Annotated in this window: 33 protein-coding genes, 3 tRNA genes and 1 pseudogene (1 of these 37 running past the window's edge); 24 read left to right on the top strand and 13 right to left on the bottom strand. The window is 72.8% G+C overall.

Annotated features, from left to right (window positions below):
• The 6 genes from ABZW30_RS04305 to ABZW30_RS04280 form a co-directional block, all read left to right on the top strand.
• On the top strand, positions 1-180 hold a 180-nt coding region (locus ABZW30_RS04305), incomplete at its 5' end, for a hypothetical protein (RefSeq protein ID WP_355669508.1).
• Positions 177-1,943, top strand: a complete 1,767-nt coding sequence (locus ABZW30_RS04300; protein ID WP_355669507.1) for a LytR C-terminal domain-containing protein — start codon at positions 177-179, stop codon at positions 1,941-1,943. The genes ABZW30_RS04305 and ABZW30_RS04300, both read left to right, overlap by 4 nt.
• Before the next feature lie 151 nt (positions 1,944-2,094).
• Positions 2,095-2,553, top strand: a complete 459-nt coding sequence (gene rsfS, locus ABZW30_RS04295) for a ribosome silencing factor (RefSeq protein WP_355669506.1) — start codon at positions 2,095-2,097, stop codon at positions 2,551-2,553.
• Complete coding sequence (locus tag ABZW30_RS04290) at positions 2,550-3,197, top strand: histidine phosphatase family protein (protein ID WP_355669591.1); 648 nt, start codon at positions 2,550-2,552, stop codon at positions 3,195-3,197. The genes rsfS and ABZW30_RS04290 overlap by 4 nt, the downstream gene beginning before the upstream one ends.
• A 302-nt stretch (positions 3,198-3,499) precedes the next feature.
• Positions 3,500-3,572, top strand: a tRNA-Ala gene (locus tag ABZW30_RS04285).
• 57 nt (positions 3,573-3,629) lie between these two features.
• Positions 3,630-3,702 (top strand) — tRNA-Ala (locus ABZW30_RS04280).
• Positions 3,703-3,763: 61 nt separating this feature from the next.
• Here ABZW30_RS04280 and ABZW30_RS04275 read toward each other — a convergent pair.
• Complete coding sequence (locus ABZW30_RS04275; protein WP_355669505.1) at positions 3,764-4,663, bottom strand: helix-turn-helix transcriptional regulator; 900 nt, start codon at positions 4,661-4,663, stop codon at positions 3,764-3,766.
• 103 nt (positions 4,664-4,766) lie between these two features.
• Between ABZW30_RS04275 and ABZW30_RS04270 the strand changes: the two genes are divergently transcribed.
• The 8 genes from ABZW30_RS04270 to ABZW30_RS04235 all read left to right on the top strand — a co-directional run bounded on the left by ABZW30_RS04270 (position 4,767) and on the right by ABZW30_RS04235 (position 16,675).
• On the top strand, positions 4,767-6,215 hold the full coding sequence (locus ABZW30_RS04270; RefSeq protein WP_355669504.1) for an MFS transporter: 1,449 nt from the start codon (positions 4,767-4,769) through the stop codon (positions 6,213-6,215).
• A 126-nt stretch (positions 6,216-6,341) separates the two neighbouring features.
• Positions 6,342-6,414, top strand: a tRNA-Ala gene (locus ABZW30_RS04265).
• A 98-nt stretch (positions 6,415-6,512) separates the two neighbouring features.
• Positions 6,513-7,808 carry a hypothetical protein gene (locus tag ABZW30_RS04260; protein ID WP_355669503.1) on the top strand — a complete coding sequence of 432 codons (1,296 nt, stop codon included), beginning with the start codon at positions 6,513-6,515 and terminating at the stop codon, positions 7,806-7,808.
• A gap of 344 nt (positions 7,809-8,152) precedes the next feature.
• Positions 8,153-11,038: a leucine--tRNA ligase gene (leuS, locus tag ABZW30_RS04255; protein ID WP_355669502.1), complete on the top strand. Its 2,886-nt coding sequence runs from the start codon at positions 8,153-8,155 to the stop codon at positions 11,036-11,038.
• Positions 11,039-11,306: 268 nt separating this feature from the next.
• Positions 11,307-12,056 (top strand): hypothetical protein, encoded by a 750-nt coding sequence (locus tag ABZW30_RS04250; RefSeq protein ID WP_355669501.1) that lies wholly within the window; start codon positions 11,307-11,309, stop codon positions 12,054-12,056.
• A gap of 71 nt (positions 12,057-12,127) precedes the next feature.
• On the top strand, positions 12,128-12,973 hold the full coding sequence (locus ABZW30_RS04245; RefSeq protein WP_355669500.1) for a DegV family protein: 846 nt from the start codon (positions 12,128-12,130) through the stop codon (positions 12,971-12,973).
• Positions 12,974-13,106: 133 nt separating this feature from the next.
• Positions 13,107-14,018, top strand: a complete 912-nt coding sequence (locus tag ABZW30_RS04240; protein ID WP_355669499.1) for a ComEA family DNA-binding protein — start codon at positions 13,107-13,109, stop codon at positions 14,016-14,018.
• A gap of 56 nt (positions 14,019-14,074) precedes the next feature.
• Positions 14,075-16,675 carry a ComEC/Rec2 family competence protein gene (locus ABZW30_RS04235; RefSeq protein ID WP_355669498.1) on the top strand — a complete coding sequence of 867 codons (2,601 nt, stop codon included), beginning with the start codon at positions 14,075-14,077 and terminating at the stop codon, positions 16,673-16,675.
• A gap of 156 nt (positions 16,676-16,831) precedes the next feature.
• On the opposite strand, the gene ABZW30_RS04230 is transcribed toward ABZW30_RS04235, so the two are convergent.
• On the bottom strand, positions 16,832-18,469 hold the full coding sequence (locus tag ABZW30_RS04230) for an alkaline phosphatase family protein (RefSeq protein WP_355669497.1): 1,638 nt from the start codon (positions 18,467-18,469) through the stop codon (positions 16,832-16,834).
• A gap of 393 nt (positions 18,470-18,862) precedes the next feature.
• On the opposite strand from ABZW30_RS04230, the pseudogene ABZW30_RS04225 reads away from it, so the two are divergent.
• Positions 18,863-18,983: pseudogene (locus ABZW30_RS04225) on the top strand (glyoxalase/bleomycin resistance/dioxygenase family protein); the annotation flags it as partial.
• 61 nt (positions 18,984-19,044) lie between these two features.
• On the opposite strand, the gene ABZW30_RS04220 reads toward ABZW30_RS04225, so the two are convergent.
• The gene (locus tag ABZW30_RS04220) at positions 19,045-19,338 is read right to left on the bottom strand and encodes a hypothetical protein (RefSeq protein ID WP_355669496.1); all 294 of its coding nucleotides are present in this window, start codon (positions 19,336-19,338) and stop codon (positions 19,045-19,047) included.
• Between the two features lie 74 nt (positions 19,339-19,412).
• Here ABZW30_RS04220 and holA point away from each other — a divergent pair, with 74 nt between their 5' ends.
• Positions 19,413-20,411, top strand: a complete 999-nt coding sequence (gene holA / locus ABZW30_RS04215; protein ID WP_355669495.1) for a DNA polymerase III subunit delta — start codon at positions 19,413-19,415, stop codon at positions 20,409-20,411.
• Between the two features lie 35 nt (positions 20,412-20,446).
• Here holA and ABZW30_RS04210 read toward each other — a convergent pair whose 3' ends face one another.
• The 3 genes from ABZW30_RS04210 to ABZW30_RS04200 all read right to left on the bottom strand — a co-directional run bounded on the left by ABZW30_RS04210 (position 20,447) and on the right by ABZW30_RS04200 (position 22,363).
• Positions 20,447-21,283, bottom strand: a complete 837-nt coding sequence (locus tag ABZW30_RS04210) for a hypothetical protein (RefSeq protein ID WP_355669494.1) — start codon at positions 21,281-21,283, stop codon at positions 20,447-20,449.
• Between the two features lie 361 nt (positions 21,284-21,644).
• Complete coding sequence (gene rpsT / locus ABZW30_RS04205) at positions 21,645-21,914, bottom strand: 30S ribosomal protein S20 (protein WP_329931122.1); 270 nt, start codon at positions 21,912-21,914, stop codon at positions 21,645-21,647.
• 143 nt (positions 21,915-22,057) lie between these two features.
• Positions 22,058-22,363, bottom strand: coding sequence for an antibiotic biosynthesis monooxygenase (locus tag ABZW30_RS04200; protein ID WP_355669493.1), 306 nt, complete (start codon positions 22,361-22,363; stop codon positions 22,058-22,060).
• Positions 22,364-22,551: 188 nt separating this feature from the next.
• Between ABZW30_RS04200 and lepA the strand changes: the two genes are divergently transcribed.
• On the top strand, positions 22,552-24,420 hold the full coding sequence (gene lepA, locus ABZW30_RS04195) for a translation elongation factor 4 (RefSeq protein ID WP_355669492.1): 1,869 nt from the start codon (positions 22,552-22,554) through the stop codon (positions 24,418-24,420).
• A 96-nt stretch (positions 24,421-24,516) separates the two neighbouring features.
• Here lepA and ABZW30_RS04190 read toward each other — a convergent pair whose 3' ends face one another.
• The 4 genes from ABZW30_RS04190 to ABZW30_RS04175 form a co-directional block, all read right to left on the bottom strand.
• Positions 24,517-25,599, bottom strand: a complete 1,083-nt coding sequence (locus ABZW30_RS04190; RefSeq protein ID WP_355669491.1) for an FAD-dependent oxidoreductase — start codon at positions 25,597-25,599, stop codon at positions 24,517-24,519.
• Between the two features lie 111 nt (positions 25,600-25,710).
• Positions 25,711-26,625 carry a sigma-70 family RNA polymerase sigma factor gene (locus ABZW30_RS04185; RefSeq protein ID WP_355669490.1) on the bottom strand — a complete coding sequence of 305 codons (915 nt, stop codon included), beginning with the start codon at positions 26,623-26,625 and terminating at the stop codon, positions 25,711-25,713.
• A 99-nt stretch (positions 26,626-26,724) separates the two neighbouring features.
• Positions 26,725-28,623 (bottom strand): ABC transporter ATP-binding protein, encoded by a 1,899-nt coding sequence (locus ABZW30_RS04180; RefSeq protein ID WP_355669590.1) that lies wholly within the window; start codon positions 28,621-28,623, stop codon positions 26,725-26,727.
• Positions 28,624-28,751: 128 nt separating this feature from the next.
• Positions 28,752-30,485 carry an ABC transporter ATP-binding protein gene (locus tag ABZW30_RS04175; RefSeq protein WP_355669489.1) on the bottom strand — a complete coding sequence of 578 codons (1,734 nt, stop codon included), beginning with the start codon at positions 30,483-30,485 and terminating at the stop codon, positions 28,752-28,754.
• A 345-nt stretch (positions 30,486-30,830) separates the two neighbouring features.
• On the opposite strand from ABZW30_RS04175, the gene ABZW30_RS04170 reads away from it, so the two are divergent.
• From ABZW30_RS04170 to ABZW30_RS04160, 3 genes are read left to right on the top strand one after another with little or no spacing between them, the layout of a single operon-like run.
• Positions 30,831-32,753, top strand: coding sequence for an AMP-binding protein (locus ABZW30_RS04170; RefSeq protein ID WP_355669488.1), 1,923 nt, complete (start codon positions 30,831-30,833; stop codon positions 32,751-32,753).
• Between the two features lie 58 nt (positions 32,754-32,811).
• Positions 32,812-34,041 carry a radical SAM family heme chaperone HemW gene (hemW, locus tag ABZW30_RS04165; protein WP_355669487.1) on the top strand — a complete coding sequence of 410 codons (1,230 nt, stop codon included), beginning with the start codon at positions 32,812-32,814 and terminating at the stop codon, positions 34,039-34,041.
• Positions 34,042-34,081: 40 nt separating this feature from the next.
• Positions 34,082-34,639: a Uma2 family endonuclease gene (locus ABZW30_RS04160; protein ID WP_355669486.1), complete on the top strand. Its 558-nt coding sequence runs from the start codon at positions 34,082-34,084 to the stop codon at positions 34,637-34,639.
• On the opposite strand, the gene ABZW30_RS04155 is transcribed toward ABZW30_RS04160, so the two are convergent.
• The 3 genes from ABZW30_RS04155 to htpX are packed head-to-tail and all read right to left on the bottom strand — an operon-like array spanning position 34,630 to position 37,044.
• Positions 34,630-35,463 carry a DUF3097 domain-containing protein gene (locus tag ABZW30_RS04155; protein WP_355669485.1) on the bottom strand — a complete coding sequence of 278 codons (834 nt, stop codon included), beginning with the start codon at positions 35,461-35,463 and terminating at the stop codon, positions 34,630-34,632. The genes ABZW30_RS04160 and ABZW30_RS04155 overlap by 10 nt on opposite strands.
• Before the next feature lie 31 nt (positions 35,464-35,494).
• Positions 35,495-36,079 carry a hypothetical protein gene (locus ABZW30_RS04150; RefSeq protein WP_355669484.1) on the bottom strand — a complete coding sequence of 195 codons (585 nt, stop codon included), beginning with the start codon at positions 36,077-36,079 and terminating at the stop codon, positions 35,495-35,497.
• A gap of 44 nt (positions 36,080-36,123) precedes the next feature.
• Positions 36,124-37,044 (bottom strand): zinc metalloprotease HtpX, encoded by a 921-nt coding sequence (gene htpX / locus ABZW30_RS04145; RefSeq protein WP_355669483.1) that lies wholly within the window; start codon positions 37,042-37,044, stop codon positions 36,124-36,126.
• A gap of 268 nt (positions 37,045-37,312) precedes the next feature.
• On the opposite strand from htpX, the gene hrcA reads away from it, so the two are divergent.
• The 4 genes from hrcA to ABZW30_RS04125 all read left to right on the top strand — a co-directional run.
• Positions 37,313-38,347, top strand: a complete 1,035-nt coding sequence (gene hrcA, locus ABZW30_RS04140) for a heat-inducible transcriptional repressor HrcA (protein WP_355669482.1) — start codon at positions 37,313-37,315, stop codon at positions 38,345-38,347.
• 74 nt (positions 38,348-38,421) lie between these two features.
• The gene (gene dnaJ / locus ABZW30_RS04135) at positions 38,422-39,564 is read left to right on the top strand and encodes a molecular chaperone DnaJ (protein WP_355669481.1); all 1,143 of its coding nucleotides are present in this window, start codon (positions 38,422-38,424) and stop codon (positions 39,562-39,564) included.
• 85 nt (positions 39,565-39,649) lie between these two features.
• Positions 39,650-40,399: a 16S rRNA (uracil(1498)-N(3))-methyltransferase gene (locus ABZW30_RS04130; protein ID WP_355669480.1), complete on the top strand. Its 750-nt coding sequence runs from the start codon at positions 39,650-39,652 to the stop codon at positions 40,397-40,399.
• A gap of 71 nt (positions 40,400-40,470) precedes the next feature.
• Positions 40,471-41,696 carry the 5' portion of a S41 family peptidase gene (locus ABZW30_RS04125; RefSeq protein WP_355669479.1) on the top strand. The gene runs 2,041 nt beyond the window's last position, so the window shows 1,226 of its 3,267 coding nt (coding positions 1-1,226); its start codon is at positions 40,471-40,473; its stop codon lies off the right edge, out of view.

The following is a 41,696-nucleotide window of genomic DNA, read 5'->3' as shown; positions in this document are numbered from 1 at the left end:
GAGCGCAGCGAGGTGGGGCGCATGAGCGAGCGCAGCGAGCGAATGATCAATGGGCGCGCGTTTCGCGAAGCGGCCGCCGAGCGCAGCGAGGTGGGGCGCATGAGCGAGCGCAGCGAGCGAATCATCAATGGGCGCGCGTTTCGCGAAGCGGCCGCCGAGCGCAGCGAGGTGGGCGCATGAGCGAGCGCAACGGCAACGGGCAGCAGCCGGAGGAGTGGTCCACCGGGCAGTACCAGCAGCCGTACCAGGGGTACCAGCAGCAGGGGTACGAGCAGCCGCAGTACGACCAGTACGGGCAGCCGGTGTACGGCCAGGGCACTTTCGCCGGCCACCAGCAGCAGGGGTACCAGCAGGAGCAGGGCTACCAGCAGGGGTACCAGCAGCAGGGGTACGAGCAGCCGCAGTACGACCAGTACGGGCAGCCGGTGTACACCCAGGACCCGTACGGCGGCTACCAGCAGCAGGCGTACCACCAGGGGTACCAGCAGCCGTACCAGGCTGCGCCGGTCGTCGCCGAGCCGCAGCCCGAGGCCGTCGCCCCCGCCGCGCCCGCTGAACCCGCCGCGCCGGCCGCCGTGCCGCTGCCGCGCCCGCGCACGCCCCGGCCGGCCGCCGAGGCGGTCCCGGCCAAGCCCGGGGCGCCGTCCGAGCAGGTCGCCGGGGCCCGGTCCGGCAAGGCCGGCTCCCGCGCGCCCAGGGACAGCTACACCACGGGCGAGTTCACCTTCGTCGACGAGGAGGCGGAGGAGACCGAGGACGTCATCGACTGGCTGAAGTTCGCCGAGTCCCGCAGCGAGGTGCGCGCCGAGCGGCGCCGCAAGCTGCGCAACCGGCTGGTCGGCCTCGGTGTGGTGGTGGCGCTGGTGGCGGGCGGCGTCGGCGGCTACCTGTGGTTCACCGGCGACAAGCCGACCGCGGCCGCCGCGGCCGGCGGGCGCCAGGTCAACGTCGTCCACCTGCGCGACCTGCAGGGCAAGGTGTCCAGCGCGCTGCTGGTCAACGACGCCTCCGGGCACAAGGGCACGGTGCTGCTGCTGCCCGACAACCTGCGGCTGCCCGGACCGGGAGACCCGCCGGTGACCACCGTCGGCCAGTCGATGGACGCGATCGGTGCCTCGGCGACCCGCGACGGGCTGTCCACGGTGCTGGGCGCCCCGGTGGCGGGCACCTGGCGGCTGGACACCCCGTACCTGGAGATGCTGGTCTCCCAGCTCGGCGGTGTCCGGGTGGACACCAACGCCGAGACCCACGAGGGCGGCAAGCCGGACGGCAAGCTGCTGTCCGCGGTGGGCAAGAACATCCTGCTCAGCGGTAAGGCCGCGGTCGCGTACGCCACCCTGCAGGGGCCCGGCGAGAACCGGGACGCCCAGCTGGCCCGGTTCGGTCAGGTGATGGACGCGGTGGTGCGCACCATGCCGACCGAGTTCAAGGACGCCAAGGACGACGTGCACCGGATGAACGCGGTGCTCGACCCCTCGCTGCCCGAGGACGCCCTCGCCGGGGTGCTCGCCCAGCTCGCCCAGCAGGCGAAGGACGGCCATTTCGGCACCACCGCGCTGACCGTCAAGCCGGACGGCAGCCTGGACGAGGCGACCGCCGGCAAGCAGGTCAAGGACGTGCTCGGCGGTACCGTGAAGTCCACGGCGGCCGGCGACACCCCGGCCCGGGTCTCGCTGCAGGACGCCTCCGGCAACGACGCGGCCGCGGCCGCCGCCCAGGTGCAGATCGTCAACTCGGGCCTGACCTTCATCCCGGGCGGCTCCAAGACCGCCGCGCAGGCCACCAGTGAGATCCGCTACACCGACGACGCCCGGCAGGCCGCGGCGAAGTCGCTGGCGACCAGCCTGGGGCTGCCGGACTCGGCGGTGAAGAAGGTGGGCGACGCCCAGAACGCGGACCTGGTGGTCGTGCTGGGCAAGGACTACCAGCCGCCCAAGCAGTAGGCCGGCGGCCCGGCCCGGCCCCGATCGGCCGCGCCCGGCCCCGGCGGCCCCGGAAAACGGTTCCGGGGCCGCCGGGGCGGCGTGAGATCCTGGAAGGCGACCCCCGGCCGCTCGCCGGGGCCGCCCCAAGCCGCCGAGCCGGAAGAACACCGTGACCGTCACCGACCACAGCCAGCAGCTCATCACCGTCGCCGCGCAGGCGGCGGCCGACAAGCTCGCGCACAACATCATCGCCTTCGACGTCAGCGAGGTGCTGTCGATCACCGACGCCTTCCTGATCGCCTCCGCGAACAACGACCGCCAGGTCCGCTCGATCGCCGAGGAGATCGAGGACCAGCTGCGCGAGCAGTTGGACATCAAGCCGGTGCGCCGCGAGGGCGAGCGCGAGGGCCGCTGGATCCTGCTCGACTACCTGGACATCGTCGTGCACGTCCAGCACTCCGAGGAGCGCTCCTTCTACTCGCTGGACCGGCTCTGGAAGGACTGCCCCGAGCTGCCGCTGCCCGAGGACGCCATGGCCTCGCGCAACCGCCCCGACGCCATCACCGACAAGGCCGGCAACGCCGTCGCCCCGGCCGACGACTTCGGCAAGCCCGAGGACCTGCACTGAGCCGGGAGACACGGGGTCCGCGCATCGTCTTCTGGCGGCACGGCCAGACCTCCTGGAACCTGGAATCGCGCTTCCAGGGCACCACGGACATCGAGCTGACCGGCCAGGGCGTCCTGCAGGCCCAGCGGGCGGCCCGGCTGCTCTCCGGCCTGCGCCCGGACCTGCTGATCTCCTCGGACCTCAAGCGCGCCCGGCGCACCGCCGAGGAGCTGGCCCGCCTCACCGGGCTCGACGTGCAGCACCACGAGGGCCTGCGGGAGACCTACGCGGGCTCCTGGCAGGGGCTGACCAACGCCGAGATCCGTGAGCGCTACCCGGAGGAGTACACGGCCTGGGCGGCCGGGGAACCGGTGCGGCGCGGTGGCGGTGAGCTGTCCACCGAGGTCGCCGACCGCTCGGTGCCGGTGGTGCTGGAAGCCGCCGCCAAGCTGCCGGAGAACGGCACGCTGGTCGTGGTCAGCCACGGCGGCACCATCCGCACCATGCTGGGGCGACTGCTGGGCCTGGAGCCGCCGCTGTGGGAGTGCTTCGGCGGGCTGTCCAACTGCTGCTGGTCGGTGCTCGGCAAGGGGGCGCGCGGCTGGCGGCTGCTGGAGCACAACGCGGGCACGCTCCCGCAGCCGGTCATCGGCGACGACACCTGACGGTTCCGGCCGGGGGCGGCACCCGGCGACGAGGGCCCTCGGGGGCTCCGGGGACTCCCCGGAGGCTTCCGGGGGCCCTCTCCGTGCTGCTTCCCCGGGCTTCCCCGGGCTTCCCCGGGCTTCCCCGGGCTTCCCCGGGCTTCCCCGGGCTTCCCGGGGAAGCCCCAGGGGGGCCTCGGGGGAGCGGCCTCGGGGGCCCGGAAGACGCGGATTTCGCAGTTCCGGGCCTGACCGGCTAGAGTCTTCCTCGTTCGCACGGAGGGAACGCGGCCCGGAAGGGAAGCGGGAGATCCGGTGAGTGCGGGGCTATAGCTCAGTTGGTAGAGCGCTTGCATGGCATGCAAGAGGTCTGGGGTTCAATTCCCCATAGCTCCACTCCGCATCGGCGGTCGTGGCCAGTTGGAATTCAGGGGCCAGGGTCGTCCGTGTCGCGGGGCTATAGCTCAGTTGGTAGAGCGCTTGCATGGCATGCAAGAGGTCTGGGGTTCAATTCCCCATAGCTCCACAGCAGTTCGAGAGGCCGTCACCCACCGGGTGACGGCCTCTCGCGTTCCGCCCGGAGGCGGTCAGGACACGCAGGTGTGCCGCCAGCCGCCCGGCGGCAGCGAGTTGAGCGCCTCGACCCGCCCCCGGTCCTGGTCGGTCACCGGGACGTAGACCACGATGTAGCACTCCGGCACGCCCGGCATCGTCAGATAGGTGGCGTCCAGCCGCATCACACCGAGCACCGGGTGGCGGAAGATCCGCAGCAGGGTCTTCGGCGGTGCCACCTCCTGGCGCTCCCACAACTCCCGGAACAGCTCGCTGCGCGCCGAGAGCCGTTGCACATGGGCCTCCCAGACCGGCTCGCCGACGTGCTTGCCGTACGCCGAGCGCAGCACCGCCACCATCCGCGGCAGGGTCTCCTCCGGGTTCTCGCACGGGTTGCAGCACGACGGCGCGGTCAGCATGCACCAGAGGCTGTTGAAGAAGACCCCCTGGGACGGGCGCATCCGCTCGGTGCCGAACAGCGAGCGGTACGGCTGGTTGAAGCTCAGCACGTCGAACCGGGTGTTGGAGACGGCAGCCGGCAGCGGGGCGAGCGAGTCCAGGATCACCTGGATCGACGGGCTCAGCTCCGGCGGGGCCGGCTGCGCGAGCGGCGAGGGGGCCACCCCGGCCAGCCGGAACAGGTGCGCGCGCTCGGTGCCGTCCAGCCGCAGCGCCCGGGCCACCGCCAGCAGCACCTGCTCGCTGGCGTTGATCGGACGCCCCTGTTCGAGCCAGGTGTACCAGGTGACCCCGACCCCGGCGAGCTGCGCGACCTCCTCGCGGCGCAGCCCCGGCGTACGGCGGCGCAGTCCCGGCGGCAGGCCGACGTCCTCGGGGGTGACCCGTGCCCGGCAGGCCTTCAGGAAACGGGCCAGTTCGGTTCGACGGCGGTCGCGGCCGCCCGCTGCGGTGGGCAGTTCCTCCAGCACGGTCATACCGTCCATCGTGCCGCAGCGCGCCCGGGCGATACAGGTGCTGCCAGTACCAGGATCAGCAAGCTCTAACCACCAGTACCGGCAGAGCCCCAATATGGCCGTCATGACGGACCTTCAGATCCGACCCGGCGTGGTCGGAGGCACCGGCGAGGCCCCGGCCGTACGGCCCGGGCTCCTCCTCGCGCTCGTCCTGTGCGGGCAGTTCATGGCCGTGCTCGACGTTTCCATCGTCAACGTCGCGGTGCCCACCATCCGCACCGACCTCGGCGCCTCCGGCGCCGCGCTGCAACTGGTGATCGCCGGCTACACCATCGCCTACGCGGTCCTGCTGATCACCGGCGCCCGGCTCGGCGCCCGCTACGGCTACAGCCGGCTGTTCCAACTCGGCCTGGCCGCCTTCACCGCCACCTCGCTGGCCTGCGGCCTCGCCCCGGGCACCGGCTGGCTGATCGCCTTCCGGCTGCTCCAGGGCGCGGGCTCGGCGCTGATGGTGCCGCAGGCGATGAGCCTGCTGCAGCGCACCTTCACCGGCGCCGCCCGCGCCCGGGCGCTCGGCCTCTACTCGGCGGTGCTGGCCGGCGGCATGGCGCTCGGGCAGGTGCTCGGCGGGGTGCTGGTCAGCGCCGACCTGTTCGGCACCGGGTGGCGACCGGTGTTCCTGGTCAACGTGCCGCTCGGGCTGGTGCTGCTGGCCGCCGGCGCCCGGCTGCTGCCGCGGCTGCCCGGCGACGCCTCGCGCGGCTTCGACCTCCTGGGCCTGGTGGTGCTGGGCGCGGCGCTCGGCCTGCTGGTGGTGCCGCTGGTGCTCGGCCACGAACTCGGCTGGCCGGCCTGGGGCTGGGTGATGATCGCGGGCAGCGTGCTGCTGTTCGGCCTGTTCGTGGTGGTCGAACGCGGGATAGCCCGGCGCGGCGGGCAGCCGCTGATCTCCGGGCGGGTGCTGCGCGCCCCCGGGCTGCGCCCGGCGGCGGCCGGACTGTTCGCGATCATGGCGGCCTTCTCGGGCTTCATGTTCTCCTTCGCCCTGCACCAGCAGGCCGCGCTCGGCCACAGCGCGCTGCGGGCCGGGCTCTGCTCGGCGCCCGTCGCGGTCGGCTTCGGGCTGGCCAGCCTGCACTGGCACCGGCTGCCGGGCCGCCTGCACGGGCTGCTGCCGGTGCTCTCCGCGGTGCTGCTCGGGGGTGGCTACCTGCTGCTGGGGGTGCTGCTCGGCGGCGGCTCCGAGATCGGGGCGGTGCCGCTGGCGGAGATGGCCGTGCTCGGCCTGGCCGCCGGCTGCGCGTACGCGCCGCTGTTCGCCCGGGCGCTCGCGGGGGTGGCACCCGAGGACGCGGCCGATGCCAGCGGGGTGATGGTGACGGTCATCCAGCTCGGACAGGTGATCGGGGTCGCGGTGCTCGGTTCGGTGTTCCTCGGGCAGGTGGACCTGCCGGCGCCGGCCGCCGAGTCGGGGCACGCGCTGGAGGTCACCCTGGCGGTCAACGCCGTCGGGGTGCTGCTGGCCTCGGGCTTCGCCGCGCGCAGCCGACGGGCGGTGCGCCGAGGGCCCTGAACCTCCCCGTGGCCCGCACCTCGGGAAACGGATTTCTGGAGCACGCCCCGGACCGTGTAAAGTAGTCGATGTCGCCGAGGGAAACGGACGGAAACGGCCGAGAAGCCCGGTGACATCGCAGGTCAAGGGGCTATAGCTCAGTTGGTAGAGCGCTTGCATGGCATGCAAGAGGTCTGGGGTTCAATTCCCCATAGCTCCACAGTGGTCAAGAGCCGCCTCCCGTCACCGGGGGGCGGCTCTTCGCCGTTGTGTCCATGCCATCGGTGGGCGAGTGGGAAAGACCGCTACCGTCGTGCCATGGCCGATCTGCAGCGAAGGCGGAACGAGGAGCTGGCCCGGATACTGCACCAGCTCGGCTGGAGCCCGGAACGGCTGGCCCGCGAGGTCAGCCTCGCCCTGCCGCCGGGCCTGGCCATCAGCTCCACCGCCCCGTACAAGTGGCGCGACCGGGGCATGGTGCCGCGCAGCCCGCACGACCAGACCGTCTGCGAGGTGCTCAGCCGCACCCTGGGCATCGCCGTCACCTACGAGCAGCTCTGGGGCCGGATGGGCGGCCACCGCGGCGCCAAGATCCTCTCGCCCCGGCTGCTCACCGACCCGTGGACCGCCGACACCGCCCAGACCGCCCTGCGCGAGGCCGCCACCGACGCCGGGCCCGTCCGCCTCACCGACCTCTTCCGCAGCGCCGACCTCGACCACGCCGCCGAACGGCTCGCCTCGCCGCCCCCGCCGGTCGGCGGCGGCGAGGGCGCGCTGCGCATCGACGCCGGACTGGTCGGCGAGCTCGGCCTGTCCTTCCGCAGCAAGCAGCGACTCGAACGCTCCTGCGGCGGCGGCCTCGTGCTCGGCCCCACCCGGGCCGAACTCGCCATGCTCGCCAAGCTGTTGGAGCTCGGCGCGTACGACGAACGGCTGGGTCGCGAGCTGTACGGGACGGCCAGCAGGCTCGCCCGGCTGGCCGGCTGGGCCGCTTACGACCTCGGCCACGACGCGGCCGCCCAGCGGGCCTTCGTCGCCGCGCTGCGCGCCGCCCACGTCGGCGGCGACCCCCGGCTCGGCGTCGCCGGGCTCGGCGCACTGGTGGTGCTCGCCACCCAGGGTGCCGGCGGGCGGGGCCTGGACGCCGTCTCGGCGCTGCGCACCGCCCTGGAGACCCACGGCCCCGCGCTCAGCCCCACCTCCCGGGCCCGCCAGCTCGGCCGGATCTCCCGCGCCCACGGCCGGCGCGGCGAGGCCGAGCAGGCCGAGGCGGCCGCCGCCCGGGCCTTCGCCGAACTGGACGGCGTGCCCGGCACCGAGGAGGCCCGGGCCGACCTCGCCGGCATGGTGGGGGAGGGGCGGCTGGCGCTCGGCCGGTGCCGGATGGCCAAGCCGCTGCTCGCCGAGGCCGTCGCCGGGCTCGGGCCGGGGCGGGCGCGGTCCAAGGCGCTGCTGATGGTCCGCCTCGCCGAGACCCACCGGCGGCTCGGCGACCAGCGCGAGGCCGCCCGTACCGTGGCGCAGGCGCGCTCGCTGGCGGCGGGTATGCAGTCGGAGCGGCTGGCGAAGGCGCTGCGGGACTTCGACGCGGCGGAGCGGGCGGCGGCGCGGTGATCCCGTTCCGGCCCGGCGTGGTGGGCGCGGTGCGGGGCTGCGCGGGGATCCAGGCGCGGCACGGCGCGGTGGGCCGGGCCCGGCGCGGGGCGCCCGCTGTGCGGTACGGCCGGGAGTGCCCTGACCTGCTTGCGGTACCCTGAGCCCATGCGAACCGTGCGCCTGCTCCTTAGCCGGCCGCGCTGACCAGGACCGGCCGCGCCTTCGGGCGGTGCCGGAGTCGGCGTGGCATCCCCTCCTGCGAGGGGATTTTTTGTTTTCCGCCCCCGCCCGCGTCGTGGGACGGGTCCACGGGCCGGCCGCGTCGCGGTTCGCCAACTGACACCGATGGAGCTTGAAGGACCATGAGCGAGACGACCCCTGCGTCCGGCGCGGCCGAGACCGCGACCGAGCCGTTCCGGTACAGCGCCGCGCTGGCGGCGGACATCGAGTCCCGCTGGCAGGACCTCTGGGAGAAGGAGGGCACCTTCCACGCCCCCAACCCCGCCGGTGCGCTGGCCGACCCGGCCGCGGGGGACGTCGCCGCGAAGCCGCACAGCTTCATCATGGACATGTTCCCGTACCCTTCGGGCGCGGGCCTGCACGTCGGCCACCCGCTGGGCTACATCGCCACCGACGTCTTCGCCCGCTACCAGCGGATGACCGGCCACAACGTGCTGCACACGCTGGGCTACGACGCCTTCGGCCTGCCCGCCGAGCAGTACGCGGTGCAGACCGGCACCCACCCGCGGGTCTCCACCGAGGCCAACATCGCCAACATGCGCCAGCAGCTGCGCCGGCTGGGCCTGGGCCACGACCCGCGCCGCTCGATCTCCACGATCGACCCGGACTACTACCGCTGGACCCAGTGGATCTTCCTGCAGATCTTCAACTCCTGGTACGACCAGGACGCGCGCAAGGCCCGTCCGATCGCCGAGCTGGTCGGCCAGTTCGAGGCCGGCTCGCGTGAGGTGCCGGGCGGGCGCGCCTGGGCGGAGCTGTCGGCCGCGGAGCGCGACGAGGTCCTGGGCGAGTACCGGCTGGCCTACGCCAAGGAGGTGCCGGTCAACTGGTGCCCGGGCCTGGGCACCGTGCTGGCCAACGAGGAGGTCACCGCGGACGGCCGCTCCGAGCGCGGCAACTTCCCGGTGTTCAAGTCCAACCTGCGCCAGTGGATGATGCGCATCACCGCGTACTCCGACCGTCTGATCGCTGACCTGGACCTGCTGGACTGGCCCGAGGCCATCAAGCTGCAGCAGCGCAACTGGATCGGCCGCTCCGAGGGCGCCCGGGTCGACTTCGCCGTCGACGCCGGCAAGATCACCGTCTTCACCACCCGGCCCGACACCCTGTTCGGCGCCACCTACATGGTGCTGGCGCCCGAGCACGGCCTGGTCGACTCCATCGTCCCCGCCGCCTGGCCGGAGGGCGTGCCCGCCGAGTGGACCGGCGGCGCCGCCACCCCCGCCGAGGCCGTCGCCGCCTACCGCGCCGCGGCCGCCGCCAAGTCGGACGTCGAGCGGCAGGTCGAGGCCAAGGTCAAGACCGGCGTCTTCACCGGCGCCTACGCCGTCAACCCGGTCAGCGGCGAGTCCGTCCCGGTGTTCGTCGCCGACTACGTGCTGATGGGCTACGGCACCGGCGCCATCATGGCCGTCCCCGCCCACGACCACCGCGACTTCGCGTTCGCCCGCGCCTTCGCCCTGCCGATGCGCTGCGTCGTCGAGCCGACCGACGGACGCGGTCAGGACCCGGCCGCCTGGGGCGACGCGTTCGACACCTACGACTCCGTCATCGTCAACTCCGCGGGCTCCGAAGGCGATCTGTCGCTGGACGGGCTGAGCGTGGTCGACGCCAAGGCCGCCGTCACCGCCTGGCTGGCCGAGCGCGGCATCGGCGAGGGCACCGTCAACTACCGCCTGCGCGACTGGCTGTTCAGCCGTCAGCGGTACTGGGGCGAGCCCTTCCCGATCGTCTACGACGAGGACGGCGTGATGCACGCGCTGCCCGAGTCGATGCTGCCGGTCGAGGTCCCCGAGGTCGACGACTACTCGCCGCGCACCTACGACCCGTACGATGCGGACTCCTCGCCGGAGACCCCGCTGTCGCGCAACGAGGCCTGGGTCGACGTCGAGCTGGACCTGGGCGACGGCGTCAAGAAGTACCGCCGCGAGACCAACACCATGCCCAACTGGGCGGGTTCGTGCTGGTACGACCTGCGCTACGTCGACCCGACCAACACCGAGGCCGTCGTCGACCCGGCCAACGAGCGGTACTGGCTGGGCCCCACCGCGGCCAAGCCGGCCGGCGGCGCCGACCTGTACGTCGGCGGCGCCGAGCACGCCGTGCTGCACCTGCTGTACGCGCGCTTCTGGCACAAGGTGCTGCACGACCTGGGCCACGTCTCCTCGGTCGAGCCGTTCCACAAGCTGTTCAACCAGGGCATGATCACCGCGGACGTCTACCGCGACGAGCGCGGCTTCCCGGTGCCCGCCGCCGAGGTCGAGGAGCGCGACGGCAAGTACTTCTGGCAGGGCGAGCCGGTCAAGCGCGAGGCCGGCAAGATGGGCAAGTCCCTGAAGAACGCCGTCGCCCCGGACGACATCGCCGACGAGTACGGCGCGGACACCCTGCGCCTGTACGAGATGTCCATGGGCCCGCTGGACGTCTCCCGCCCCTGGGACACCCGGGCCGTCGTCGGCTCGTACCGCTTCCTGCAGCGGCTGTGGCGCAACGTCGTCTCGGAGACCACCGGTGAACTGGTCGTCACCGAGGAGCAGCCGGACGAGGCGACCCTGCGCGCCCTGCACAAGGCGATTGACGGCATCCGCGGCGACATGGCCGGGCTGCGCTTCAACACGGCCGTCGCCAAGGCGATCGAGCTGAACAACTACCTGGTCAAGCGCGGCTCCACGCCGCGGGCGGTGGCCGAGCAGCTGGTCCTGATGGTCGCGCCGCTGGCCCCGCACATCGCCGAGGAGCTGTGGCGCCGCCTGGGCCACGGCGAGTCGCTGGCGCACGCCGACTACCCGGTCGCCGACCCGGCGTACGTGGTCGACGAGGCGGTGACCTGCGTGGTGCAGATCAAGGGCAAGGTGAAGGCCCGGCTGGAGGTCGCGCCGAGCATCTCGGACGCCGAGCTGGAGGCGCTGGCGCTGGCCGACCCGGCGGTGGTCGCGGCGATCGGCGACGCGGCGGTGCGGAAGGTGATCGCGCGGGCGCCGAAGCTGGTGAACATCGTCACCGGCTGACGGTTCGGGTGAGGCCGGCTGGGCCGGTTCTATCGGGCGGGTGTCCTTCGGGGCGCCCGCCCGGTGCTTTTGCCGCGGCCTTCCCGGTGGCCCGCGGGTCCTTGGTTCCCGGGCCCTCGGGGAGATCCCGGATCTGTCCCTGATCTCCGCCCGTCGGGCCCGTTCGGACCGGCCCCGGGCCGGGTGCGGGGGCTACGGTGGAACCCTCGGCAGAGCGGCCCGCGTTGGGCCCGGTGGGGGCCGACTCGGTGGCGGAAGGTGGCGCGCGATGGACGTGTTCGGCGTGATGATCGGCTTGGTCCTGCTCTTCGGGATCGCGGTGCTGGTCCTGGCCGTGGTCGGTACGGTCAAGGCGGCCAAGGCGGTCGCCGCGAAGGTCGGGAAGCACGAGGCCAACGCCCGGCGCGCCGTCGAGACCGCCACCCTCAAGGCGAAGACGTACACCAAGGTCGGCCCGCCCGCGCAGATCGCCACCGTCCGGCTCAAGCTGCGGACCTCCCTGGACGGCACCCGGCAGGTGTTGGAGAGCGGGCTGGCGCAGGACGGCCAGCTCGGCGAGGCCCTCGCGCTGCTGGCCCGGCTCGACGCCCACGCGGCGGAGCTGGACGGCGAGCTGCGGATGCTGGAGCGCGAGCCGGACACCGCGCGGATCGCGGCCAAGCTGCCGGAGCTGCGGGAGCGGGCCGAGCGGATCACCCACTCGGCGGAGACCATGCGGTGGGCGGCGCAGGACCGGATGCGCCGGTTCGCGGACGACGAGCTGGGCCGGCTGAGCCAGGAGTGCGAGAGCGAGGCGGGGGCGCTGCGGCACTGGGACACCGCGGGGGCGGGTTCTGCGGGGTCCTCGTCCGGCGTCGGTTCGTCGGCCGGTGCCGGTGCCGGTGCCGGTGCGGCTCGGGCCGGGCTGACGGACGGGAAGGGGCGGCCGAGCGCGGAGGAGTTGCTCGGGCTGGCCGAACCGCTGGCGAAGCTGGCGCAGCGGCTGCGCAAGCCGTCGACGGGGCCCTCCGCGGGCTGAGTCACCGCGTCCTCCCGGTGCGCCGGGAAGAGCGCTGCCCTCCCGGACGAACGGGGAGTAACCTCCGCCTCATGCCCTCCGACCTCGCACTTGTCACCGATTCCACGGCCTATCTGCCGCAGTCGGCCCTCGACCGGCACGGGATCACGGTGGTCCCGCTGAGCGTCGCGGTCGGTGACTCGGTCCTCTGCGAGGGCGTCGAGATCTCCCCGAAGGACGTCGCCGAGGCACTGCGCGCCAAGCAGCGGGTGACCACCTCCCGGCCCAACCCGGAGACCTTCGCCGCCACCTACCGCGCGGCCGCCGAGGCCGGGGCGAAGGGGATCGTCTCGGTGCACATCTCCGGCGAACTGTCCGGCACGGTCGAGGCCGCCCGGCTGGCGGCCGCCGAGGCGCCCGTACCCGTGCGGGTGGTGGACAGCCGACTGGTCGGCATGGCCCTCGGATACGGGGTGCTGGCGGCGGCCGAGGCGATCGAGGCCGGTCAGGGCCTGGCCGGGGCGGCCGGGGCGGCGGAGCGACGGGCGGCCGGGACCAGCGGGTTCTTCTACGTGGACACCCTGGAGCACCTGCGCCGGGGCGGACGGATCGGGTCGGCGCGGGCGCTGCTCGGGTCGGCGCTGGCGGTCAAGCCGCTGCTGCACCTGGACGGCGGGCGGATCGAGCCGCTGGAGAAGGTGCGGACGGCCTCGCGGGCGATCGCGCGGCTGGAGGAGATCGCGGTCGAGCGGTCGGGGGAGGGCGAGGTGGACATCACCGTCCACCACCTGGCGGCCGAGGACCGGGCCGAGCCGCTCGCGGAGCGGCTGCGGGCGCGGGTACCGGGGCTGCGGGAACTGTACGTGGGCGAGGTGGGGGCGGTGATCGGCGCGCACGTCGGGCCGGGCCTGCTCGCGGTGGTGGTCGCGCCGCGCTGAGGCGGCGGTCCGGTCAATTTCCGTGGGTGTCCCTCCCTCGTGTGAGTGACGTTTTTTATCCACAACCCCCGGGTTGTCCACAGGGTTTCGGTAATTTCTGCGGGCGGCCCTCCGGGCTCCTAGCGTCCTCGCCATGACGACTTTGGGCCTGGGCGCGGCGAAGCGCCAAGCGATCAACGAGACGGTGCGGCTGCGGATGGCGGCACTGCTGCCGACGGCGGACGACGAGCCGGTGGGAGGCTCCTCCTCGGGGGCGCCTGCGCCCTTGGGGACTTCTCCGCCCTCGGGGACTTCTCCGCCGCCGCCCGTTGAGACGGTGCCGTCGGCGGCGGTGGACCTCGCCGATCCGCCCCCGGGTAGCGGGCGGCTGCGGTTCGCCACGGCGCTGGCGCTCGACCGGCGGGCGGTGGCCGGGCTGGTGATCCTGCTGCTGTTCGCGGTGGGCTACGCCGTGCAGCACTTCTGGCTGGCCAGGCCGGAGTCGGTGGCGGTTCCGGCGTTGGCCTCGGCGGCGGAGTCGGGCACACCCTCGGGCCATGTCTCGGCCGGCTCCGGGGCCGGTTCCGGAGCAGGTCCGCCCGAGGCCGCTGCGGGCCCGGGCGCCGAGGCCGCCGTCGTGATCGACGTCGGCGGGCGGGTCCACCTGCCCGGCCTGCACACCCTGCCGGGCGGCTCCCGGGTGGCGGACGCCCTACGGGCGGCGGGCGGTCCGCTGCCGGAGACGGACACCAGGGGCCTCAACCTGGCCCGGGCCCTGACGGATGGTGAGCAGATCCTGGTCGGCGAGCAGGCCCCGGCTCCCGTCCAGGTCTCCGGCGGCGCCAACGGGCCTCCCGGGGGCGGCACACCCCGACCACCCGTCAGCCTCAACCGCGCCACCCTCGAACAGCTCGACACCCTCCCGGGCGTCGGTCCGACTCTCGCCCAGCGCATCCTCGCCTACCGCACCTCGCACGGCTCCTTCCGCACGGTCGACCAGCTCCGGCAGGTCAGCGGCATCGGCGCCCGGACCTTCGCGGAACTCCGTCCGCTGCTGACGCTCTGACGTTCCTTCCCGTTCCTCTCGCTCTTCCTCGCCGACCCTTGAAGGGAGGTACCGCCGTGTCCGCCGTCACCGCACCGCTCCCGCGCCCCCGGTCCTCGGGTGCCGACTTCCGGCTGCTGCTCCCCGCGGTCTCGGCCTGGGTGGTCGCGGCGGCGCTGCTGACCCTGGAACCGGGCTCCGAGGTCCTGCTCCTCTCACTGGCGGGCGTCGCCGCCCTCGCGGCCGTCCTGTTGCTCGTCCGGCCGGGCCTCCTGCGTCGGCGCGGGGCCGCGGTGTCGCTGGCCGCAGTCCTGCTCACCGGAGCGGCGGCCGCGCTCGCGACCCCGCTGCACACCGCCGACCTGCACCGGGGGCCGCTGCCTGAGCTCGCCCGCGCGGCCGAGCACGCCCCGCCGCGATCCCCGGGCACGCCGGCACCCGTGGTGGAGGTGGAGCTGACCGTCGCGGGGGACCCGAAGGTCCACGCCTCCCGGGGCGGCACCACGGGCGGGCAGAGCCTCCTCACCGTGGAGACGGTGGCCGACCGCGTCACCGTCCTCCCGGACGGGCGGGCCACCCGCACCCACACCCCCGTGACCGTCATGGTCCGAGGACCGGAGAACAAGCCCTGGCTGGGGCTGCTCCCGTCCGAGCGGCTGGCCGTGGAGGCCGAGGTGCGGCCGGCGGGGGAGGGGTACGACACCGAGTCCGCGGCGCTGCTGGTCGTCCACGGCCCGCCCCGGCAGCTCGCCCCGCCGAGCCTGCCGCAGCGGATCGCCGGACGGTTGCGCGAAGGCCTGCGCACGGCATCCGCCGGGCTCCCCGCCGACGCGCGCGGGCTGCTCCCGGGGCTGGTGGTCGGCGACACCTCGCGGCTGCCCGACGACCTCGTGGACGCCTTCCGGGCCACCGACCTGGTGCACCTGGTGGCCGTCAGCGGGGCCAACCTGGCCATCGTCCTCGGCGTACTGCTCGGCGCACCCGGCCAAGCCGGTACGGCGGAACGGCGGGGACTGGCCCCCATGTTGGGGCTGTCGCTGCGCACCACCGCCCTGCTCGGCACGGCGCTGACGCTGGCCTTCGTCACCGTCTGCCGACCCGAGCCGAGCGTGCTGCGGGCGGCGGGAACAGGGCTGATCGGCATGCTGGCCCTGGCCACCGGCCGTCCCCGTCAGGCCGTACCCGCGCTCGCCGGAGCCGTGCTGGTCCTCGTCCTGCTGGACCCGTTCCTGGCCCGATCCTTCGGCTTCCTGCTCTCGGTGCTGGCCACCGCCGGGCTGCTCGTCCTCGGGCCGCACTGGGCCGAGGCCCTGCGGGCCCGGCGCTGGCCGCACCACCTGGCGGGCGCGCTGGCGGCGACGGCGGCGGCGCAGGCGCTGTGCGCGCCGGTGACGGTGGTGCTGTCCGGGCACATCAGCCTGGTCGCGATCCCCTGCAACCTGCTGGCCGAACTGGCGGTGGCCCCGGCGACGTTGCTCGGCTTCGGGGTGCTCGTCCTGCATCCCTTCTTCCCGTCCGTGGCCCGTCTGCTCGCCGAACCGGCCGGAGTGCCGGCCAGCTGGCTCGCCTTCGTGGCACGGCGCGGGGCTGAACTGCCGGGTGGCCAACTGGCCTGGCCGGGCGGCTGGTTCGGGACGGTGACGGTCGCCCTCGCCACCCTGGCCGCCTGCTGGGCGGCGCCCCTGCTGCTGCCCCGACGGACGGAGCCCGGCCGGCGGGCCCGCACCCGGCGCCGCTGGACCCGGGCGCTGGTGACAGGGGCCCTGCTGGTGGTGCTGCTGGCCGTCCTGCTGAGCCCCCCGCAGCTCGCCCGGATCGCCACCGGCTGGCCACCGCCCGGGTGGCGGCTCGTGATGTGCGATGTCGGGCAGGGAGACATGTTGGCCCTTCGGGCCGATGAGCCGGACAGCGCGGTGGTGATCGACACGGGGCCGGACCCGAACGCCGCCGACCGGTGCCTGCGCGACCTCGGCATCACGACGGTTCCGCTCCTGCTGTTGACGCACTTCCACGCCGACCATGTCGAGGGCGTGCCAGGGGTGCTGCGGGGCCGCGATGTCGGTGCGGTCGAGGGCACCGCATTGGACGATCCGCCGGGTGAGGCGGCCCGGGTGGTCGGCTGGGCGGCCGCGGCCGGTGTGCCGCTGCTGCGTGCGGGTCGTGGTGAACGGCGGTCGGCGGGTGCGGAGTTGGCCTGGGATGTGGTGTGGCCGGATCCACGGGCAGCCGTCGAGGCGCCCGGCGCGAACAACGCGAGTGTGGCGCTGCTGGTGTCCATGGCCGGTGGGCTGCGGATGGCGCTGCTCGGCGATCTCGAACCACCCGCCCAGTCCGCCCTGTTGGGCCGGCTGGGCCGGGTCGACGTCCTGAAGGTGGCGCACCACGGCTCTGCGCACCAGGACTGGGACTTGACCGCAGCCCTGCGGCCCCGGCTCGCCCTGATCTCCTGCGGTGAGGGCAACGCGTACGGTCACCCGTCCCCGCGCACGGTCGACCGGCTGCGCGCGCTCGGCGCCACCGTCCTGCGCACGGACCGTGCGGGGGACATCGCCGTGACCGGCGACTCCCCGGCCACCCTCGCCGTCTCCGTCCACCCCCAGCCCGACCACGGCACCCACGCCGCCCCCTCCGCCCGTCGGGGCCACTCGACCGCCGAGCCCCGAGCCCCACCCCTGTGACCCCCGCTCCCCTCCTCCCTCCACAACGTGGGGCAGGGCAGGGGTGGATGGTGGGGGGAGGGGTGGGGGCGGGGGCCCCGGGGAGCGCGCCGCGAACCAGTGTGACCCGCCCGGGCCCGAGGCGACGGGCAACGGACGATTGCGGGCCCGGAACGGTCAGCGGACCGGCAGCACCCGGGTGTGCTCCTCGCGGACGGCCTGCAGCGCGTTCGGCTTGAGGCCGAGCAGCTTCAGGATGGTCGGCGCGATCTGCTTGGTCTCCACCTTCTCGTCCTCGCGGACACCGTCCGGGGTGGCGGCGCCGGAGACGACCAGCGGCACGTCCAGGTCGTCGGCGTGGGCACCGCCGTGCTCGGCGATCTTGCTGCCGCCGGTGTAGACGACGCCGTACTGCGCGACGCCGAAGACGTCCGGCACGCGGGGGTCGCCCGGCGTGACGTGGAAGTAGTCGGCGGCCTCCTCGCCGGCGTAGACCTTCTCGACGCCGCTCCGGGTGAACGGACGGGCCTTGCCGTCGATGTCGACGCCGTTGCCGCTCTGCGCCAGCAGGTAGTTCTCGGCGAACTCGGTGGCGGCCGCGGAGCGGTCGTTCAGCCACAGCAGCACGCCGTCGTCGTCGACCGCGTGGGCGACCAGGTCGCCGGCGCCCGGGTGGGAGGCCTTCCAGGCGGTGTTGAGGCCGTCCAGCAGCGGGCCGTCGTCGATCCGGTTGAGCGCGGTCGGGTCGATCGGGGACTGGCCGTGCTTGGCCGAGAGGACGACGGTGGTGGAGCCGTCCAGGTGCTGCTTGCGCAGTTCCTCGGTCAGCGCGCCGATCTGCCGGTCGACGAATTCCAGGTTCTTCTCGACCAGCGGGCCGGGCACGCCCTTGGAGACGTAGCCGCCCTGGAGGCCGTCGGAGCCCTTGAGCTTCTGCGCGGTGGAGACCGACTGGAGGTTCAGGCCGAAGACCGCCGGGGTGCCGACCTTCTCCGAACGGCTGTGGTCGTAGCCGTCGATCTCGTTGAGGACGGCCTGCGCCTTGTAGGAGTCGTACTGTTCGGTGGCCTGGTTGTCCTTGGTCCAGTCGCCGCTGTACCCGGTCGCCGTGCTGTTGATCTCCGGGGTGAAGAGGTCCTGGATGCCCTGGCCCGAGGGGCCGTTGAGGATGTCGTAGGCGGCGTGCTTGTCCGACCACGCGGTGCGCAGACCGGCCTCGCGGGCCACCTCGAAGACGGTGTTCACCTGGAGGTAGGTGTGCGGGTAGACCGGCTTGCAGGTGTGCGGGTCGACCGGCAGCTTGGCCGGGTCGAGCAGGGTCTGCGGCCGGCCGGTCATCCGCAGGATGGAGCCGGGCAGGCCGGCGAGGCCCTGGCCGGCGTCGAGCGCGTCCTGGTTCTTGTCCAGGTCCTCGGTGAGGTCCACCTCGACACCGGGCTTGGCGCCCTTGCAGTCGGTGGTGCCGGCCGGGAGCAGCGCCGCGTTGTAGGTGTCGTCGTAGTAGACGCCGGTGGTGCCCGGGCCGCCGCCGGTCAGCTGGGCGACCATGCCGGGGAAGGAGTCCGAGGGGTTGGTGGTGCTCGCGTGGGTGTACTCGACACCGCCGCGGACCAGCCGGGCCAGCGCCGACTGCGGGTGCTCGGCCACGAACCGGGCCAGGTCCGACTGGTGCAGGCCGTCGACCGAGACCAGCAGCACGTGCTCGGCGTGGGCGCCGGGGCCCTCCTCGGCGGCGGCCGCCTGGGCGACGGTGGATCCGGCCAGCACACCGGCTGCGCCGAGGGTGGCGGCCAGCCGGACATAACGACGGGTCACGGAAGACTCCTGGAGGGGGAATTGGCTGCGGCGGTGCGCTCCTAGCGTCAGAGGCCTCGGTATATCGGCGGCGGCCAAGACATGAACAGTTCCGAACCCCTCTGCGGAGAAATCCGCGAATTCGCCGGATCTCGCCAACTGGACGCCCCGTCACGGGAATTGGTGAACATGCACCGTCAATGCGCTGGAATTCGCGGAAGGTCCTGGCCTTTCCTCCGCAGCGCGGCACCGGCACCGGCACCGGTACCGGCATCGGCGCTGAACACCGATCGGCAGGGCCGGCCTCGCGCAGCGCCTTGACTCGCGCAGCGCCTTGAGGCGGTGGGAGGTCGTCGGTCGGGAGACGTCGAAGGGCCCGGTCGGGTCGGGTCGTGGACGCGGGCCTCGCCGAGCCTCGAAGGCTCGACCGCGTTCTACTCGCGGCTCTTCGGCACCGAGCCCGCCGAGCGGCGGCCCGGCGACGCGGACTTCGTCGTCGCCGGGCCGCCGCTCAAGGCGGGTCCTGATCGAGGGCCGGGCCGACGCCGACACCCCCTGCGCGGGCGGGGGCGCGGCCCCGGCGGCCGCTGTGCCGGTCAGGCCTCCTCGCGCCAGCCCTCGTAGGAGGTGGCGACGGTGTCGAGGGCGTGCAGGAGGGCGGGGGTCCAGCCGTCGGCAGGGGGATCGAGGACGACCAGCCACTGGGCGTCCTCGGCGTCGTCCTCGCCGGCCAGGGCGTCGCGTACGATCTCCAACTCGCCGAGGTCCGGGTGGTCGGCGCTGAGCTCCTCGGCGGCCTCGTCGGCGGCGTCACGGTCGGGCAGGACGAGCAGCTGGCGGACGAAGGGGTCGTCGACGTCCGGCAGGTCGGTGGTGTGGTTCTCGGTCACCGGGCCATTCTCCAGGTCGGGCCGGGTGGCCGGTCGGGCGGGAGTGTCCGCGGCGCGTGGGATGCTGGTAGGCGATGGCCAGGAAGAGTGCACCCGACGACCTGCTCGCCCCGCTGACCCTCGCGGTCGGCCAGGAGGAGCTGCTGCTGGACCGCGCGGTCGCCCAGGTGGTGGCCGCGGCGAAGGCGGCGGACCCGGACACCGACGTACGGGACCTGCCGCCCGGTGGGCTGCAGCCCGGCAGCCTGGCCGAGCTGACCACGCCCTCGCTGTTCGCCGAGCGCAAGGTGATCGTCGTCCGGGCCGCCCAGGACCTCTCCGCCGACTCGGTGAAGGAGGTCAAGGCGTACATCGAGGCCCCGGCCGAAGAAGTGATCATGGTGTTGGTGCACGCCGGCGGCGCCAAGGGCAAGGGCCTGCTGGAGGCCGGGCGCAAGGCGGGCGGCCGCGAGGTGGCCTGCGCCAAGCTGACCAAGGCGAGCGAGCGGCTGGCCTTCGTCAAGGGCGAGTTCCGCACCCTGGGCCGCTCCGCGACTCCGGAGGCCTGCCAGGCGCTGCTGGACGCGCTCGGCAGCGACCTGCGCGAGCTGTCGGCCGCGTGCAGCCAGCTGACCTCGGACGTCGAGGGCGCGATCGACGAGACGGTGGTGGCCCGCTACTACAGCGGCCGGGCCGAGGCGACCGGCTTCGAGGTGGCCGACCTGGCCGTCACCGGCCGGGCCGCGGAGGCGCTGGAGCGGCTGCGCTGGGCGCTGGCCGTCGGCCAGCCGCCGACCGGCATCACCTACGCGCTGGCCTCCGGCGTGCGCAGCATCGGGCGGCTGGCGACCGCCGGCCGGAACATGCGGCCGGCCGATCTGGCCCGCGAGTTGGGCATGCCGCCGTGGAAGGTCGACCGGGTCCGCCAGCAGATGCGCGGCTGGACCGGCGACGGGGTGGCCGCCGCGCTGACCGCGATCGCCCAGGCCGACGCCGCCGTCAAGGGCGGCTCGGACGATCCGGCCTTCGCGCTGGAGCGCGCGGTGGTCGCCGTCGCCCGGGCCGCCCGGGCCGGCTCCCGCCCCGCCTACTGACGGTTCGGGGCAGGGCCGGGCCGGTCACCCGCGCGTCACTTGCGCATCGAGCGGACGGCCTCCCAGGTGTCGGCCTGCAGCGCCGTGCGGAGGTCCTCCTTGGACGGCACCTTGCTCTTGCCGTCGGTGTAACTGCCGTTCCAGGAGATGTAGTACGTCATCCCGCCGTCTCGGACGTCCACCTCGGCGCTGACGGTGTGCCAGGTCTTGTCCGAGGTTCCCGGGTCGTCCTTGTAGATGAAGTACGCCTCTTCGCCGAGGCCCGGGATGTCGCTGATCTGGTAGCCCCGCGCGCGGTAGACCTCCTTGGCGGCCGAGAACTCCGGTGCCGGGTTCACCGCCTTGTGCAGGTCGCCGCGCATGTAGGCCGAGGCGTACTCGCCGCTGGAGGTGGTGTCGCCGATGCGCTTGAGCGACATCGAGCAGGTCATGCTGTCCAGGGCCGGGTTCTGGTCGGTGTGGTGGGTCGGCGAGCTGGTGTCCGAGGTGTTGTAGGTCTTGAGGAGGTTCTCCGGCTTCGCGGTGACGCAGAAGTTGTCCGAGGTGTGGTACGAACCGAGGCTGCGCGGCGCGGACTTGCCGTCGCTGCTGCCGACCAGGCCCGGGATGACCAGTACGGCGGTGGTCCAGCCGGCCGAGGCGAGCACCGCGCCGACGAAGGCCCAGACGGCGTTGCGGCGCAGGTTGCCCCCGGAGCGGCCCCCGGCCGCCCCACCCGGGTGAACACCTGCGGGAACACCTGGCGGAACAGCCCCGGAGACAGCCGTGGGTGCGGCCCCGGGAACGGCCGCCCCCGGTGCGGCGGGCAGCCCGGGCGGCGGGCCGAAACCGGCCGGCCCCGGCGAACCCGGCACGGGCGTACCGGTGGGCACACCCCCCGGCGTCTGCTGCGGGAACCCGTACCCCGGCCTGTTCGGCCCCTGTCCGGGTGTCGGCGGCGGTGGCGTCGTCATGGAAGTCCCCCTTCGTGACTGGCGTCGCGGCGCTCCCCGCACCTCGAACGCAGCTCGGTCGCGCGTGACCGACCGACCATAGCGGCCGGGGCGCGGAACGCGACAGGCGCCGCAGTCGGCCTCTGGGAAGAGGCCGGCTGCGGCGCCTGTCGTACGGCTGGTGTGCACCGCACCCGCGTGGCGAACGCAGGCCGCGTGCGGTGCGAGTTCTCGCACGCCTCAGGGGTCCGGGTAGAGGGCCGGTCGTCCCGAGGCGGTGGGGGCCGGAGCCCCCGGGGCGTCAGGCCTGGGCGGCGGTGTTGACGCGCTTGGTGATGGCCGACTTCTTGTTGGCGGCCTGGTTGGCGTGGATGACGCCCTTGCTCACGGCCTTGTCCAGCGCCTTGGAGGCGGCGCGGGCCAGCACGACGGCCTTCTCGGTCTCGCCGGCGGCAGCGGCCTCACGGGCCTTGCGCAGAGCGGTCTTCAGCGAGGACTTGACGGCCTTGTTGCGCAGGCGCGCCTTCTCGTTGGTCTTGTTGCGCTTGATCTGGGACTTGATGTTCGCCACGAAGGAGCCTCAGTCTTGTCTGAAAGGTATTGAACGGGCCGCACCCGAAGGCCGTCGGTCCAGCTGAGAGGGCATGCCGAGGCCAGGTGCAGCAGCCCACGCTACCAGGGGCCCGCCGCGCGCCCCAAACCGGACCGGCCGGGTCAGGCGCTCAGCACCGGCTCCCCGTAGTGCTCGACCTCCGGGAACGGCCGGTAGAACCGGTGCAGCAGCTCCCGCCACCGCTGGTACTCGGCCGAGCCGCGGAACCCCTCGGTGTGGTCGGCGAGCGTCTCCCACCGCACCTGGAGCAGGAAGCGTGAGCCGCGCCCCTCGTCGAGGCAGCGGCGCAGTTCCAGGGAGCGGAATCCGCGCTGGACGGCGATCAACGGACGGGCCTCGGCGAAGGCGGCGAGGAACTCGTCCTCCCGGCCGGGCAGGACGTCGAGCAGTGCGCTTTCCAGGATCACGGCCGCCCATCCTGCCGTCGTATCGCAAGGGGCGGAAGGCTCCGAGGTGCCCGAACGGCGTCCGGTGCCGCGGTCGTGGGAAGATGGGAGGACTATTTCGATCGGACGAGACTGTCCGGTCCCCGGGATAGCCGGTCAGCGATGATCCGGACACCCCCGGCCCCGGACCAACGGAGAATCGGACCAAGGTGCCCGCGACCCCCAGCAATGTGCCAGAGCCCAGCCGTACCGACCCGGCGCTGATCCGCAACTTCTGCATCATCGCCCACATCGACCACGGCAAGTCGACGCTCGCAGACCGGATGCTGCAGATCACCGGCGTCGTCGACCCGCGGCAGATGCGTGCCCAGTACCTCGACCGCATGGACATCGAGCGAGAGCGCGGCATCACCATCAAGTCGCAGGCGGTCCGCCTCCCGTGGGCCCCGAAGACCGGGCCGGACGCCGGGACGACGCACATCCTCAACATGATCGACACCCCGGGTCACGTGGACTTCACGTACGAGGTGTCCCGCTCCCTGGCGGCCTGCGAGGGCACGATCCTGGTGGTCGACGCGGCCCAGGGCATCGAGGCGCAGACCCTCGCCAACCTGTACCTGGCACTGGAGAACGACCTCACGATCGTCCCGGTGCTGAACAAGATCGACCTGCCGGCCGCCCAGCCGGAGAAGTACGCCGCCGAGATCGCCCACATCATCGGCTGCGACCCTTCCGACGTGCTCCAGGTCAGCGCCAAGACCGGCCTCGGCGTCGAGGACCTGCTGGACCACATCGTCAACACCATCCCGGCCCCGGTCGGCGTCGCGGACGCCCCGGCCCGCGCGATGATCTTCGACTCGGTGTACGACTCCTACCGCGGCGTGGTCACCTATGTCCGTGTCGTGGACGGCCAGCTCACCAAGCGCGAGCGCATCCAGATGATGTCCACCGGCGCCACCCACGAGCTGCTGGAGATCGGTGTCATCTCGCCCGAGCCGAAGGTCGCCGACGGCCTCGGCGTCGGCGAGGTGGGCTACATCATCACCGGGGTGAAGGACGTCCGGCAGTCCAAGGTCGGTGACACGATCACCTCGCAGCACAAGGGTGCCACCGAGCCGCTCGGCGGCTACAAGGACCCGCGCCCGATGGTGTTCTCCGGCCTGTACCCGCTGGACGGTTCGGACTACCCGCTGCTGCGCGACGCGCTGGACAAGCTGCGCCTCAACGACGCCGCCCTGGTGTACGAGCCGGAGACCTCGGTCGCGCTGGGCTTCGGCTACCGCTGCGGCTTCCTCGGCCTGCTGCACCTGGAGATCATCCGGGAGCGCCTGGAGCGCGAGTTCAAGCTCGACCTGATCTCCACCGCCCCGAACGTGGTCTACCGGGTGGTGATGGAGGACGGCAGCGAGCACACCGTCACCAACCCGAGCGAGTTCCCGTCCGGCAAGATCGCCGACGTCTTCGAGCCGGTCGTGCGCGGCACCATCCTGGCGCCGAACGAGTTCGTCGGCGCGATCATGGAGCTGTGCCAGTCCCGCCGCGGCAGCCTGCAGGGCATGGACTACCTGTCCGAGGACCGGGTCGAGCTGCGCTACACCCTGCCGCTCGCGGAGATCGTCTTCGACTTCTTCGACCAGCTGAAGTCCAAGACCCGCGGCTACGCCTCGCTCGACTACGAGCCCATCGGCGAGCAGAGCGCCAACCTGGTGAAGGTCGACATCCTGCTGCACGGCGACGCGGTGGACGCGTTCTCCGCGATCGTGCACAAGGACAAGGCCTACGGCTACGGCGTGATGATGGCGGGCAAGCTGCAGAAGCTCATCCCCCGCCAGCAGTTCGAGGTGCCGATCCAGGCCGCCATCGGCTCCCGGGTGATCGCCCGTGAGACGGTCCGCGCGATCCGCAAGGACGTCCTCGCCAAGTGCTACGGCGGTGACATCTCCCGTAAGCGGAAGCTGCTGGAGAAGCAGAAGGAAGGCAAGAAGCGGATGAAGATGGTCGGCAGCGTGGAGGTCCCGCAGGAGGCCTTCATCGCCGCGCTGTCCACCGACGCCGAGACGCCGAAGGACAAGAAGTAGCGGCGAGCGGTACCAGGAGGGCCCGGGCAGCCGCCCGGGCCCTTCCGCGTTCCCCGTTTCCCGGGGGCGCGCCGTTCCCGCAGGACGTCCCGCCGGCTACTTGAGCGCACCGAGGACGACGGTGACGATCCCGGCCTTGGCCAGCCGCCCCGCGGTGCCGGTGAAGACGGTGGGCTTCATCGAGTCGTCCGGGTGGACCAGCTGCAGCAGCCCGTCCCGTCGGCCGAGGCTCAGGCACTGCACGACGTACCGGAACGAGAACGGCTTCGAGGTGCGCCCGTCGAGCAGCTTGCCGACGTACTGGCCCTGCGGCAGGGCGGTGGCGCAGCCCATCCGCAGGGTGCCGACGCCGGGGACGGTGACCGCGGCGGCGTCGCCGACCACGTGGACGTCCGGGTGCGAGACCGACCGCAGGTGGTCGTCGACCAGGGCCCGGCCGCGCTCGTCCACGGCCAGTCCGGCCTCGGCGGCCAGCGGGTGCGGCTCCATCGAGGCGGCCCACACGGTGAGGTCGGCCTCGATCGGGCCGGCGGTGGTGCGAGGCCCGTCCGGGGTGACCTCGGTGACGGTGGCGTTCTCGTGGACGGCGACGCCGAGCCGGTCGAGGACGCGCCGGACGTGGGCGCGGCCCTTGGGCGAGTAGATGCCGCCGACCTGCCCGGCCGCGACGATCCGCACCCGCCAGCCGGGGTGGGCCTCGGCGAGTTCGGTGGCCAGTTCGATGCCGGTGGCGCCGCCGCCGACGACGGCCAGGGTGCCGGGGCGGTCGGCCTCGCGGATCAGGCGCCGCACCTCGGCGGCGCGCTCCACGGGGTGGGCGTGCTCGACGGCGCCGGGGACACCGTGCCAGGCGGTGCGGCTGCCGAGAGCGTAGACCAGGGTGTCGTAGCCGAGGGTGGTGCCGTCGTCCAGGACGACCTCGTGCCCGGCCGGGTCGAGTTCGACGGCCCGGGCCCGGTGGTGCTGGATCCGGCGGCCGCGGGCCAGTTCGCCGATGGCGGGCCAGTCGCGGCCGCGGCCGGCCGCGGTCTCGTGCTGGCGGATGCGGTGCAGGAGCCGCTCCTCGGGGGCGACCAGGGTGACGGTGCGGTGCCGTCCGGCGCCCTTGGCCGCGGTGAGTCCGGCGTACCCGGCGCCCAGTACGACGATCCGCTTGCCGGTGCTGGTGGTGCTGCTCATCTCGTCCGCCTCCTCGCGAGGTCGCTCCGGTGGAGCGCTGTTCGGGAGGGGGACGACGCGGCCGGTCAGGATGTGACGGTGACCTGTGTCACATGCCCGTGGAGGCCCGTGTCACGGTGCCGTGACCGGGCTGATCCGGGCGAGCTTCTCGGGGTTGACCACGATGTACGCCTCGGTGATCCGCCCGTCGGCCAGGGCGAAGGCCACCACGCCGGTGACGGCGCCGGTGGCCTTCTCGTACCAGACCAGGCCCGGCTCGCCGTTGACCATCGCGTAGCCGAGTCCGAACTCGGGGGTGAACCACTTGCTTACCAGGCCGGCCACCAGCCGGGCCACCTTGTCGGCGCCGTGGACCGGGCGGGCGGCGGCGCGGACGATGCCGCCGCCGTCGGCGTGCCAGACCACGTCCGGGTCGAGGATCTCCATCAGGCCCAGGATGTCGCCCTTGGTGCTGGCGGCGGCGAAGGCCTCCACGGCCCGGCGGTGCTCGGCCGGGTCGGCGCCCGTGTGCGGGCCGCCGTCCTTGACCCGGCGGCGGGCCCGGGAGGCGAGCTGGCGGGTGGCGTCGGGGGTGCGGTCCAGGGAGGCGGCGATGTCCTCGAAGCCGACCGCGAAGACGTCGTGCAGGACGAAGGCGGCCCGCTCGGCCGGGGTGAGCTGCTCCAGTACGGCGAGCAGGGCGAGCGAGACGGACTCGCCGCGTTCGGCCTGCTCGGCGGGGGAGTCGGGGACGCTCGTGTAGGAGACGGACGGCTCCGGCAGCCACTCGCCGTAGTAGGCCTCGCGGCGGGCCCGGGCGGAGCCGAGCTGGTCGTAGCAGAGCCGGGTGACCACGGTGGTGAGGAAGGCGCGCGGGTCGGTGACGGCGGCCCGGTCGGTGGCCTGCCAGCGCAGCCAGGCGTCCTGGAGGACGTCCTCGGCGTCGGTGAAGGAGCCGAGCAGCCGGTAGGCGACCGAGCCCAGGTAACGGCGGTTCGTCTCGAACGCGTCCGGGGCCTGTTCGGGGGCGGTGGGCTGGGCGGTCACGGGGCCACGGTAGCGAAGGGGGCCGCCCGCTGAGAAGATCCGCGGCGCGCGAAGGGCCGGGCGGGTGAGTCCCGTCCCGGCCCTTCGTGCGAGGAGGCGTCAGTCGACCTCGGCCACGGCCTCCGCGAACTGCGCCTGGTACAGCCGGGCGTACGCGCCGCCGGCGGCGATCAGCTCGTCGTGGGTGCCCTGCTCCGCGATCGAGCCGTTCTCCATCACCAGGATCACGTCGGCGTCGCGGATGGTGGAGAGCCGGTGGGCGATCACGAAGCTGGTGCGGCCGGTGCGCAGCCGGGCCATGGCCCGCTGGATCAGCACCTCGGTACGGGTGTCGACCGAGCTGGTGGCCTCGTCCAGGACCAGGATGGACGGCTGGGCGAGGAACGCCCGGGCGATGGTGATCAGCTGCTTCTCGCCGGTGCTGACGCTGGCGCCCTCGTCGTCGACGACGGTGTCGTAGCCGTCCGGCAGGGTGCGGACGAAGCGGTCGACGTGGGCGGCCTTGGCGGCCTCGACGACCTGCTCGCGGGTGGCCCCCTGGGCGCCGTAGGCGATGTTGTCGGCGATGGTGCCGCCGAACAGCCAGGTGTCCTGGAGCACCATGCCGATGCCCGAGCGCAGCTCCTCGCGGGACATCGCGGCGATGTCCACCCCGTCCAGGGTGATCCGGCCGCCGCTGACCTCGTAGAACCGCATCAGCAGGTTGACCATGGTGGTCTTGCCGGCGCCGGTGGGGCCGACGATGGCCACGGTCTGGCCGGGCTCGACCTTGAGCGAGAGGTCCTCGATGAGCGGCTTCTCCGGGTCGTAGCGGAAGGACACGTCCTGGAAGGCGACCCGGCCGCGGATCGCGTCCGGCTTCTCCGGCATGGCCGGCTCGGGGCTCTGCTCGGTGGCGTCCAGCAGCTCGAAGACGCGCTCGGCGGAGGCGACGCCGGACTGCACCAGGTTGGCCATGCTGGCGACCTGGGTGAGCGGCTGGCTGAACTGCCGGGAGTACTGGATGAAGGCCTGTACGTCGCCGATGGACAGCGCGCCGCTGGCCACCCGCAGTCCGCCGACCACGGCGACCAGCACGTACTGCAGGTTGCCGATCAGCATCATCGCGGGCTGGATGATCCCGGAGATGAACTGGGCCCGGAAGCTGGACTGGTAGAGCGCCTCGTTGTGCTCGCGGAAGGTCTCGGCGGACTCGCGCTGCCGGCCGAACACCTTGACCAGGGTGTGGCCGGTGTACATCTCCTCGATGTGGGCGTTGAGTTGGCCGGTGGACTTCCACTGCTGGACGAACTGCGGCTGAGCCCGCTTGCCGACCTTGGCGGCGACGACCACCGACAGCGGCACCGAGACCAGCGCGATCAGGGCGAGCAGCGGGGAGATCCAGAACATCATCGCCAGCACACCGGCCACGGTGAGCAGCGAGTTGACGACCTGTCCCATGGTCTGCTGCATGGACTGGCCGATGTTGTCGATGTCGTTGGTGACCCGGCTGAGCACCTCGCCGCGCGGCTGCTTGTCGAAGTAACTCAGCGGCAGCCGGGCCAGTTTGGCCTCGACGTCCTGGCGCAGCCGGTAGCTGGCCGACTGGATCGCCTTGGTGGCCAGGCGGCCCTGGAAGATGCCGAAGACGGCGGAGGCGACGTAGATGCCGAGCACCCAGAGCAGGACGGAGCCGATGGCGCCGAAGTCCATGCCGTGGCCGGGGGTGAAGTCGACCGCGGAGAGCAGGTCGGCGATACCGCCCTCGCCGTGGGCGCGCAGGCCGTCGATGACCTCGGCCTTGGAGGTGCCGGGCTGGAAGCGGGCGCCGACGACGCCGGCGAAGATCAGGTCGGTGGCGTCACCGAGGATCTTGGGACCGGTGACGGCGCAGCCGACGCCGAGCACGCCGAGCACCAGGACACCGATCAGCACGTTGCGCTCGGGGCGCAGCAGGCCGAGCACGCGCTTGCCGGAGCCCTTGAAGTCCATGGACTTCTCGGCGCCCTGGCCGCCCATGAAGCGGCCCGGTCCGGCGGGGCCGCGGCGGGCGGCGGCGGCCTGGGAATCGCTGGGGAGTCCGTCCTGTCGGCCCGAGGGCTTTCCGGCGGGTTTTCCGGCAGTGCCGGCGGGCTTTCCGGGGCTGGTCATGCCGCCTCCTGCTCGGTGAGCTGGGAGAGCACGATCTCCCGGTACGTCGGGTTGTCGGCCATCAGTTCACGGTGGGTGCCGGTGCCGACGACGGCGCCCTCGTCGAGGACGATGATCCGGTCGGCGTCGCGGATGGTGGACACGCGCTGGGCGACGATCAGTACGGTGGCGTCGGCGGTCTCGTGGGCGAGGGCCTTGCGCAGCTTGGCGTCGGTGGCGTAGTCGAGCGCGGAGAAGGAGTCGTCGAAGAGGTAGACGTCGGGCTTGCGCACCAGCGCCCGGGCGATGGCCAGGCGCTGGCGCTGGCCGCCGGAGAGGTTGCTGCCGCCCTGGGCGATCGGGGCGTCCAGGCCCTCGGGCAGCTTCTCGACGAAGTCCTTGGCCTGGGCGATCTCCAGGGCGTGCCAGAGGTCCTCGTCGGTGGCGTCGGGACGGCCGTAGCGGAGGTTGCTGGCGACGGTGCCGGTGAACAGGTACGGCTTCTGCGGGACGATGCCGACGCTCTCGGCGATCGCGTCGGCGGAGAGTTCGCGCACGTCCACGCCGTCCAGCAGGACCTGCCCGCCGGTGGCGTCGAAGAGCCGGGGGACCAGGCCGAGCAGGGTGGACTTGCCGCTGCCGGTGGAGCCGATGATGGCGGTGGTCTCGCCGGGGCCGGCGGTGAGGTCGATGCCGCGCAGCACCGAGGCCTCGGCGCCGGGGTAGCGGAAGTCGACGTCGCGCAGCTCCAGGTTGCCGCGGCGCAGCACCTCGGTGATCGGCGCGGCCGGCGGGACGACGCTGGAGCTGGTGCCGAGGACCTCGTCGATGCGCTCGGCGCAGACCTCGGCGCGCGGCACCATCATGAACATGAAGGTGGCCATCATGACGCTCATCAGGATCTGCATCAGGTAGGAGAGGAAGGCGGTGAGCGCGCCGATCTCCATGTCGCCGCTGTCGATGCGGTGGGCGCCGAACCAGAGCACCGCGACGCTGGAGACGTTCACGACCAGCATCACGGCCGGGAACATCATGGACATCAGCCGGCCGACCTGCCGGGCGACCTGGGTGAGGTCCTCGTTGGCGTCGGCGAAGCGGTTCTGCTCGTGGTCGTCCTTGACGAAGGCGCGGATCACCCGGATGCCGGTGATCTGCTCGCGCAGCACCCGGTTCACAGTGTCGATCTTCTTCTGCATGCTGCGGAACTTGGGCCGCAGCGCCCGCACCAGCAGGGTGAGGACGACGCCGAGCGCGGGGATGACGGCGAGCAGCAGGCCGGACAGCGGGACGTCCTGGTTGAGCGCCATGATGATGCCGCCGACGCACATGATCGGCGCGGCCACCATCAGGGTGAAGCTCATCAGGGCCAGCATCTGGACCTGCTGGACGTCGTTGGTGGTGCGGGTGATCAGGGAAGGTGCGCCGAACTGGCCGACCTCGCGGGAGGAGAAGGTCTGCACCCGGTCGAAGACGGAGGCCCGGAGGTCCCGGCCGAAGGCCATCGCCGTGCGGGCGCCGTAGTAGACGGCGCCGATCGAGCAGAGCGCCTGGACCAGGGTGATGCCGATCATCACCGCGCCCAGGCGCAGGATGTAGCCGGTGTCGCCCTTGACCACGCCTTTGTCGATGATGTCGGCGTTGAGCGTCGGCAGGTAGAGCGCCGCGAGGGTGGACACCAGCTGGAGCACCACCAGCAAGGTGATCGGTCGGGAGTATGGGCGCAGGTACGCCCGGAGCAGTCTGATCAGCACTGGCACACTCTTGTCGTCGCCGGTCGGGTTCGCACCCCAATTCTCGTTGTTCTGTGGCGTCGTACAGACGATTCGAGGGCTGTCCGGCTGAGGTTTGCCGGGCCTTTGCCAAAGGGTCCCGCGATGCGGGTGCGGACGGGCCGTCCGTGCGCCCCCCTTCCCGGGCACCGGCGCCGCGAAGCCGTGCCAGCTGGCCTCGCCCTCTTACGGAATGACCGGTTTCCCCCTAGGCTGCTGACTACGCCCTTGTTACCGGCCGGTACCGCTCAGGTGAACCGGGGCCCGGCGGCCGCCCCCACGGACGCCGCAATCCCCCAGACGGCCACCCGCCCCCGGAGGTCCTCGTTGAGTTCCGCGCAGTCCCTGATCGACTCCGGCAGTGCCGACCTGGTCGCCGGGCGTCCGGCCTCCGTCGCCCACCTGTTCCTTGAGCGCGTCGCCGCCACCCCGAACGCCGAGGCGTACCGCTACCCGGCCCCGGTGGACGAGCACGCCGCGGACGGCGCCCCGGGCGCCGAGCAGTGGCGCTCGCTCACCTGGGCGCAGACCGCCGTCCGGGTGAAGGCGGTGGCGGCCGGCCTGATGGCGCTCGGCATCCAGGCCGAGGACCGGGTCGCGCTGGCCTCCTCCACCCGGCTGGAATGGATCATCGCCGACCTCGGGGCCATGTGCGCGGGCGCCGCCATCACCACGGTCTACCCCAGCACCAACGCCGACGAGACCGCCTTCATCCTCTCCAACTCCGGCTCCAAGGCGCTGTTCGCCGAGAACGCCGCCCAGCTGGCCAAGGCCGTCGGCCAGATCGAGCAGCTGCCCGAGCTGCGCACCGTCATCCTCTTCGACGAGCCCGCCGAGACCCCCGAGACGGCCGGGTTGGAGCTGCTCACCCTCGCCGAGCTGGAGCGGCGCGGCGCGGAGTACCTGGAGCAGCACCCGGACGCGATCGAGAAGGCCGTGGCCGCGCTCGACAAGGAGCAGCTGGCCACCCTCATCTACACCTCCGGCACCACCGGCCGCCCCAAGGGCGTGCGCCTGGTGCACGACTGCTGGGCGTACGAGGGCCGGGCGCAGGAGGCCAGCGGCCTGCTGGGCCCCGACGACGTCCAGTTCATGTGGCTGCCGCTGTCGCACGTCTTCGGCAAGACGCTGATCTCCGGCCAGATCGCCACCGGCCACGTGATGGCGGTGGACGGCCGGGTCGACCGGATCATCCACAACCTGCCGGCCATCCGGCCGACCGTCATGGCCTCCGCTCCGCGCATCTTCGAGAAGGTCTACAACGGCATCGCCGGCCGGGCCCGGGCCGAGGGCGGCGCCAAGTACAAGATCTTCATGTGGGCCGCCAAGGTCGCCCGCGAGCACGCCCGGGCCGTCCAGGAGAGCCGGATCGCCACCGGCGTCGAGACCGCCCCGCTGGGCCTGCGGCTCCAGCACTCGCTGGCCGACAAGCTGGTGTACGCCAAGATCCGGGCGGCCTTCGGCGGCCGGCTGCGCGGCGCCGTCTCCGGGAGTGCGGCGCTCGCCCCCGAGATCGGCTACTTCTTCCTCGGCGCCGGGGTGCCGATCCTGGAGGGCTACGGCCTCTCCGAGACCAGCGCCGGCTCCTGCGTCAACCGCAAGGAGGACGTGCGGATCGGCACGGTGGGCCGCGCGCTGCCCGGCACCGAGGTGCGGATCGCCGAGGACGGCGAGATCCTGCTGCGAGGCCCCGGCGTCATGCGCGGCTACCACAACCTGCCGGACAAGACCGCCGAGGTGCTGGAGCCGGACGGCTGGTTCCACACCGAGGACATCGGCGAGCTGAGCGCCGACGGCTTCCTGCGGATCACCGACCGCAAGAAGGACCTGTTCAAGACCTCCGGCGGCAAGTACGTGGCGCCCAGTGAGGTCGAGGGCAAGTTCAAGGCGGTCTGCCCGTTCGTCAGCAACATCCTGGTGATCGGCAACGGCCGCAACTTCTGCACCGCGCTGATCGGCCTGGACGAGTCGGTGCTGATGCCGTGGGCCGCCGAGCACGGCCTGGCCGGCAGGAGCTACGCCGAGCTGGCCGAGGAGCCGGCCGTGCGCGAGCTGATCGAGGGCTTCGTGAAGCGGGTCAACGCCGACCTGCAGCGCTGGCAGACGATCAAGAAGTTCCACCTGCTGCCGCGCGACCTCGACGTCGAGCACGGCGAACTGACCCCGAGCCTGAAGATCAAGCGCCCGGTGGTCGAGCGGACCTACGCGGACGCGGTGACCGCGATGTACGCGGGCGCCAACGAGGCCTGATCCGCCCCGCTCCCGTACGGCCCGCGTGTTCGGTCGGGCCGTACGGGACAATGGGGTCATGCCCTCCGCACTTCCCGACGGCGAACCGGTGCCGTCCGACGGTTCCCTGCCCGCGCACGCCCTCACCGGGCTGGGGCGGCGGCCGTTCGGTTTCTACCTGCACGTGCCGTACTGCGCCAGCCGCTGCGGCTACTGCGACTTCAACACCTACACCGCCACCGAGCTGCGCTCCTCCGGTGCGGTCGCCTCGCAGGAGACCTACGCGGACAACGTGGTCTCCGAGATCAGGCTGGCCCGGAAGGTGCTGGGGGAAGTGGACCTCCCGGTGCGGACCGTCTTCCTGGGCGGCGGCACCCCCACGCTGCTGCCCGCCCGCGACCTGGTGAAGATGCTCGCCGCGCTGCGCGAGGAGTTCGGGCTCGCCCCGGACGCCGAGGTCACCACCGAGGCCAACCCGGAGTCCGTCGACCCGGCGTACCTGGCCGAGCTGCGCGAGGGCGGCTACAACCGGATCTCCTTCGGCATGCAGAGCGCCCGCCCGCACGTCCTGCGGCTGCTCGACCGCCACCACACCCCGGGCCGCCCCGAGGCCTGCGTGGCCGAGGCCCGCGCGGCCGGCTTCGAGCACGTCAACCTCGACCTGATCTACGGCACCCCCGGCGAGTCCGACGACGACTGGCGGGCCTCCCTGGAGGCGGCGATCGGGGCCGGACCGGACCACGTCTCCGCGTACTCCCTGATCGTCGAGGAGGGCACCCGGCTGGCCGCCCGGGTCAAGCGCGGCGAACTGCCGATGATCGACGACGACGTGCACGCCGACCGCTACCTCATCGCCGAGCAGGCGCTCAGCGCGGCCGGCTACTCCTGGTACGAGGTCTCCAACTGGGCCACCGCCCCCGAGGGCCGCTGCCGCCACAACGAGCTCTACTGGACCGGCGCCGACTGGTGGGGCGCCGGCCCCGGCGCCCACAGCCACATCGGCGGTGTCCGCTGGTGGAACGCCAAGCACCCCGCCGCCTACGCCCAGTCCCTCGCCGAGGGCCGCACCCCGGCGCTGGGCCGCGAACTCCTCACCGATGAGGACCGCCGGGTGGAGCGCATCCTGCTGGAGCTGCGCCTGGTCGACGGCGTCCCCCTGGACCTGCTGACCGACACCGGCCGCAAGGCCGCCGACCGGGCCCTCGCGGACGGCCTCCTCGCCGCGCGGCCCTACGAGCAGGGCCGCGCCGCCCTCACCCTCCAGGGGCGGCTGCTGGCGGACGCGGTCGTACGTGACCTGGTGGACTGAGTGTCGTTAACGTGGTGTCAGCCGTCGGAGGGAGCGTGCGATGACCGCCATCGATGATCGGATGACCGGGATCTTCGAGAACCTGGAGGTGCCGGAAGGCGTCAAGGCCGAGCTCATCAGGGGGGAAATCGTGATGATGGCCGGGCCGGACATGGTCCACAACCTCATCGTCTCCGCGATTCAGCACCAGACCCCGTACGCCCGGTGGCGGGCGCTTCAGACCCAGGATCTGATCATCTCCGGCGAGGCCAGCGAACCCCAACCGGATCTGGTCGTCTTCGAGCGCGGCATCGTCCAGGAGATGGGCCGTTTGCTGTCCGCCTCCGCGGTGACCGTCGTGGTCGAGGTGGTTTCCAAGACCAGCGTGCACCGGGACTACCGGACCAAGCGTGAGATGTACGCCCAGGGTGGGATTCCGGCGTACCTCATCGTCGATCCACTCAAGGGCGTGTGCGTGCTCCTCACGGATCTGACCACCGACACGCCGTCGGGTACCCCGATGTACTGGTCCGAGCGGACCACCAAATTCGGTGACCCGATTCAGGTCGACCTGCTCGACATCACCCTGGACACCTCGGAGTTCCAGACCTACTCCTGACCCGGCAGGGCCGCGAAGTCGATCAGTTCCTCCACCTTGCCCAGCAGCTCGGGCTCCAGGTCCTTGTAGCTGTTCACCTTCGACAGGATGTGCCTCCAGGCCGCCGGGGTGTCCACCGGCCAGCCGAGGCGGCGGCAGGTGCCCTCCTTCCAGTCCTCGCCGCGGGGGACGGCGGGCCAGGCGGGGATGCCGACGGAGGCGGGCTTCACGGCCTGCCAGATGTCGATGTAGGGGTGGCCGACGACCAGCACCGAGTCGCCGGTGACCTGGGCGGCGATGCGGTGTTCCTTGGTGCCGGGGAGCAGGTGGTCGACCAGGACGCCGAGGCGGCGGCCGGGGCCGGGGGCGAAGTCGGCGACGATGGCGGGGAGGTCGTCGATGCCGCGCAGGTACTCGACGACGACGCCCTCGATGCGCAGGTCGTCGCCCCAGACCCGTTCGACCAGTTCGGCGTCGTGCCGGCCCTCGACGTAGATGCGGGACTCGCGGGCGACCCGGGCGCGGGCGCCGGGGACGGCGATCGAGCCGGAGGCGGTGCGACCGGGAGCACGGGAGGGGGCCGGGCCGGTGGGGCGGACCAGGGTGACGGCCTTGCCCTCCAGCAGGAAGCCGCGCGGGACCAGGGGGAAGACCCGGTGCTTGCCGAAGCGGTCCTCCAGGGTGACGGTGAACCCCTCGGCGGTCTTCTCGCAGCGCACCACCGCCCCGCAGAAGCCGGTGGTCGCCTCCTCGACCACCAGGTCCCGTTCGGCGGGCACCTCCGGGGCGGGGGTCTGCTTCTTCCACGGCGGGGTCAGGTCCGGTCCGTACTGGCGGCTGCGCATACGGGTGATCATAGGGATGGCGGCCGGACCGTCAGAGGCCCGGCGCGCCCCAGACCGGGAACCAGCGGCTCAGGTCCTTCTCCAGCCGCAGGTCGTTCCCCAGCATCGCGTTGACCTGCAGCTCCAGCGGGCTGTTGCGCCGCTCGCCGCCGCCGGGCATCGGGGCGAAGGGGTAGAAGGTGCCGCGCTTGTAGAGGTAGACCAGGGCCAGCGACTGGCCCTCCGGGTTGCGGAAGCAGACCAGCGAGCAGAGCAGCTGCGGCCCGAAGCCGTTCGCCTCCAGCTCGCTGTTGACCGCGTGCAGGTCGTTCACCAGCTCCGGCAGCTCCTCGGGCCGGTGCCGGGCGAGCAGCCAGGAGTAGCCGTAGCCGTCCTTGGAGGCCTCCACCGGCACGCCGCCGCGCTCGGTGTCGGCGTCCAGCAGCGCCCGGACCTGCTGCTCGACCTGGACGAAGGCCGCGCCCTCCACGGCCGCGAAGCAGACCGAACCGAGCCCGGTGGGGGTGAACCCGGCCCCGGCCTCCAGGGTGAGCGCGGCGGACGGCACGCCGAACAGCTGGTCGAGGTCGGGCTTGACGGGCTTGGTGCGGCCGAACAGGGCGTCCAGGAATCCCACGGCGGTCCTCTCGGATCATTCGGATCATTCGGGTCGGGCGGTGATCAGCGGCCGAGCTGCTCGGAGATCTTCGCCAGCTGTGCCAGCCGCTTCTCCAGCGACGGGTGGGTGGAGAGCAGCTGCGAGGCGGTCTCCCGGGCGCTCAGCGCGGGGGCGAACCAGAAGGCGTTGTACGGCTGGGACTTGCGCAGGTCCTCGGTGGGGATGGCCGCGATCTGTCCGGTCACCTTGGTCAGGGCCGAGGCCAGGGAGCTGGGCCGGCCGGTGAGCTGGGCCGCGGCCCGGTCGGCGGCCAGCTCGCGGTAGCGGGAGAGCAGCCGGGTGAGCAGGAAGCTGATCGCGTAGACGACCATCGACACCAGCGGGACGATCAGCGCCACGATGGCCGCGTTCTGGTCGTTGTTGTTGCGCCCGCCGCCCATGAACCCGCCGTACAAGGCGATCCGGGTCATCGCCCCGGCGAGCACGCCGAGGAATCCGGCGATGGTCATCACGGCGACGTCCCGGTGGGCGACGTGGGACAGCTCGTGCGCCAGGACGCCTTCCAGTTCCTCCGGTTCGAGCCGGCGCAGCAGACCGGTGGTGACGCAGACCACCGCGTTCTGCGGGTTGCGGCCGGTGGCGAAGGCGTTGGGCATGTCGTTGTCGGCGACCGCCACGCGGGGCTTGGGCATGTCGGCCAGCGCGCAGAGCCGGTCGATGGTGCCGTGCAGTTGGGGGTACTGTTCCTCGGTCACCTGGTGGGCGCCCATCGCCCGCTCGGTGATCTTGTCGCTGAACCAGAACTGGGCCACGAACAGCCCGCCGGAGATCAGCACGATCAGCGGCCAGGCCCCGCGCAGCAGCGCGATCAGCAGGCCCGTGAAACCGACGTACAGCAGCCCGATCACGAACATCGTCGCGACCATGCGGCCGGTCAGGCCGCGGTCGGGCGCGAAACGGGTGTGCTGGCCCGAGCTCGACATCGCTTGCTCCTCCATTCGCCGTCGCTTTCGATGCTGCCACCCGGACGGTCCCCGAGCACCATCCCGTGCACGGGGAGTGTCGCGGCCCCGCCTCGAACTGCGGGCAGGATCACCCCGGGCGGGCCGTTCCTGCGAAAGGACCCGGGCCTTACACTGGCAGGTACGGTTCTGGCACTCGTGTGCGCAGAGTGCCAGGGTCGGGGTCCTTTCCAGGAGTGGCCCGCAGCATCACAGACGGACAACGTGCGAAGACGGAGGTGCGTGCCCCATGGCCGGTGAGGTCCGCCAACTGGACGACCGCAAGCTCGCCGTTCTGCGTGCCATCGTCCAGGACTACGTGGGCACCGAGGAGCCGGTCGGCTCCAAGGCCCTGGTGGACCGGCACAACCTCGGGGTCTCCCCGGCCACCGTGCGCAACGACATGGCGGCGCTGGAGGAGGAGGGGTACATCCACCAGCCGCACACCAGCGCGGGGCGCATCCCCACCGACAAGGGCTACCGGCTGTTCGTCGACAAGCTGGCCGAGGTCAAGCCGATGAGCGCCCCGGAGCGCCGGGCGATCAGGCACTTCCTGGACGGCGCGGTCGACCTGGACGACGTGGTCGCCCGCACGGTGCGGCTGCTCGCCCAGCTGACCCGGCAGGTCGCCGTGGTCCAGTACCCTTCGCTGACCCGTTCCACCGTCCGGCACATCGAGCTGGTGGCGCTGGCTCCGGCCAAGGTGATGCTGGTCCTGATCACCAACACCGGCCGGGTCGAGCAGCGGATGGTCGACTGCCCGGGCACGGTCGGCGAGACGGTCCTGGCCGACCTGCGCGCGCGGATCAACGCGCGGGCGGCCGGCCAGCGGCTGCCGGACGTCCCGGGCCTGCTGGAGGAGCTGCCGGCCACCTTCGAGCAGATCGACCGGCCGACCGTCAGTACGGTCCTGGTGACCCTGTTCGAGGCGCTGGCCGAGCAGAGCGAGGAGCGGATCATGCTGGCCGGCACGGCCAACCTGACCCGGTTGGGGCACGACTTCCCGCTCACCATCCAGCCGGTGCTGGAGGCCCTGGAGGAGCAGGTCGTCCTGCTCCGCCTCCTGGGTGAGACCACGGACGCCGCGATGACGGTCCGGATCGGGCGGGAGAACGCGTACGAAGGGCTGAATTCCACCTCGGTGGTGTCGGTCGGCTACGGTTCGGGCGACGAGAGCGTGGCCAAACTGGGTGTGATCGGTCCGACCCGGATGGACTACCCGGGCACAATGGGGGCGGTGCGAGCAGTGGCACGGTACGTGGGTCAGATCCTGGCCGAGTCGTAGCAAGCAGACCGCTGTTACACAAGTAACGGCGGTGTCCAGTCGCACTACTACAGGCGGAACAAGCGGAGCATTTGGTGGCCACGGACTACTACGCGGTACTCGGCGTCCGACGGGATGCGGGGCAGGACGAGATCAAGAAGGCGTTCCGGCGCCTGGCACGCGAACTGCACCCGGACGTCAACCCGGACCCGAAGACGCAGGAGCGGTTCAAGGAGATCAACGCCGCCTACGAGGTGCTCTCCGACCCGCAGAAGCGTCAGGTCTACGACCTCGGCGGCGACCCGCTGTCGCCGGGCGGCGGCGGTGGCGCGGGCGGCTTCGGCGCCGGCGCGGCGGGCTTCGGCTTCTCCGACATCATGGACGCCTTCTTCGGCGCCGCGGCCGGCCAACGCGGCCCGCGCTCGCGCACCCGCCGCGGCCAGGACGCCATGATCCGGCTGGAGATCACCCTGGAGGAGGCCGCCTTCGGCACCACCAAGGAACTCCAGGTCGACACCGCCGTCACCTGCACCACCTGCAGCGGCGAGGGCGCGGCCCCCGGCACCTCCGCGCAGACCTGCGACATGTGCCGCGGCAAGGGCGAGGTCTCCCAGGTCACCCGCTCCTTCCTGGGGCAGGTCATGACCTCCCGCCCCTGCCCGCAGTGCCAGGGCTTCGGCACCGTCGTGCCGACCCCGTGCCCGGAGTGCGCCGGCGACGGCCGGGTCCGCGCCCGCCGCACCCTGACCGTCAAGATCCCGGCCGGTGTCGACAACGGCACCCGGATCCAGCTGGCCGGCGAGGGCGAGGTCGGCCCCGGCGGCGGCCCGGCCGGCGACCTGTACGTCGAGATCGCCGAGACCACCCACACCGTCTTCCAGCGGCGCGGGGACGACCTGCACTGCACCGTCACCATCCCGATGACGGCCGCCGCGCTCGGCACCCAGGTGCCGCTGCAGACCCTGGACGGGCTGGAGGAGGTCGACATCCGGCCCGGCACCCAGTCCGGTCAGTCGATCCCGCTGCACGGCCGGGGCATCACCCACCTGCGCGGGGGCGGCCGGGGCGACCTGATAGTGCATGTCGAGGTCCAGACGCCCACCAAGCTCGACCCCGAGCAGGAGGAGCTGCTGCGCCGGCTCGCCGTGCTGCGCGGTGAGGAGCGCCCGTCCGGCCAGTTCGCGCCGGGCCAGCAGGGCCTGTTCTCGCGCCTGAAGGACGCCTTCAACGGCCGGTAGGCCGCCCGGGAGGGGGTGTCGGGGTCAGAGCCCCGGCACCCCCTTCGCGTTCCTGTTCCGCCCATTCCCTCCGGAGGACCACCCCATGACCGCCCCCGTCTTCGTCGTCGAGACCGAGCGGATCGCCGCCGCCGCGCCCGGGGCGCTGGTGCGCCTGGACGGGGCGGAGGGGCGGCACGCGGCCGCGGTGAAGCGGCTGGAGGCCGGCGAGGCGGTGACCCTCGCGGACGGGCTGGGGCTCGGCGTGGACGGGACGGTCGCCGAGGTGCTCGGCAAGGACGCGATCGACGTCACGGTGGCCGCCGTGCGCCGGGAGCCGGAGCCGGCGCCGCGGATCGTCGTCGTCCAGGCGCTGCCCAAGGGCGACCGCGGCGAGCTGGCCGTGGAGACCATGACCGAGGTCGGCGTGGACGTGGTGATCCCCTGGGCCGCCTCGCGCTGCATCACCCAGTGGAAGGGCGACCGCGGTGCCAAGGCGCTCGCCAAGTGGCGGGCCACCGCCCGGGAGGCGGGCAAGCAGTCCCGCCGACTGCGCTTCCCCGAGGTGCGCGAGCCGATGACCACCAGGCAGCTGGCCCCGCTGCTGGCCCAGGCCTCCCTCGCCGCGGTGCTGCACGAGGAGGGCGCCGAGCCGCTGGCGCACGCCGCGCTGCCCGCGGCCGGGGACATCGTGCTGGTGGTCGGCCCGGAGGGCGGGGTCTCCCCGGAGGAGCTGGCCGCCTTCGCCGAGGCGGGTGCGAAGCCCTACCGGCTGGGCCCCTCGGTGCTGCGCACCTCCACCGCCGGGGTGGCCGCAGGGGCGCTGCTGCTGGGGCGCACCGGCCGCTGGGCGTAACCCCCCGCACGCCGGGTCGGGAGTTGCGGAAAACGGAGCGGCTCGTACCCGCGCCTGCCTACGCTGGCGGCGTGACGGACTCCCTGAGCACCTCTGCGGGCGCCTATCTGCGCCATCCCCATCTGCACGGTGACCTGGTCACCTTCGTCGCCGAGGACGACCTCTGGCTGGCCCCGCTGGACGGCGGCCGGGCCTGGCGGCTGACGGCCGATCACCTGCCGGTGCACCACCCCCGGTTCTCCCCGGACGGGCGGCACATCGCCTTCTCCTCCACCCGGGACGGCGCCCCCGAGGTGCACGTGGTGTCGGTGGACGGCGGGCCGTCCAGGCGGCTCACCCACTGGGGCAGCGACCAGACCCGGGTGCAGGGCTGGACGGCCGACGGCCGCCCGATCGCCACCACCGGCGCCGGCGAGGCCAGTACGCGCCGCAGCTGGGCGCACGCGGTGCCGCTGGACGGCGGCGAGCCGGTGCGGCTGCCGTACGGGCCGGTCGGCGGGCTCGCCTTCGAGCCGGACGGGGAGAGGGTGCTGCTGGTCACCGTCAACAACCGCGAGCCGGCCTGGTGGAAGCGCTACCGGGGCGGCCGGGTGGGCAAGTTGTGGCTCGGCCGGGACGAATTCACCCGCGTGCACGAGGAGTTGGAGGGGCAGCTCGACTCCCCGCTGTGGGTGGCCGGGCCCGTCCCGCCCGATGGCGGACCGAGCAGTCGGATCGCCTTCCTGTCCGACCACGAGGGCGTCGGCGAGCTGTGGTCCAGCCGCCCGGACGGCTCCGACCTGCGCCGCCACACCGGTGACCCGGACGGCTTCTACGCCCGCAACGCGAGCACCGACGGCACCCGGGTCGTCCTCCACCGCGCCGGCGACCTGTGGCTGCTGGACGACCTGGACGGCGCCGAGCCGCGCCGCCTGGACATCCGGCTGGCCGGCTCGCGCACCGGCCGCCGTCCCCGCCCGGTGCACGCCGCGCACTGGCTGGAGTCCGTCGCCCCCGACCGCACCGGCCGGGCCGGCGCCGTCGTGGTGCGCGGCAGCGTGCACTGGCTGACCCACCGCGAGGGCCCGGCACGGGTCCTGGACGAGACCCCGGGCGTGCGCGCGCGGCTGGCCCGGGTGGTGCCGGGTGAGGACGGCGCCCAGGGCGTGCTCTGGGTGTCCGACGCCGAGGGCGAGGACGCGCTGGAGTACGCCCCGGCCGTGCACGGCGCCGAGCGGCGCCGGCTGGCCGCCGGGCAGCTCGGCCGGGTCAACTCGCTGGTGGTCTCCCCGGACGGCAAGCAGGCGGCGCTGGGCGT

Origin of the sequence: Kitasatospora sp. NPDC004669, from assembly GCF_040609455.1 — a bacterium.
GTDB lineage: Bacteria > Actinomycetota > Actinomycetes > Streptomycetales > Streptomycetaceae > Kitasatospora.
Note: the sequence above shows the minus strand (reverse complement) of the source record. Positions and strands in the feature narration are given on the sequence as shown.

Bases quoted from the DNA above. Each gene is read 5' to 3' on its own strand.
- ABZW30_RS04155 (WP_355669485.1), bottom strand. From the start codon at position 35,463: ATGCGCAGCCGCCAGTACGGACCGGACCTGACCCCGCCGTGGAAGAAG.
- holA (WP_355669495.1), top strand. From the start codon at position 19,413: ATGGCCAGGAAGAGTGCACCCGACGACCTGCTCGCCCCGCTGACCCTC.
- hemW (WP_355669487.1), top strand. From the start codon at position 32,812: ATGCCCTCCGCACTTCCCGACGGCGAACCGGTGCCGTCCGACGGTTCC.
- ABZW30_RS04240 (WP_355669499.1), top strand. From the start codon at position 13,107: ATGACGACTTTGGGCCTGGGCGCGGCGAAGCGCCAAGCGATCAACGAG.
- ABZW30_RS04245 (WP_355669500.1), top strand. From the start codon at position 12,128: ATGCCCTCCGACCTCGCACTTGTCACCGATTCCACGGCCTATCTGCCG.
- ABZW30_RS04190 (WP_355669491.1), bottom strand. From the start codon at position 25,599: ATGAGCAGCACCACCAGCACCGGCAAGCGGATCGTCGTACTGGGCGCC.
- ABZW30_RS04300 (WP_355669507.1), top strand. From the start codon at position 177: ATGAGCGAGCGCAACGGCAACGGGCAGCAGCCGGAGGAGTGGTCCACC.
- hrcA (WP_355669482.1), top strand. From the start codon at position 37,313: ATGGCCGGTGAGGTCCGCCAACTGGACGACCGCAAGCTCGCCGTTCTG.
- ABZW30_RS04130 (WP_355669480.1), top strand. From the start codon at position 39,650: ATGACCGCCCCCGTCTTCGTCGTCGAGACCGAGCGGATCGCCGCCGCC.
- ABZW30_RS04250 (WP_355669501.1), top strand. From the start codon at position 11,307: ATGGACGTGTTCGGCGTGATGATCGGCTTGGTCCTGCTCTTCGGGATC.
- ABZW30_RS04260 (WP_355669503.1), top strand. From the start codon at position 6,513: ATGGCCGATCTGCAGCGAAGGCGGAACGAGGAGCTGGCCCGGATACTG.
- ABZW30_RS04160 (WP_355669486.1), top strand. From the start codon at position 34,082: ATGACCGCCATCGATGATCGGATGACCGGGATCTTCGAGAACCTGGAG.
- leuS (WP_355669502.1), top strand. From the start codon at position 8,153: ATGAGCGAGACGACCCCTGCGTCCGGCGCGGCCGAGACCGCGACCGAG.
- ABZW30_RS04180 (WP_355669590.1), bottom strand. From the start codon at position 28,623: ATGGGCGGCCAGGGCGCCGAGAAGTCCATGGACTTCAAGGGCTCCGGC.
- ABZW30_RS04270 (WP_355669504.1), top strand. From the start codon at position 4,767: ATGACGGACCTTCAGATCCGACCCGGCGTGGTCGGAGGCACCGGCGAG.
- ABZW30_RS04275 (WP_355669505.1), bottom strand. From the start codon at position 4,663: ATGACCGTGCTGGAGGAACTGCCCACCGCAGCGGGCGGCCGCGACCGC.
- htpX (WP_355669483.1), bottom strand. From the start codon at position 37,044: ATGTCGAGCTCGGGCCAGCACACCCGTTTCGCGCCCGACCGCGGCCTG.